General features: G+C 72.9%; 47 protein-coding genes and 1 pseudogene (1 of these 48 only partly in view). 28 read left to right on the top strand and 20 right to left on the bottom strand.

Features of this window, described 5'->3' with window-relative positions:
* Together ACESM1_RS20165 and ACESM1_RS20160 are read left to right on the top strand one after the other, a co-directional pair.
* Nucleotides 1-1143, top strand: the 3' portion of a protein-coding gene (locus ACESM1_RS20165; RefSeq protein ID WP_372623002.1) for an ATP-dependent helicase. Its footprint begins 1065 nt before the window's first position; only the last 1143 of its 2208 coding nucleotides appear in the window; the start codon falls outside the window, past its left edge; it ends in the stop codon at nucleotides 1141-1143.
* On the top strand, nucleotides 1143-2060 hold the full coding sequence (locus tag ACESM1_RS20160; RefSeq protein WP_372623001.1) for a 50S ribosomal protein L11 methyltransferase: 918 nt from the start codon (nucleotides 1143-1145) through the stop codon (nucleotides 2058-2060). Before ACESM1_RS20165 ends, ACESM1_RS20160 begins: the two co-directional genes overlap by 1 nt.
* 90 nt (nucleotides 2061-2150) lie before the next feature.
* Here ACESM1_RS20160 and ACESM1_RS20155 read toward each other — a convergent pair whose 3' ends face one another.
* Complete coding sequence (locus ACESM1_RS20155) at nucleotides 2151-2519, bottom strand: DUF1127 domain-containing protein (RefSeq protein ID WP_372623000.1); 369 nt, start codon at nucleotides 2517-2519, stop codon at nucleotides 2151-2153.
* A gap of 185 nt (nucleotides 2520-2704) precedes the next feature.
* On the opposite strand from ACESM1_RS20155, the gene ACESM1_RS20150 reads away from it, so the two are divergent.
* On the top strand, nucleotides 2705-4483 hold the full coding sequence (locus tag ACESM1_RS20150; RefSeq protein ID WP_372622999.1) for an aminopeptidase P family protein: 1779 nt from the start codon (nucleotides 2705-2707) through the stop codon (nucleotides 4481-4483).
* An 8-nt stretch (nucleotides 4484-4491) separates the two neighbouring features.
* Here ACESM1_RS20150 and ACESM1_RS20145 read toward each other — a convergent pair whose 3' ends face one another.
* The 4 genes from ACESM1_RS20145 to ACESM1_RS20130 form a co-directional block, all read right to left on the bottom strand.
* A complete protein-coding gene (locus ACESM1_RS20145; RefSeq protein ID WP_372622998.1) occupies nucleotides 4492-5085 on the bottom strand; it encodes a transposase in 594 nt (197 codons plus the stop codon).
* 302 nt (nucleotides 5086-5387) lie between these two features.
* Nucleotides 5388-6698, bottom strand: coding sequence for a hypothetical protein (locus ACESM1_RS20140; RefSeq protein ID WP_372622997.1), 1311 nt, complete (start codon nucleotides 6696-6698; stop codon nucleotides 5388-5390).
* Between the two features lie 225 nt (nucleotides 6699-6923).
* On the bottom strand, nucleotides 6924-8978 hold the full coding sequence (locus tag ACESM1_RS20135; RefSeq protein ID WP_372622996.1) for a hydantoinase/oxoprolinase family protein: 2055 nt from the start codon (nucleotides 8976-8978) through the stop codon (nucleotides 6924-6926).
* Entirely contained in the window at nucleotides 8978-10615 is a 1638-nt protein-coding gene (locus ACESM1_RS20130) for a hydantoinase B/oxoprolinase family protein (RefSeq protein WP_372622995.1), read from the bottom strand. The genes ACESM1_RS20135 and ACESM1_RS20130 overlap by 1 nt, the downstream gene beginning before the upstream one ends.
* Nucleotides 10616-10719: 104 nt before the next feature.
* Here ACESM1_RS20130 and ACESM1_RS20125 point away from each other — a divergent pair, with 104 nt between their 5' ends.
* The 7 genes from ACESM1_RS20125 to ACESM1_RS20095 all read left to right on the top strand — a co-directional run bounded on the left by ACESM1_RS20125 (nucleotide 10720) and on the right by ACESM1_RS20095 (nucleotide 24287).
* Nucleotides 10720-12267, top strand: coding sequence for a glycosyltransferase family 39 protein (locus tag ACESM1_RS20125; RefSeq protein ID WP_372622994.1), 1548 nt, complete (start codon nucleotides 10720-10722; stop codon nucleotides 12265-12267).
* A 9-nt stretch (nucleotides 12268-12276) separates the two neighbouring features.
* Entirely contained in the window at nucleotides 12277-13791 is a 1515-nt protein-coding gene (locus ACESM1_RS20120; protein WP_372622993.1) for an AMP-binding protein, read from the top strand.
* Nucleotides 13788-15179, top strand: a complete 1392-nt coding sequence (locus tag ACESM1_RS20115) for an MFS transporter (protein WP_372622992.1) — start codon at nucleotides 13788-13790, stop codon at nucleotides 15177-15179. The genes ACESM1_RS20120 and ACESM1_RS20115 overlap by 4 nt, the downstream gene beginning before the upstream one ends.
* 64 nt (nucleotides 15180-15243) lie before the next feature.
* Nucleotides 15244-20448 (top strand): alpha-2-macroglobulin family protein, encoded by a 5205-nt coding sequence (locus ACESM1_RS20110; protein WP_372622991.1) that lies wholly within the window; start codon nucleotides 15244-15246, stop codon nucleotides 20446-20448.
* Nucleotides 20449-20458: 10 nt separating this feature from the next.
* Nucleotides 20459-22420: a penicillin-binding protein 1C gene (pbpC, locus tag ACESM1_RS20105; RefSeq protein ID WP_372622990.1), complete on the top strand. Its 1962-nt coding sequence runs from the start codon at nucleotides 20459-20461 to the stop codon at nucleotides 22418-22420.
* A gap of 152 nt (nucleotides 22421-22572) precedes the next feature.
* A complete protein-coding gene (locus ACESM1_RS20100) occupies nucleotides 22573-23004 on the top strand; it encodes a DUF2231 domain-containing protein (protein ID WP_372622989.1) in 432 nt (143 codons plus the stop codon).
* Nucleotides 23004-24287: a PQQ-dependent sugar dehydrogenase gene (locus ACESM1_RS20095; RefSeq protein WP_372622988.1), complete on the top strand. Its 1284-nt coding sequence runs from the start codon at nucleotides 23004-23006 to the stop codon at nucleotides 24285-24287. Before ACESM1_RS20100 ends, ACESM1_RS20095 begins: the two co-directional genes overlap by 1 nt.
* Nucleotides 24288-24438: 151 nt before the next feature.
* Here the strand turns inward: ACESM1_RS20095 and ACESM1_RS20090 are convergent, their stop codons facing one another.
* Nucleotides 24439-25044, bottom strand: coding sequence for an RluA family pseudouridine synthase (locus tag ACESM1_RS20090; protein WP_372622987.1), 606 nt, complete (start codon nucleotides 25042-25044; stop codon nucleotides 24439-24441).
* Between the two features lie 100 nt (nucleotides 25045-25144).
* Here ACESM1_RS20090 and ACESM1_RS20085 point away from each other — a divergent pair, with 100 nt between their 5' ends.
* Entirely contained in the window at nucleotides 25145-26047 is a 903-nt protein-coding gene (locus ACESM1_RS20085) for a PfkB family carbohydrate kinase (protein WP_372622986.1), read from the top strand.
* 177 nt (nucleotides 26048-26224) lie between these two features.
* Here the strand turns inward: ACESM1_RS20085 and ACESM1_RS20080 are convergent, their stop codons facing one another.
* Nucleotides 26225-27220 carry a Bug family tripartite tricarboxylate transporter substrate binding protein gene (locus ACESM1_RS20080; RefSeq protein ID WP_372622985.1) on the bottom strand — a complete coding sequence of 332 codons (996 nt, stop codon included), beginning with the start codon at nucleotides 27218-27220 and terminating at the stop codon, nucleotides 26225-26227.
* Nucleotides 27221-27236: 16 nt separating this feature from the next.
* On the bottom strand, nucleotides 27237-27542 hold the full coding sequence (locus ACESM1_RS20075; RefSeq protein WP_372622984.1) for a hypothetical protein: 306 nt from the start codon (nucleotides 27540-27542) through the stop codon (nucleotides 27237-27239).
* 127 nt (nucleotides 27543-27669) lie between these two features.
* On the opposite strand from ACESM1_RS20075, the gene ykgO reads away from it, so the two are divergent.
* From ykgO to glcE, 3 genes are all read left to right on the top strand, one after another.
* Nucleotides 27670-27795: a type B 50S ribosomal protein L36 gene (gene ykgO, locus ACESM1_RS20070; protein ID WP_109872693.1), complete on the top strand. Its 126-nt coding sequence runs from the start codon at nucleotides 27670-27672 to the stop codon at nucleotides 27793-27795.
* Nucleotides 27796-27939: 144 nt separating this feature from the next.
* Nucleotides 27940-29370, top strand: a complete 1431-nt coding sequence (locus ACESM1_RS20065) for an FAD-linked oxidase C-terminal domain-containing protein (protein ID WP_372622983.1) — start codon at nucleotides 27940-27942, stop codon at nucleotides 29368-29370.
* Nucleotides 29367-30560: a glycolate oxidase subunit GlcE gene (gene glcE / locus ACESM1_RS20060; protein WP_372622982.1), complete on the top strand. Its 1194-nt coding sequence runs from the start codon at nucleotides 29367-29369 to the stop codon at nucleotides 30558-30560. Before ACESM1_RS20065 ends, glcE begins: the two co-directional genes overlap by 4 nt.
* 21 nt (nucleotides 30561-30581) lie before the next feature.
* On the opposite strand, the gene ACESM1_RS20055 is transcribed toward glcE, so the two are convergent.
* Nucleotides 30582-31310 (bottom strand): hypothetical protein, encoded by a 729-nt coding sequence (locus ACESM1_RS20055; RefSeq protein WP_372622981.1) that lies wholly within the window; start codon nucleotides 31308-31310, stop codon nucleotides 30582-30584.
* A 278-nt stretch (nucleotides 31311-31588) separates the two neighbouring features.
* Here ACESM1_RS20055 and ACESM1_RS20050 point away from each other — a divergent pair, with 278 nt between their 5' ends.
* The 5 genes from ACESM1_RS20050 (at nucleotide 31589) to ada (ending at nucleotide 37689) form a co-directional block, all read left to right on the top strand.
* A complete protein-coding gene (locus ACESM1_RS20050) occupies nucleotides 31589-32173 on the top strand; it encodes a hypothetical protein (protein WP_372622980.1) in 585 nt (194 codons plus the stop codon).
* Nucleotides 32174-32373: 200 nt separating this feature from the next.
* On the top strand, nucleotides 32374-33714 hold the full coding sequence (gene glcF, locus ACESM1_RS20045; RefSeq protein WP_372622979.1) for a glycolate oxidase subunit GlcF: 1341 nt from the start codon (nucleotides 32374-32376) through the stop codon (nucleotides 33712-33714).
* A gap of 25 nt (nucleotides 33715-33739) precedes the next feature.
* Complete coding sequence (locus ACESM1_RS20040) at nucleotides 33740-34348, top strand: tetratricopeptide repeat protein (RefSeq protein ID WP_372622978.1); 609 nt, start codon at nucleotides 33740-33742, stop codon at nucleotides 34346-34348.
* 72 nt (nucleotides 34349-34420) lie between these two features.
* Entirely contained in the window at nucleotides 34421-36514 is a 2094-nt protein-coding gene (locus tag ACESM1_RS20035; protein WP_372622977.1) for a caspase family protein, read from the top strand.
* A gap of 86 nt (nucleotides 36515-36600) precedes the next feature.
* A complete protein-coding gene (ada, locus tag ACESM1_RS20030) occupies nucleotides 36601-37689 on the top strand; it encodes a bifunctional DNA-binding transcriptional regulator/O6-methylguanine-DNA methyltransferase Ada (protein WP_372622976.1) in 1089 nt (362 codons plus the stop codon).
* A gap of 49 nt (nucleotides 37690-37738) precedes the next feature.
* Here the strand turns inward: ada and ACESM1_RS20025 are convergent, their stop codons facing one another.
* The 3 genes from ACESM1_RS20025 to pyk form a co-directional block, all read right to left on the bottom strand.
* Nucleotides 37739-38173 (bottom strand): hypothetical protein, encoded by a 435-nt coding sequence (locus tag ACESM1_RS20025; RefSeq protein ID WP_372622975.1) that lies wholly within the window; start codon nucleotides 38171-38173, stop codon nucleotides 37739-37741.
* A 128-nt stretch (nucleotides 38174-38301) separates the two neighbouring features.
* Nucleotides 38302-38853: a PEP-CTERM sorting domain-containing protein gene (locus tag ACESM1_RS20020; protein ID WP_372622974.1), complete on the bottom strand. Its 552-nt coding sequence runs from the start codon at nucleotides 38851-38853 to the stop codon at nucleotides 38302-38304.
* A gap of 161 nt (nucleotides 38854-39014) precedes the next feature.
* Nucleotides 39015-40448 carry a pyruvate kinase gene (gene pyk / locus ACESM1_RS20015; RefSeq protein WP_372623022.1) on the bottom strand — a complete coding sequence of 478 codons (1434 nt, stop codon included), beginning with the start codon at nucleotides 40446-40448 and terminating at the stop codon, nucleotides 39015-39017.
* 477 nt (nucleotides 40449-40925) lie between these two features.
* Between pyk and ACESM1_RS20010 the strand changes: the two genes are divergently transcribed.
* Complete coding sequence (locus ACESM1_RS20010; RefSeq protein WP_372622973.1) at nucleotides 40926-42050, top strand: OmpA family protein; 1125 nt, start codon at nucleotides 40926-40928, stop codon at nucleotides 42048-42050.
* A 92-nt stretch (nucleotides 42051-42142) separates the two neighbouring features.
* Here the strand turns inward: ACESM1_RS20010 and ACESM1_RS20005 are convergent.
* Nucleotides 42143-42205: pseudogene (locus tag ACESM1_RS20005) on the bottom strand (PEP-CTERM sorting domain-containing protein); the annotation flags it as partial.
* A 332-nt stretch (nucleotides 42206-42537) separates the two neighbouring features.
* Between ACESM1_RS20005 and ACESM1_RS20000 the strand changes: the two are divergent.
* The 6 genes from ACESM1_RS20000 (at nucleotide 42538) to ACESM1_RS19975 (ending at nucleotide 49081) form a co-directional block, all read left to right on the top strand.
* Nucleotides 42538-43107, top strand: coding sequence for a hypothetical protein (locus ACESM1_RS20000; protein ID WP_372622972.1), 570 nt, complete (start codon nucleotides 42538-42540; stop codon nucleotides 43105-43107).
* Between the two features lie 72 nt (nucleotides 43108-43179).
* Complete coding sequence (locus ACESM1_RS19995) at nucleotides 43180-44307, top strand: TIGR03364 family FAD-dependent oxidoreductase (protein WP_372622971.1); 1128 nt, start codon at nucleotides 43180-43182, stop codon at nucleotides 44305-44307.
* Nucleotides 44304-45104 (top strand): phosphonoacetaldehyde hydrolase, encoded by an 801-nt coding sequence (gene phnX / locus ACESM1_RS19990; protein WP_372622970.1) that lies wholly within the window; start codon nucleotides 44304-44306, stop codon nucleotides 45102-45104. The genes ACESM1_RS19995 and phnX overlap by 4 nt, the downstream gene beginning before the upstream one ends.
* A 79-nt stretch (nucleotides 45105-45183) precedes the next feature.
* Nucleotides 45184-46206, top strand: a complete 1023-nt coding sequence (locus ACESM1_RS19985; RefSeq protein WP_372622969.1) for a putative 2-aminoethylphosphonate ABC transporter substrate-binding protein — start codon at nucleotides 45184-45186, stop codon at nucleotides 46204-46206.
* On the top strand, nucleotides 46207-47337 hold the full coding sequence (locus tag ACESM1_RS19980) for an ABC transporter ATP-binding protein (RefSeq protein ID WP_372622968.1): 1131 nt from the start codon (nucleotides 46207-46209) through the stop codon (nucleotides 47335-47337). It abuts the gene before it with no gap.
* Entirely contained in the window at nucleotides 47330-49081 is a 1752-nt protein-coding gene (locus ACESM1_RS19975) for a putative 2-aminoethylphosphonate ABC transporter permease subunit (protein WP_372622967.1), read from the top strand. The genes ACESM1_RS19980 and ACESM1_RS19975 overlap by 8 nt, the downstream gene beginning before the upstream one ends.
* Nucleotides 49082-49096: 15 nt before the next feature.
* Here ACESM1_RS19975 and ACESM1_RS19970 read toward each other — a convergent pair whose 3' ends face one another.
* Nucleotides 49097-49411, bottom strand: a complete 315-nt coding sequence (locus tag ACESM1_RS19970) for a hypothetical protein (RefSeq protein WP_372622966.1) — start codon at nucleotides 49409-49411, stop codon at nucleotides 49097-49099.
* Nucleotides 49412-49413: 2 nt separating this feature from the next.
* Nucleotides 49414-49620 carry a hypothetical protein gene (locus ACESM1_RS19965; RefSeq protein ID WP_372622965.1) on the bottom strand — a complete coding sequence of 69 codons (207 nt, stop codon included), beginning with the start codon at nucleotides 49618-49620 and terminating at the stop codon, nucleotides 49414-49416.
* A 100-nt stretch (nucleotides 49621-49720) separates the two neighbouring features.
* Between ACESM1_RS19965 and ACESM1_RS19960 the strand changes: the two genes are divergently transcribed.
* Entirely contained in the window at nucleotides 49721-50386 is a 666-nt protein-coding gene (locus ACESM1_RS19960; protein WP_372622964.1) for a tyrosine-protein phosphatase, read from the top strand.
* A gap of 123 nt (nucleotides 50387-50509) precedes the next feature.
* On the opposite strand, the gene ACESM1_RS19955 is transcribed toward ACESM1_RS19960, so the two are convergent.
* The 3 genes from ACESM1_RS19955 to ACESM1_RS19945 all read right to left on the bottom strand — a co-directional run bounded on the left by ACESM1_RS19955 (nucleotide 50510) and on the right by ACESM1_RS19945 (nucleotide 53381).
* Nucleotides 50510-52132: a hypothetical protein gene (locus tag ACESM1_RS19955; protein ID WP_372622963.1), complete on the bottom strand. Its 1623-nt coding sequence runs from the start codon at nucleotides 52130-52132 to the stop codon at nucleotides 50510-50512.
* Between the two features lie 110 nt (nucleotides 52133-52242).
* Nucleotides 52243-52812 (bottom strand): GlxA family transcriptional regulator, encoded by a 570-nt coding sequence (locus ACESM1_RS19950; RefSeq protein WP_372622962.1) that lies wholly within the window; start codon nucleotides 52810-52812, stop codon nucleotides 52243-52245.
* Nucleotides 52809-53381, bottom strand: a complete 573-nt coding sequence (locus tag ACESM1_RS19945) for a DJ-1/PfpI family protein (protein ID WP_372622961.1) — start codon at nucleotides 53379-53381, stop codon at nucleotides 52809-52811. Before ACESM1_RS19945 ends, ACESM1_RS19950 begins: the two co-directional genes overlap by 4 nt.
* Nucleotides 53382-53500: 119 nt before the next feature.
* Between ACESM1_RS19945 and ACESM1_RS19940 the strand changes: the two genes are divergently transcribed.
* On the top strand, nucleotides 53501-53770 hold the full coding sequence (locus tag ACESM1_RS19940; RefSeq protein WP_372622960.1) for a hypothetical protein: 270 nt from the start codon (nucleotides 53501-53503) through the stop codon (nucleotides 53768-53770).
* A 13-nt stretch (nucleotides 53771-53783) separates the two neighbouring features.
* On the opposite strand, the gene ACESM1_RS19935 is transcribed toward ACESM1_RS19940, so the two are convergent.
* Together ACESM1_RS19935 and ACESM1_RS19930 are read right to left on the bottom strand one after the other, a co-directional pair.
* Complete coding sequence (locus ACESM1_RS19935) at nucleotides 53784-54440, bottom strand: CatB-related O-acetyltransferase (RefSeq protein ID WP_372622959.1); 657 nt, start codon at nucleotides 54438-54440, stop codon at nucleotides 53784-53786.
* Complete coding sequence (locus tag ACESM1_RS19930) at nucleotides 54437-56191, bottom strand: ABC transporter ATP-binding protein (RefSeq protein WP_372622958.1); 1755 nt, start codon at nucleotides 56189-56191, stop codon at nucleotides 54437-54439. The genes ACESM1_RS19935 and ACESM1_RS19930 overlap by 4 nt, the downstream gene beginning before the upstream one ends.
* Nucleotides 56192-56298 lie beyond the last annotated feature (107 nt).

Below are 56298 nucleotides of genomic sequence, written 5' to 3'. Positions count from 1 at the left end.
GTCGCCATCCTGGTCCGCGCGGGCTTCCAGACCCGCAGCTTCGAGGAACGGCTGATCGTGCTGGGCCTGCCCTATCGCGTGATCGGCGGGCTCAAATTCTATGAGCGGCAGGAGATCCGCGACGCGCTCGCCTATCTGCGCGTGCTCAACCAGCCAGCCGACGACCTCGCCTTCGAGCGTATCGTCAACACGCCGAAGCGCGGCCTCGGCGAGACCGGCCTGCGTGCGCTGCATGTGCTGGCGCGCGAGCAGCGCATTCCGCTGCACGACGCCGCCGCGCGCATCACCGAGGGCGACACGCTGAAGCCGAAGCCGCGTGCTGCCTTGCGGGAGCTGATCCAGGGCTTCGCCCGCTGGCGCCAGGTGAACGAGAAGGAAGGCCATGTCGTCGCCGCCGCGACGGTGCTGGAGGAGAGCGGCTACACCGCCATGTGGCAGGCCGATCGCGGCCCCGAGGCGGCGGGCCGCCTGGAGAACCTGAAGGAATTGCTGCGCGCCATGGGCGAGTTCCAGTCGCTCGCCGGCTTCCTCGATCACGTCGCCCTGGTGATGGAGACCGATGAGAACGCCGAGGGCGAGCGGCTGCAGATCATGACGCTGCACGCAGCGAAGGGGCTGGAGTTCGACACGGTGTTCCTGCCCGGCTGGGAGGAAGGGCTGTTCCCCAGCCAGCGCAGCCTCGACGAGGGCGGCGAGAAGGCGCTGGAGGAGGAACGCCGCCTCGCCTATGTCGGCATCACGCGGGCGCGCAAGCGCGCCATCATCAGCCACGCCGCCAACCGCCGCATCTATGGGAACTGGTCGCCGGCCGTCCCCTCCCGTTTCCTCGACGAACTGCCGGAGGAGATGGTGACGCGCGAAGGCGGCCAGGCTGCGCGTCCGCGCTTCGCCGAGACGCCCTCCGTCTTCGGCGGCGGCGGGCTGCTGGCGCGGCGGCCGCGGGTGATCGAGGCGGGCGCCTGGGAGGTGAAGGAACGCCCTGCGGCCTCCGCCGGCTTCGCGCGCGGCGACCGCGTGTTCCACGACAAGTTCGGCTACGGGACTGTGACCGCGGTGGACGACGACCGGCTGGAGATCGCCTTCGACAAGGCCGACACGAAGCGGGTGCTGGACCGCTTCGTGCGCAAGGCCGGCGAGGCGTGATGCGCGACACCTACGCGATGCAGCGCGACCGTCGCGCCGATCCGCTCGAGACCATCTGGCTCGATGCCTTGCCCGAGGAGGCCGTGCCCGCCTTCGAGGCGGCGTTGCAGAGGGTCTGTCGCTCCGTCGCGCTCTTCCGCGACGAGGCGACCGATACCTGGCGCGTCGAGGGCGTGCGCCCGCAGGGCAGCGGCGACGAGGAACTTGCCGGCGCGCTGGCGCTGGCGGCGATGGTCACCGGCACGGATGCCGCGCTGCAATCGGCGCCGGTGGAGGCGGAAGGCTGGCTCGCCCGCACCGTGGAGAGCTTCCCCGAGGCGGAGATCGGCGGCCGCTTCGTGATCCGCCCGACCCATGTGCCGCCCCGCGCGACCTACGGGCGCACGGTGCTGACGCTCGATGCGGGGATCGCCTTCGGCTCGGGCGAGCATGCCTCGACGCAGGGCTGCCTGATCGCCTTTGCCCGGGTTGCGCAGGACCGGCGGCCGATGCGGCGGGTGCTGGATCTCGGGACGGGGTCCGGCATCCTGGCGATGGCGGCGGCGAAGCGGCGGAAGCGCCGCGTGCTGGCGACCGACATCGAGCCGTGGAGCGTGCGCGTCGCGGAGCAGAACGCCCGCATGAACGGCGTCGGCGCGCTGGTGCGGGCGCGGCGGGCGGATGGCTGGGCGGAGCGGCATGTGCGCGCGGGGCGGCCGTACGACCTGGTGTTCGCGAACATCCTGGCGCGGCCGCTCTGCGCGATGGCGAAGGAGCTGGCGGTTGGGCTGGCGCCAGGTGGCACGGCGATCCTGGCGGGGCTGCTGGGGACGCAGGCGCGGATGGTGCTGGCGGCGCATCGGCGGCAGGGGCTGGTGCTGGAGCGCGCCTTGCCGGTTGGCGCCTGGACCACGCTGCTGCTGCGGAAGCGGACGTAAGAACGGGGCCGGCGCCCCCAGGGGGGGGAGGCGCCGGCCCCGTGCGTCCGCGCGGGCCGAGGGGGGATCGGACCTGCGTGGAGTAACCGGTCAGGCGGCCTGCGGACGCGCCGCGGCAGCCGGCTGGTTGGCGTTGGCCGGGCGCGCCGGCATGCGGAAATCGGGCTCGAAGACGCGGCTGATCTCGCCGCGGGTGAGGCCGATATCGGCCAGCTCGCGGTCCGACAGCTGGCGCAGGCTCTCATAGGTGCTGCGGCGGGCCGGGAAGGTGAGCAGCGCGCTGCCGACGGCGGCGATCACCTGCCAGGTCGCGACGGCGGCACGGCGGATGCCGGCGCCGAGCGCGGCGTCGCGGGCCTGCGCGGCCTGGGCGCGGATCACGTCCACCGCGCTGAGGCCGGGGGTGGCGAGGGTGGTGGGGAACAGGCCGATCTGTTCCTGATTGCGGCGGGGGTCCATGATGCTCTCGTGTGCGGCGCGGCCCGGGCGGGCCCCAATGGCCACTCTCCGGTCGCGCTTCGCAGGTGCAACATAGGGGCGCAGAAGCCACAGGTGATGCGCCGAAGCCACGATTGAGCCATGCGCCCCGCGCATGAAGTAGTGTAGACATATGTGTCGGAGTTAAGGCTCGGGTGATAAATCGCGTGACGAACCCCTCGGACCACCCCGCCCGACTCGGCGCGCTACGGGCCGAGCTGCACCGCCGCGGCCTGGATGGGCTGCTGGTGCCGCGCGGCGATGCGTTCCTCGGCGAATACGTGCCGGACTCGGCCGAGCGGCTGGCCTGGCTGACCGGCTTCACCGGTTCCGCCGGCCTCGCTTTGGTGCTGCGCGAGCGCGCCTTCCTGTTCGTGGATGGCCGCTACACCACCCAGGCCGAGCGCGAGACCGACCCGGCGCTGTGGCAGCTGCGGCACCTGATCGAGCAGCCGCCCGCCGAGACGCTGCGCGGCGAGCCGCGCGAGACGCGGGTGGGCTACGATCCCTGGCTGCACACCGAGCCGGCGATCGAGAAGCTGGCGACCTCGGGCGTGGAGCTGGTGGCGCTCGACTCCAACCCGATCGACGCGGTCTGGACCGGCCGCCCGGCGCCGCCCGCTGGCCCGGCCGTGCCGCACCCGACCGCCTTCGCCGGGGTGGAATCGGCGGCGAAGCGGGAGGCGGCGGCGAAGCTGCTGCGCGATGCCGGGGAGGATGCGACGGTGCTGGCCGATCCGCATTCCGTCGCCTGGCTGCTGAACATGCGCGGCGGCGACCTGGCCTTCACGCCGCTGGCGCTGGCGCAGGCGCTGCTGCGCGCGGATGGCACGGTGGAGCTGTTCCTCGACCCCGCGCGCGCGGATGCGGCGCTCAGGGCGCATCTCGGCAATGCGGTGGCGCTGCGGCCGCCGGGGGAGCTGGGGGCGGCGCTGGATGGGCTGGCGGGTGCCAAGCTGCGGCTCGACCCCGATGTGACGCCGGCCTGGATCGCGCGGCGGCTGCGCGCGGCGGGGGCGGAGGTGGTGGGCGGCGAGGATCCCTGCCGGATGCCGCGCGCCTGCAAGAACCCGACCGAGCAGGATGGCGCGCGCGCGGCGCACAAGCGCGACGCGGTGGCGCTGGCGCGGCTTCTCGCCTGGTTTTCCCGAGTCCCGCGCGAGGGCCTGACGGAGATGGGCGCCGCGGCGAAGCTGGTGGCGCTGCGGGGCGAGGGCGCGCATTTCGTGGCCGAGAGCTTTCCGGCGATCGCCGGCGCCGGGGAGCATGGCGCCATCGTGCATTACCGCGCGACGCCGGAGACCGACCGCGCGATCCACCCGGACGAGGTGTTCCTGCTGGATTCCGGCGCGCAGTACCGCGACGGCACGACGGATGTGACCCGCACGCTGTGGACCGGGCCCGGCGCGGCGCCGGCGGAGCTCCGCGAGCGCTATACCCGCGTGCTGCAGGGCCACCTGGCGCTGGCCGCGACGCGTTTCCCGGAGGGGGTGGCGGGGCCGCACCTGGATGCCATCGCGCGGCGCGCGCTGTGGGCGGCGGGGCTGGACTACGACCACGGCACCGGGCACGGGATCGGCAGCTTCCTCAGCGTGCATGAGGGGCCGGCGGGGATCAGCCGCTCGGCGAAGCCGGTGCCGCTGAAGGCGGGGATGATCCTGTCGGACGAGCCCGGTTTCTACGAGCCGGGGGCGTACGGCATCCGCATCGAGAACCTGCTGCTGGTGCGGCCGGCGGCGGGGCGGCCCGGGCAGCGCAAGCCGTTCCTGGAATTCGAGGTGCTGACGCGGGCGCCGTACGAGCGCGCGCTGATCGCGGTGGAGATGCTGTCGCCGGCCGAGCGGGCGCAGGTGGATGCCTACCATGCGCGGGTGCTGGCGGAGGTCGGGCCGGCGGTGGACGGGGCGACGCGGGCCTGGCTGGAAGGGGCCTGCGCGCCGCTCTGAGCCGGCGTTCATGCCGTGGTCCGCCAGTGCCGCGGCTCGCCGGCGGCGCGGCGGGAGAGGTGGAGCAGGGCGCGGAGGAAGGCCATCGGCAGTTCCGCCAAGGAATCTTTCGCGTCGCGGGCGAGCGCCTTCACGGTTTCGGACAAATCCGGCCGCGGCAGCCAGAGGGGCTCGGCGGGCAGGGCGCTGGCCAGGCCGAGGCGGCGGGCGAAGGCGATGGCGATGGGGGTGATGCGGAAGGCGCGGCGATAGGCGCGGACGATGAACCACTCGATGCCGCGCAGCGGGCTTTCGGCGCCGGGGTAGCGGTCCGAGACCCAAAGCAGCAGGCGGTGCAGGTGCTGTGCCTGTGCGGCGCGGCGCAGCGCGCGGTGGGCGGAATCGGGGCGGCCGAATTCAGGCGGCAGGGCGCGCCAGGGCTCGCGCGAGCAGGCGATCCAGAAGATGCCGTTCCAGGTGCGGCGGGCGTCGGTGGGCGGGCGGCCGCGGTTGGAGGCGTGGAGGATGGCGGAGAGGGCGGCCCATTCGGTGTCGGTCAGGGGGCGCCAGGGGCGGGGGGTGGAGCGGCGGAGGGGGAAGGCGGGTGGGGGAAGAAGATGCATCAAAAAAGTATATAGGAAAATATTGCTTGATCTCAATCCGTTTCTTGCATGGCAATTGGATCCGGCCGGTGGGGGGCGATCATCCTCCGCCGTGAGAGGCGAGCGTCGCGCGCTGGCACGCGTTGAATCACCGGGATCAGACCAATCGAAATAGAAGAGGGCCAGCCGTGCCGCGGCGGCGCCTGAAGGTTGCCGGAAGCATTACCGAAGCAGGCCCAAAGCAAATATCAAAACTTCGTTGCTCAGAAATATGCTTCACTTCCGAAAAAATATTCCCAGCATTACCTCGACCTTCGCGCGATTTATGCGGATTCCGCATCTATGGGTGACGGGAGCTCTTCCTTGACAACGGCCAGATCGCAGTTCCTAAGGAAGAAAAAGAACGTTGAATCAATTGCGTACAACCGTCGCTTGCCAATATCATAGTCGATCAATGGTGGATTGATTCCTTTCTTGTGCTGCAGCGTGGCAAGGTTGTGTAGCAAGTTGCTCATATCAGAACCGCGAACGTCATCCTTTCGATGATGGTGCTGCTTTATCATGTCTGTGATGTCTGATCTACTCGCTCCATGCATTAAGCCAGAGTAACCTAAATCAAGTATCACACAGACCAAATAGTACGGGAGATGAAGAGGGGTTTTCTCCTTCTCCTTCGAGTGTGTCACATTCCCGGAAGAGATCAGCTCAAGGGCTTGCTGGTGCGTGGCTCCATACTGGTCAGCTTTTTCTTTAACGGCCTTATCAGCGAAGGTCTCGTCGAGAATTCTTTGCGTGCGCCATGTTCCTTCGAGCACACCGGCGGCCATACAAGTGTGCTTCAAGAGTTCCTGAAAGACACCAATACTGCCAAAGGAGTTTTCGATGCATCGCTCAACCACCTTTGAGCTGAGTTCTAAATTTAGATGGCTTGCGCCCTCTGCGGCGACCTTTTTAAACTCATCATCGCTCCAAGGCTCAACTGCGACGTCGACAACCCTGTCTGTTAGATCAGGGCAGTAGATTCGCAGCTTGTCCTTCTGGCGCCATACGCCCAATACCACGAATATAATTCCCATCTCCTGAAAGGACCGCAAATCAAACGAAAGCTGGCGCTGTCTTTCTTCCGCCAAGTAGTGGAAATTTTCGAGTATTATTTTTTTGTCAAAGCCAATCTCCCTCAATAATTCAGCAACGTCTTGTGCGACAGCCAAATTGAAGGGAATCGTCTTCGATGTTCGTTGGCTCTTGTCGGAATTCTTGTATCCTCCTGTTCCATTCACCTCTCCCTCTCCTAGCAACCAGAGCGTTGCCTTGGCCTTGATCCCTGCGCTTGCAGACAATTCAGAGGCTTTTTCTGTCAATTTTCCGACTTCTATTTCAACGCCACACTGGCGTAGAATGCTCGAATAGATGTCCTCAACGTTGCTGTTCGGTGAAAGCCGAACTACTACATTCTGCTCGTAAGGTAGGTAGCGAGAGACTAGGGCGGTTTTCCCTTGCTTGGAGGCACCGTATACTACCACATGCTTGGTCTCCTTCAGCACAGTCGTAAAAAGACCGTCGATGTTGTCACGAACAATATACGATAGAATGGGATCAGCGCTGACACCGAACACTTCGGTCAGTTTCGTCATGATGCTTCCTTGTGAGCGCCGCGTACAGGGCTACTTACACCGCCACGGACGTTGAGGCACGAGTCTTCTGAGGCGGCTACTCGCTAACCTTGGCCGCCCACAGGGGCGAGGATCGCGCCCGCTTGTGGAAAGCCCGGCGGCGCCACGGTATCCTTAAGGTGGGCAGGAGACCGGCAGGTTGCATACAGAGGTGCAACGCTGACATAGAGATTGCGGTTAGGTGCGTCACTCACCCTCCACCTCCACCTCCAACCACCCCCGCGCATCCAGCCGCGCCGAATCCCCCGGCAGCAGCAGCACCGTCGTCGTGTCGCTCTCCACGATCGCCGGGCCCTCCACGCGCTGGTCCGGGGCCAACTCGGCAAAGCTCCACACTGGGAGGTCGTGCAGCGCGCCGGCGATGACAGCGCGGCGGGTGCCGGCGGGCTCGGCCTTCGCACGCGCCGGCAGCAGGGGCGCGGGGCGGGTGGGGAGCTGGCCGATGGCGGCGACGCGGGCGGTGACCAGCACCACCTCCTCGCCGCGCAGGGCATAGGTGAACAAAGCCTCGTGGCGCTGATGAAAAGCCTCGGTGACGCGGGCGGGGAGGCCGGGGGCGTCCCAGTCCACGGCGTCGAGGGGGACGGCGACCTCGAAGACCTGCTCGCCATAGCGCATGTCGGCGCTGCGGCGGATCTCGGGGGCGCCGGGCATCCAGGCGGTGAGGCGGGCGCGGGCCTCGGATTCCAGGGCGGCGTAGAGGGCGCGGAGGTCGGCCTCGGCGGGCAGGCCGACGGCGTCGGCCAGGCTGCGGGCGAGCTCGTAGCGCAAATCGGTCTGCAGCATGCCCCAGGCGGAGAGCCCGGCGGCGAGCAGGGGGACGGCGACGCGCGTCATGCCGAGGTCGCGGGCGACGGCGGACGCATGCAGGCCGGCGGCGCCGCCGAAGGCGAGCAGGGTGAAGCCGCGGGGGTCCACGCCGCGGCGAACGGTGGCGACGCGGATGCCCTCGGCCATGGCGACATTGGCAAGCTGGTGGATGCCGGCGGCGCAGGCGAGCGGCTCCAGGCCCAGCTTCGCGGCCAGGCGCTCCACGGCGGCGGCGGCGGCGGCGCGGTCCAGGCGGCGCTTGCCGCCGAGGAAGCGCTCGGGGTCGAGATAGCCGAGCAGGAGGTTGGCGTCGGTGACCGCGGGCTCGGTGCCGCCGGCGCCGTAGCAGGCGGGGCCGGGCACGGCGCCGGCGCTGCGGGGGCCGACGCGGAGCATGCCGCCGGCATCCACGAAAGCCAGCGAGCCGCCGCCGGCGCCGAGGGTGACGATGTCGAGGCTTTCGAGGGCGATGCGCTGGCCGCCGACCTCGCGGCCGCGGCCGAGCGCAGCCTCGCCGCCGGCGACGAGGGCGACATCGGTGGAGGTGCCGCCGACATCGAAGGTGACGAGGTTGCCGCCGAGGCCGGCGCGGGCCAGCGCCAGCGCCGCGGCGACGCCGCCGGCGGGGCCGGAGAGGGCGGTGCCGGCGGCCAGGCGCTGCGCCTCCTCCACCGGGGCGACGCCGCCATGGGAGAGGATGACGAAGAGGGGGGCGTGGAAGCCGGCCTCGGTGAGGCGGGTCTGCAGGCGGCCGAGATAGCGGCCGACGATGGGGCCGACGGCGGCATTCACCACGGTGGTGGAGAAGCGCTCGTACTCCTTGATCTGCGGCAGGACGTCGGAGGAGAGGGTGACATAGGCGTCGGGGAGGGCGGCCTGGATGGCCTCGGCGGCCTGGCGCTCATGGGTGCCGTCGCGCCAGGAATGGAGGAGGCAGAGGGCGACGGAATCGACGCCTTCGGATTGCAGGGTGGCGATGGCGGTGTTCAGCGATGACGGGTCGAGGGGGCGTTCCTCGCGGCCGTCGGCGCGGATGCGCTCGCGGAGGGGGAGGCGCAGGCGGCGGGGGACCAGGGTGGGCGCGGGGGGGAGGCGGAGGTCGTAGCGCTCGGGCTTCAGGCCCTCGCGCATCTCGATGACGTCGCGATGGCCCTCGGTGGTGAGGAGGGCGACCTTCGCGGTGCGGCGTTCCAGCAGGGCGTTGGTGGCGACGGTGGTGCCGTGGACCAGGCGCTCGGTGACTTCGAGGAGTTCGCGGAGGGTGATGTGGAGCTGCGCGGCGAGGGTGCGGAGGCCGTCGAGCACGCCTTCGGACTGGTCGTGCGGGGTGGTGGCGGCCTTGGCGAGGACGGTCTCGCCATCGGCGCCGATGCAGACGACGTCGGTGAAGGTGCCGCCGACATCCACGCCGATGCGGTAGGGGCCCATCATCAGATCAGACCTTCGGCTGCGTCGGCGGCGCGGGCGGCGGGGTCGCGGTTCTCGGGCGGGCCCCAGCCGCCGCCGCCGGCGGAGCGGACGATGAGGACGTCGCCGGGGGAGAGCTCCACGCCGGTCTCCTTGGTGCGGAGGTCGCGCTCGGTGCCGTCGGGGTGGCGGAGCGTGTAGTGGTGGGGGGCGCTGTCGCGGCCGCCCAACATGCCGGCGGAACCGTGGCGGGCGCCGTCGCCGGCGGTGTTGGCGCGGGAGATGCCGTCGGCCTCGATCACCAGTTCAAGTTCCGCGCCCAAGCCGCCGCGATGGGTGCCGTCGCCGGCGGAACCGGGGCGGAATTCGTGGCGGCGGAAGAAGAGGGGGAAGCGCGCCTCGGCCATCTCGACGCTGCCGAATTTCAGGCCGCCGGCGGAATGCCACTCGCCGGCGGTGGACCAGCCATCGCCCTTCGCATGGCCGCCGCCGCCGGGGCGGGCGTGGAAGAGGTGCCAGACGAAGCGCTTGTCGCGGCGCGGGTCGTGGCCGGTGATGGCGACGCGGAAACGGCGGCCCCAGCCGCCCATGGCGCGCTCGGGGCAAGCGGGGGCGAGGGCCTTCACCACGGCCTCGACGATCTCGTTGCCGGGGTGGGAGGTGCAGAGGGTGACGGCGGCGCCCTCGCGCGGGCGGACGATGCTGCCTTCGGGGGCGATGACGGTGAGGGGGCGGAAGGCGCCGTCATTCTTCGCCACCTCGGGGTCGAGGAGATAGGCGAGCGCCATGCGCACGGCGCTGACGGTGTTGGGCCAGGGCGAGTTGACGAAGCCGCGGACCTGGGCGGCGGACTCGGAGAGATCGACGGTGAGGGAATCGCCGCGCTTGGTGATGCGGGCGCGGATGGGGATGTCGGTGGCGCCGTGGCCGTCATCGTCGAGCAGCGCCTCGCCGACATACTCGCCATCGGCCCAGGCGCCGATGATGCGGCGGGCATGGGCTTCGGCCAGGTCGAGGATGGCGGCGGTGGCGGCGTCGAGCTTCGTCGGGCCGTGCTCAGCGAGCAGGGATTCGAGGCGCTTCGCGCCGAGGCGGGCCGAGCCCCACATCGCCATCAGGTCGCCGCGGAAGTCGCGGGCGATGCGAGTGTTGAGCGCGAGCATGGAGACCAGATCGTCGCGCAGCCGGTCGCCTTCGCCGAGGCGGATGGGCGGGATGCGGATGCCCTCCTGCCAGATCTCGAAGGCGGCGGGGTTGTAGGCGCCGTGGGTGGCACCGCCGATGTCGGACTGGTGGGCGCGGACGACGCAGAGGAAGTGGAGTTCGGCGCCCGCGAACACCGGCAGGACGATGGTGAGGTCGGGCAGGTGGCTGCCGCCATGCCAGGGGTCGTTGAGCAGGTAGGTCTCGCCGGGGCGGATCACGTCGCCGAAGGCCTCCAGCACCGCGGCGGCGGCGAAGGGCATGGCGCCGACATGGACGGGAATGTGATCGGCCTGCGCCACCAGCCTTGCGCGCGCATCGCAGAGCGCCACGGAGAAGTCGCGCGAGGAATTCAGGATCTGCGAGGTGGCGGTGCGCAGCAGCGCCTCGCCCATCTCCTCCACGATCGCGCGGAAGCGGTTCTCGAGCACGGCGAGGGTGATGGGGTCGGGCTGCATGGCGTGGACGGTCCTGCCCGCACGTGTCCGCGTCAAGCCGGCGCTGACGCGGCCGTGACGGGTACCGACGCCAACCGATTCGGTTTCGAGGCGTTCGACCGCCCGTGAGTGGGACCGGTATCTTCGGTGCTCGGGACGGCACGGCGCAGGCCACCAGCCAGCGCCAAGCCGCCAGGGGGTGGGTGCGTGCGCTCGGGGCCGCGGGGCTGTTCCTCGCTGTCGCGTTGCTGTTGCGCGCGCTGTCTTTCACCGCCGCTCTGATCGACCCGGACGAAGGCCTCTATCTGCTGCAGGCCGTGACCTGGCTGCAGGGCGGCTGGCCCTATCTCGCGATCTGGGACATGCACCCACCCGGCGCCCCCGCGCTGATCGCCCTGGTGCATGCGCTGGTGCCGGAGCCGGTGATCGCGCTGCGTCTCACCGGCGTGCTGGCGGTGACCGCCACGGCATGCGGGCTGCGTGCGCTGGCGCGGCTGCTCGGCGCGCCGCCGGCGGCGGCGCTCGGGGCTGGCCTGCTCTACATCGCGCATACCATCGTCCTCGGCGGGCTCGCGACCAATACGGAGGTGCTCTTCGCCCCCTTCGTGGTGCTCGCCGCCTTGCTGCTGCTGCGGGAGGCGCTCTCCGCCGCCCCGCCGCGGGCTGGCATGGTGCTGGCAGCCGGGCTCGCGGCCGGCTTCGCGCTTTTCATCAAGCAGGTGACGGCGATCGAGACTTCCGCGCTGTGGCTGACCATGTGCGGCGCGGCGCTGGCGGCCGGGCGGCTGGCGCCGGGCCGTATCCCGCTGCTCGCGGCCGCCTTCGCCCTCGGCGCCGCCCTGCCGAGCCTCGGGGTCGCCGCCGGATACTGGGCGGGCGGCGAGATCGATGCCTGGCTGGAGGGCAACCTGTTCGCGCCGCTGCGCTATGCCGACACCGATGGCTATTGGCCGGGGCTGCGACAGGGGCTGTTCGGCGCGCTGCCGCATCTCGGCTGGCTGGCCCTGGCGGCACTCGGCGTGCTGGCGGGCGATGCGGGCATCCGGCGCGCGGGGCTGCTGCTGCTGCCCTGGCTGGTGGGCGCGGCGCTGGCCGTGGCGGCACCCTGGAAATTCTACCTCCACTACTTCCTGATCCTGATGGCGCCGCTCTCGGTGCTTGCGGTGCTCGGGCTGACGGCGCTCGCCCGCATCGCCATCCGCCCGCCCTTCGCGGCGCGCGCCTTCGCGCTCGGCGTTGCGCTGCTCGCTGCCATGCCGGTCGTGGACACGGTGATGCCGCGGCTCGCCCATGGGCTGGGGCTGCGCGGCACCGATCCGGTGCGGCAGGTCGCCGCGCTGGCCGCCGAGGCGCTGCGTCCGGGCGAGGCCCTGTTCGTCGCCAACTGGCACGTCACCCCCTATGTGCTGGCCGGCGAGCCTCCGCCGACGCGCCTCGCCTTTCCCGCGCACCTGGCCGGCCGTTTCGCGGGTGTCACCGGCGAGGACGTGGATGCCGAGCTTGCCCGCGTGCTGGCGCTGCCGCCGGGCGTGATCGTGGTGGCGCCCGCTTTCTGGCCGCTGATCCGGCCCGAGGCGCGGGCGGCCATCGAGGCAGCGCTGGCGCGGGGCTATGCGCTGTTCGCAACGGTCCAAGATGGGTCGTACGAGGTCGAGGTCTGGCGGCGGCGCTGAGCCCGGCCCATGATGGCCGGGCACATGGCGCCGCCCGGCACGCTCTCCGACCTGCTCGAAACCACCGCCGCGCGCTGCCCGGAGGCCCCGGCGCTGCCCGGGTTGCGCTGGGCGGAGGTCGCCGCCGCGGCGCGACGGATCGCGGGCGGGCTGGCCCGGCAGGGGATCGGGCCGGGCGACCGGGTGGCGCTGTTCCTGCCGAACCGGCCGGGGATGTTGCTGCTGCTGCTGGCGCTCGCCCGGCGCGGCGCCTGCGCGGTGCTGCTCAACACGCGGTTCCGCGCGGCGGAGCTAGGGCCGCTGCTGGAGCGGGCGAAACCGAGGGCGATCGCGGTGGCGCGGGATTTCGCGGCGGTGGACGCCGCGGCGGTGCTGGGCGCGGTGCCGGGCGCGGCACGCGGCTCGCTGCGGTTTGCGATCGGCGTGGACGGGATGGGGGAGGGCAGCCTCGCCGGCCTGCCGGTGCTGCCGCTCGGCGCGCTGGATGCCGGCGCCGAGGCGCCGGACGACGCGGCGCCGGAGGCCGAGTGCCTCACCTTCACGACCTCCGGCACCACCGCGGGGCCGAAGCTGGTGCTGCATCGCCAGCGCAGCATCGCGCGCCACGCGGCCGATGTGGCGGCGCGGATCGGGACGGGTGCACCGGGCGCCGCCTTCCTCGCCGCCGTGCCGCTTTGCGGAACCTTCGGGCTGGCGGCGGCGATGGCGGCGCTGGCCGGCGGCGCCGCGATCCATCCGATGGAGCGCTTCGATGCGGCGGAGGCCGATGCGCTGATCCGGCGCGCCGGCATCACGCATCTGGTCGGCGGCGACGACCTGCTGCTGATGCTGGCCGAGGCGGCGGCCGGGCGGCCCTACGCGCCGTTCGCCTTCACCGGCTTCGCCAATTTCCACGGCAAGGCCGAGCAGGTGATGGAAGCCTCCGCCCGGCTGAACCTCGCCGCGCGCGCCGTGTACGGCAGTTCGGAGGCGCAGGCGCTGTTCGCGCTGCAGGACCCCGCCGGGCCGCATGCCGCGATCGGCGGCGGCATTCCCGCCAGCCCGGACGCCGGCTTCGCCATCGCCGGGGATGGCGAGCTGCTGCTGCGCGGACCCTCGCTGTTCGACCGCTACCTCGGCGACGAGGCGGCGACGGCGCGCGCCCGCACGCCGGATGGCTGGTTCCGCAGCGGCGACCTCGCGGCTGCGCAGCCGGATGGGCGCGGCTTCGACTTCGCCACCCGTGCGGGCGATGCGCTGCGGCTCGGTGGCTTCCTGGTGGCGCCGGAGGAGATCGAATCCTTCCTCCTCGCGCAGCCCGGCCTGACCGCGGCGCAGGTGGTGGCGCATGAGGGCAGGGCGGTCGCCTTCGTCATCCCGGGGGCCGGCTATGACGAGGCGGCGATCCTCGCCACCTGCGCCGCACAGCTCGCCCGCTTCAAGGTGCCGGCGCGGCTGATCGCGCTGGCGGAGTTCCCCACCACCGACGGGCCGAATGGCCGCAAGGTCCAGCGGGCGCGGCTGCGCGAGATGGCGGCGGCGTGACGGCCAAGGATCCGCGCATCGTGGCGATCATCGTCGCGAGCGCGCTGTTCATGCAGAACCTGGACTCCGCCGTGGTCGCCACCGTGCTGCCGGCGATGGCGCGCGACCTCGGCGTGGATCCGGTGCATCTGTCGGTCGCCATCACCTCCTACCTGGTCTCGCTCTGCGTCTTCATCCCGGTCTCCGGCTGGGTGGCGGACCGCTTCGGGGCGCGGCGGGTGTTCATGCTGGCGATCGTGGTCTTCACCACCGCCTCGGCGCTGGTCGGCCTGTCGCAGGGGCTGCAATCGCTGGTCGCCGCCCGCGTGCTGCAGGGCGTCGGCGGGGCGATGATGGTGCCGGTCGGCCGCCTGCTGCTGCTGCGCCGCGTGCGCAAGGAGGAGCTGATCACGGCGATGACCTGGCTGACCATGCCCGGGCTGCTCGGCCCGGTTTTCGGCCCGCCGGTCGGCGGCCTGCTGACGGACGCCTTCTCCTGGCGGGCGGTGTTCTGGCTGAACATCCCGGTCGGCGCGCTCGGCCTGATGCTGGTCTGGCGCTTTATCCCGGAGGTCGAGAAGCAGGATCCCGGGCCGCTCGACAAGGGCGGCCTGACCCTCTGGGGCCTCGCCATCGCCTTCGTCATGGCGGGGCTGGAGACGGTCGGGCGGCCGATCGCGCCCCGCTGGTTCGCGCCCGCGATGCTGGTGGCGGGGCTCGCCTGCTTCGTCTTCGCGGTGCGCCATTCGCGCGCCGCGCGGCGGCCGGCGGTGGACCTCTCGCTGATGAAGCTGCCGAGCTTCGGCATCTACATGGGCGCCGGCTCGCTGTTCCGGGTGGGGGCGGCGGCGCTGCCCTTCCTGCTGCCGCTGATGCTGCAGCTGGTGTTCGGCTATTCGGCGAGCGCCAGCGGCATGGTCACCTTCGCCACCGCGCTCGGCGCCTTCGCGATGAAGCCGCTGGTGCGGCCGGCGCTGAAGCGCTGGGGGTTCCGCAACGTGCTGCTCGTCAACGGGCTGCTTGCGGTGGGCTTCCTCGGGCTCTGCGCGGCCTTCACCCCGGGCTGGCCGGCCTGGCTGATCTTCGCCGTGCTGGCGATCGGCGGCGTGACGCGGGCGCTGCAATTCACCTCGATGGCGACGCTCTCCTTCGCCGATGTGCCGCAGGCGAAGCTGGCGCCGGCCACCGCCATGTCGGGCACCGCGCAGCAGCTGGGGCTGGCGCTCGGCGTGGTGCTGGGATCGCTGAGCCTGGAGGCGGCGGTGCTCGTCACCGGGGCGGCGGCGCCGGGCCAGGTGGAATTCGCCATCGGCTTCCTGGTCGCCGCGGCGGTGATGCTGGTTTCGCTGCCCTCGATCCTGCGCCTGCCGCGGGATATCGGTGCGGATGTTTCGGGGCATCGCGGGTAGGCTTGGCTTGATGCAGGCGGCGCAGTCTCGTGCCATGCTGCGTGCGAAACGGGAGAGATCGGCCATGCTGCGCCGGGTCGTGTCGCTGTTCGTCCTGCTGTTCGGCCTCGGCCTGGCCGCGCCCGCGCCGGCGGTCGAGATCCCGGGGCTGGATCGCGACGCCTTCGGCTACGAGACGGCGCTGACCCGCCGCGTCCCCGCCGGCGCGACGCCGCAGCAGCGCAGCCAGGCCGAGGCGCGTGCCCGGAGCGCCGAGCAGCGCAAGGACTGGGCCGCGGCCGCGGCGGCCTGGGAGGAGCGGATCGGTGGCGGACAGGCCAGTGCCGATCATTGGCTCGCGCTGGCCGAGGCGCAGCTTCGCCGCAGCCCGCCGGAGGCGACGCGCGCGCTGCAGGCGGCCTACCGCGCCTTCATGCTGGTGCCCGGCGGCCCGCCCGAGATCCCGCCGCTGCTGCTGATGGCCGAGGCGCTGCGCGTGCTCGACCAGCCGATGTGGCAGATCGTGGCGCTGGAGGCGGTGGTGGAGCGCGCGCCGGACCAGGCGCAGCACCGCGAGGCGCTGGCCGCCGCCCGCCGCCAGGCCGGGCTGCTGGTCCGCCAGCTCCGCACCGAGCCGGATGCCGAGCCGGCGCGCGCCTGCCTCACCTTCACCTCGCCGCCCGCGCGGCGGGGCGATTGGCAGCCGGGCGACTGGATCACCGCCGATCCCGCCCTGCCGGGGATGGCGGTGACGAAGGAGGGCGATGCGATTTGCGTCGCCGGCCTGCCCTGGGGCGAGCGGACGCGGCTGACGCTGCGCGCCGGGATGCCGGGCGAGGACGGGCTGCGCGTGATGCGCGACGCCACCTTCAACGTGGCGATGCCCAATCGCGGGCCGCGCATCGTCTTCGATAGCCGCAGCTTCATCCTGCCGCGCGGGCAGCAGCCGCGGCTCGGCGTGGCGACGGTGAACGTCACGCAGATGGCGCTGCGCGTGGCGCGCGTGACCGAGCGCAACCTGGTGAACCTGACGCGGGACTGGCGGCCGGGCGAGCAGATGGAAAGCTGGCTCGCCAGCGGCCTCGCCGAGGAGACTGGCCGGCTGGTCTGGGAAGGCCGCGTCGCGCTGCCCGAGGCCGAGCCGAACCGGCTGACGCGCCACGCCCTGCCGCTGCCCGAGGCGCTGCTGACGGCGGGGCCGGGGATGTACGTGCTGCACGCCGTGCCGGCCGATGGCGCGCGCGGGCGCTACCGGGCGGAAAGCGCGGTGGCGGTGCTGGTGACGGATCTCGGCATCACCGCCTGGCGTGGGGCCGGCGGGCTGGCGGCGCAGGTGCGGGGCTTCTCGGATGCGGCGCCTAAGCCCGGGGTGCGGGTCGCGCTGCTGGCGCGCAACAACGACATCCTGGCCGAGGCGGTGAGCGGGGCCGATGGGCTGGTGCGCTTCAACGCGGCGCTGCTGCGGGGCGAGGGGCCGCTGGCGCCCGTCGCGCTGCACGCCTTCGCCGGCGACGAGGATTTCGCGGCGCTCGATCTGCAATCGGCGGCCTTCGATCTCTCGGATCGCGGGGCGGCGGGGCGGCCGCATCCGGGGCCGCTCGATGCCTTCGTCTGGCTGGACCGCGGCATCTACCGGCCGGGGGAGACGGTGAACGTCTCGGCGCTGCTGCGCGATGCGGCGGGGCAGCCGGCGGAGATCCCGGCGCGGCTGCGCGTCAGGCGGCCGAACGGGCAGGTGTTCTGGCAGGGCGTGCCGGCGCGGCTGGAGGGCGCGGCGATCATCGTGCCGGTGACGCTCTCGGCGGGCGCGCCGGTGGGAGCCTGGACGGTGGAGGTGCTGGCGGACCCCGACGCGCCGCCGATCGGCAGCGCGACCTTCCGGGTGGACGCCTTCGTGCCGGAGCGGCTGGAGGTGGCCGCGGGGCCGCTGCCGCCGGCGCTGGTCGGCGGCCGGGCGGTGGAGGTGCCGGTGACGGCGCGCTTCCTCTACGGCGCGCCGGGTGCGGGTCTGAGCGGGATGGCGGAGCTGCGCCTGGTGCTCGACCCCGAGCCCTTCGAGGCGTGGCGCGGCTGGCATTTCGGACTGGCGGACGAGTCCTTCTCGCCGGACCTGCAGACCTTCGAGATCCCGGAGACGGACGCGCAGGGGCGCACCACGCTCACCCTGAACCTGCCGCGCGCGCCGGATTCGACGCGGCCGGTGAAGGCGGAAGTCGCGGTGATGCTGGACGAGCCGGGCGGGCGGACGAGCGGCACGCGCTTCGCGCTGCCGGTGCGCGCCGGCGGCACGCTGCTGGCGATCCGCCCGGCCTTCCAGGGCGGCGCGGTGGATGCGAATGCGGAAGCCGCCTTCGAGGTCGCGGCGGTGAGCCCGGAGGGCGCGGCCATCCCTGCCACGCTACGCCTGCGCCTGGTGCGGGAGCGGCCGGACTGGCGGATCGTGCTGCGCGAGCGCATCGCGCGCTACGAGACGGTGTGGCGGGACGAGCCGGTGGACAGCACGACGATCGAGGTCGCGCCGGGGCAGCCCGGCCGCTTCGCGCGCACGCTGCCCTTCGGGCGCTACCGGATCGAGGTGAGCGAGCCGAACGGGCTGGCCATCGCGTCCTACCGGTTCCGCGCCGGCTGGGCGGGGGCGGAGGCGCCGGAAGTGCCGGACCGCGTCGACCTCGCCACCGCGGAGCGCGGCTATCGCGCGGGCGAGGTTGCCCGGGTGCGGATCACGCCGCCCTTCGCGGGGCGGGCAACGGTCGCGGTGCTGACGGACCGGCTTCTCGGACTCCGCGAGGTGGAGGTGCCGGAAGCCGGCGCGGAGATCGAGGTGCCGGTGGACGCGGCCTGGGGGCCGGGCGCGCATGTGGCGGTGACGGTGTTCCGTGCCGGGCAGTCGCCCGCGGGACGGCCGGCGCGGGCGCTCGGGCTGGCCTGGATCGGGCTCGATCCGGCGGCGCGGCGGCTCGACGTGGCGATCGAGGCGCCGGACCTGGCGCGGCCACGGACCAGGGTGGAGGTGCCGGTGCGGCTTGCCGGCGTGGCCGGCGGCAGCGCGAGGCTGACGCTGGCGGCGGTGGATGAGGGCATCCTGCGGCTGACGAATTTCCGCTCGCCCGATCCGGTGGCGCATTTCCTGGCGCGGCGGCGGCTCGGCCTCGACATCCGCGACGATTACGGGCGGCTGATCGGCCCGGCGGAGGGCGAGGCGGCGGTGCTGCGGCAGGGCGGCGACGGGATGGACGGCGCGGCGATGCTGGAGATCCCGCAGCGCGTGGTGGCGCTGTTCTCCGGCGCCGTGGAGGTCGATTCCAGCGGCGTCGCGCGCGTGCCGCTCGACCTGCCGGATTTCGCGGGCGAGCTGCGGCTGATGGTGGTGGCCTGGGAGGGCAACCGCATCGGCGCGGCGGCGAAGCCGATGACGGTGCGCGAGGCGGTGATCGCCGAGGCGCTGCTGCCGCGCTTCCTGGCACCCGGCGACGAGGCGCGGGTGCCGGTGCTGCTGCACAACATCGAGCTGCCGCCGGGCGAGCTGGCGGCGACGCTGACGGCGAGCGGCGCCATCGAGCTCACCGGGCCGGCGCGGCTCACCCAGACGCTGGCGACCGGGGCGCGGGCGGTGCCGGCCACCATGCTGCGCGCGACGGTGGCCGGCGAGGGCGTGCTGCATCTCGCCGTCACCGGGCCGGGCGGCTTCCGCACCGAGCGCGAGGCGCGGATCACCGTGCGCTCCTCGCGGCCGGCGGTGACGGAGGTGGCGATCAGCACGCTCGCACCGGGCGCGACCGCGCCGGTGCCGCTGCCATCCGATCGCTTCCTGCCCGGCACATGGCAGGCGCGCGCGACCTGGGGCGCGCCGGTGCGCTACGATCCCGGCGCGCTGCTCGCCGCGCTGCGGCGCTTCCCGCTGGACTGCGTGGAGCAGGCGGCGTCCCGTGCGCTGGCGCTGGTGTTCGCGCCGCAGAACCCGGACACCGCGCAGGAGGATGCGGCGGCGCTCGGCCAGGCGATCGCCTCCATCCTGGACCGCCAGCGCTTCGACGGCCGCTTCGGCTATTGGAGCGCCGAGGGGGACACGCAGGACTGGGCGAGCCTCTATGCCACGGAGGCGCTGCTGCGCGCCCGCGCGGCCGGCGCGGCGGTGCCGGAGGCGGCGCTGGAGGAGGCGCTGAAGGCCGCGGAGGAGGCGCTGGAGCGCAACCACGACCGGCCGGAGCAGCGGGCGCTGCAGGCCTATCGCCTGCATGTGCTGGCGCTGGCCGGGCGCAACCGGCTGGGCGCGGCGCGGCGGCTGGCGGAGGATTTCTCCCAGATGCCGACGCCACTCTCGCGCGCGCAGCTGGCCGCCGCCTTCGCGCGGGCGGGTGACACTGCGCGGGCGGAGACGATGTTCGCGGCGGCGCTGGCGAACTCCAGCCGCGAGTTCTGGCATGTCGATTTCGGCAGCGCGTCGCGCGACCTGCTGGCGATGGCGGTGCTGCTGCGCGAGAGCGGTGTCGCGGGGGACCAGCTGCCGGGGCTGCTCGCGCGGCTGCCGAGCGCGGATTTCGCGCCGGGCAATACCAGCACGCAGGAACAGGCCTGGGCGGTGGCGGCGGCCTCCGTGCTCGGGCGTGACGGGCGGCCGGTGCGGGTGACGCTGGACGGGCGCGACCTGCCGACGGCCGCGGTGGTCGGCGCGGCGCTGGCCGCGCCCGGTTCCGCGCGCAACCGGGGCGATGCGCCGGTGGTGCAGGCGGTCTCGGTGACGGGCGTGCCGACCTCGCCGCTGCCGGCAGCGGCGCAGGGGATGCGCGTCGCGCGCCGCTTCCTGCTGCCGGACGGGCAGCCGCTGAACCTCGATGCGCTGCGCGCGGGGACGGAGTTCGTGCTGTTGCTGGAAGCCCGCGCCACCACCAACGAACGCCACCAGGCGATGGTGATGCAGGGCCTGCCCGCCGGCTGGGAGATCACCGGCCGCTTCCCGCCGGGCGAGCAGCAGGGGATGGCCTGGCTGGGGACGCTGAGCGAGCCGGAGACGATGCCGGCGCGCGACGACCGCTTCGCCGCCGCACTCACGCTGACGCCGGAGCAGCCGCTGGCGCGCTTCGCCGTGCGGGTGCGGGCGGTGACGGCGGGCCGCTTCGAGCTGCCGGGGATGGAGGCGCAGGACATGTACCGCCCCGGCGTCTTCGCGCGGCAGAACGTTGCCCGGGTTGTGGTGCTGGGGGCGGATGAGCCGGTGCCGGCAGCCGCTCCGCCTGCGCCGCGGCGGAACGCGCCGGCACCGGCGCCGAAGGCCGGGCAGGCGCCGAAATAGCGATCGGGCGATGCGCCGCGGCGGCCCGATCGTCCTCGCCGCCGTCGCGTTGTTCGGCGCGGCGGTGGTGGGGCTCGACCGCCTCTTCCCGCCCGACCTCTCGCGCTACCGGGCCGCGGGGATCGAGGTGCTGGACCGGGAGGGGCGCATGCTCTCGACGCTGCCCGCCCCTGGCGGCGTCTGGCGGCTGCGGACCGATGCGGCCGATGTGCCGGCGCATCTGCGCGAGATCCTGGTCGCCGCCGAGGACCGCCGCTTCCGCGCGCATCCCGGCGTGGATCCGCTGGCGCTCGCCCGCGCCGCGGTCCAATGGGTCCGCGCCGGAAGGATCGTCTCCGGTGGCTCGACGCTGACCATGCAGGCGGCGCGGCTGCTGGAGCCGCGGCCGCGCACGCTGCGCAGCAAGGCGATCGAGGTGTTCCGCGCGCTGCAGTTGGAAGCGCGTTTCAGCAAGGACGAGATCCTCGGCATCTGGCTGACCTTGGCGCCGCAGGGCGGCAACCTGGAGGGGCTGCGCGCGGGCGCGCTTGCCTGGTTCGGCCGGCCGCCGGCAAGGCTCGATGCCGCCGAAGCCGCGCTGCTGATCGCGCTCGCCCGCCGGCCGGAGGCGCTGCGCCCCGACCGCCATGCCGAGGCCGCGCGGCGCGCGCGCGATGCGGTGCTGCTGGCGCGTGCCGCCGGCGCCGGCGGCGTGACGGAGGCCGAGCGCGCCCTGGCGCTGGCCGCCGGCGTGCCGGCCCGGCGCCAACCGATGCCGCGCCTGGCGCCGCACCTGGCGCGCGAGGTGTCCCGGGATGCGCAGCCGGGCGCGCGGATCGCGAGCACCCTCGACCACGACCTGCAACGCGCGGCCGAGCGCCTGGCCGCCGAGGCCCTGCCCGGGTTGCCGGGCCGCGCATCCCTGGCCGTGGTCGTCGCCGACATCGAGACGCGGGAGACCCGGGCGCTGGTCGGCGGCGCCTTCGGCGACGAGGCGCGGGCCGGCGCGCTGGACCTGACGCGCGCGGTGCGCTCGCCGGGTTCGGCGCTGAAGCCCTTCCTCTATGCGCTGGCCTTCGAGCAGGGGGTCGTGCGGCCCGAGAGCGTGCTGGCCGACCTGCCGCTGCGCTTCGGCGCCTATGCGCCGGAGAATTTCGACCGCGGTTTCGCCGGGCGCGTCACCGCGGCGGACGCGCTGCGGCAATCGTTGAACCTGCCGGCGGTGGCGCTGCTGCACGAGGTGGGCCCGCTGCGCTTCGCCTCGCTGCTGAAGGCGAGCGGATCGCCGCCGCGCCTGCCGCCGGGGGCGGAGCCATCCCTGCCGCTGGCGCTGGGGGGCGCGGGGATGACGCTGCGCGGGATGGTGGCGCTCTACGCCATGCTCGGCGACGAGGGCCGCGCCGCGCCGCTGCTGACCGAAGCGCGGCCGCCGGCCGAGCGCCCGCAGGTGCTGGCGCCGCGGGCTGCCGCCGAGGCCGCGGGCGTGCTGGTGCAGCGCTTCCCCGGTGGCGGGGCGGCCGGCGTGGCGTGGAAGACCGGGACCTCCTGGGGCGGGCGCGATGCCTGGGCCTTCGGGCTGGATGCGCGGCATGTGGTGGGGGTTTGGATCGGCCGGCCGGACGGCACGCCGATTCCCGGCGCCACCGGCCGCGACCTGGCCCTGCCGGTGCTGGCGCGTGCCTTCGCGCTGCTGCCGGCGGCGCCGCGTGAGCCCTTGCGCATCCGCGCCGCGCCCGCCCCGTTTGCCGAGGCCGCCGACCGGCTGCGGCTGCTCTTCCCGATGGCGGGCGCGGTGCTGGCCGAGGCCGATCGCGTGACGATCCGGGCCGCCGGTGGCCGCCGGCCGCTGACGTTCCTGGTGGACGGCGCGCCGATCCCGGCCGAGCGGGCGCGGCGCGAGACGGCCTGGACGCCGCCGGGGCCGGGCTTCTACCGGGTGACGGTGCTGGACGCGGATGGGGCGGCGGTACGGGCGGAGTTGCGGGTCCGGTAAGGGGGGGGTGGAGCGGTGCGGCGGCCGGTCCCGGGGCGGCGAAGCGCAGCATCCGAAACTTACCGCTCGCGGCCTCGTTGGCTCACCGGATCTTTGACGGACGCCGGCCACGCTTGCGGCCGCGGCCGCGCCGAGCAACGAGAGGACACGCCGTGTCTGCCACCTCCGCCCCAGCCCTGCTGAGGCCGCTGCACCCGCTGCACGCCATCCTGCTCGCCTTTCCGCTGCCGCTGTTCCTGGGCGCGCTGCTCAGTGATCTCGCCTACTGGAACACCTTCCAGGTGCAGTGGGCCAATTTCGCATCGTGGCTGATTGCCGGCGGGCTGCTCGTCGGCGCCTTCGCCGTGCTCTGGGCGCTGATCGACCTGGTCCGCAGCGGAAGGGGACGGAGGGGGCGCGCGGCCATCTACTTCGTCGTGCTGCTCGCCATGTGGGTGCTCGGCCTGGTCAATGCCCTGGTGCACGCCAAGGACGCCTTCGCGATCATGCCGGCGGCGCTCTACCTGTCGGCGGCCGTGACGCTGCTGGCGCTCGTCGCGGCCTGGATGGGCTACTCCGGTTATCATTCCAGGGGAGCGGTCTGATGCGCGCGGCCTTCCTGATTGCCGTGGCGGCCGCGGCGCTCGCCGGCTGCGACGACCAGCCCGTCGGGGAGCAGCGGGGCACCGACCCGCAGCTTCCCGCCCCGGAGCGCGGCCTGCTGCCCGCGATGACGGTCCCGCGGCCGGCCGACTGGGGCAACGATCTCCCGACCGTCCCACCGGGCTACAGCATCCAGGCCGTCGCCACGGATCTCCGGATTCCGCGCCAGACGCTGGTGCTGCCGAATGGCGACATCCTGGTGGCGGAGGGTCGGGGTGGCGGCGCGCCGGCTCTCCGCCCTAAGGATGTCATCGCGGGCTACATCAAGAGTCTCGGCAACACCTCGGTGCCCAGCGGCGACCGGCTGACGCTGCTGCGCGACGCCGATGGCGACGGCACCTACGAGACCCGCGGCGTCTTCGCCGACAACCTCAACGCGCCCTACGGCCTCGCCCTGGTCAACGGCGCGCTCTACGTCGCCAACCAGGATGCGCTGGTGCGCTTCGAGTACCGGGACGGGCAGACCGAGGCGAGCGGGCCGCCGACGACGGTCACGGACCTGCCCTCCGCCATCAACCATCACTGGACGAAGTCGCTGGCCGCCAGCCCCGATGGCCGGTTCCTGTATGTCGGCATCGGTTCGAACAGCAACATCACCGAACGCGGGATGGAAGCCGAGGTCAACCGGGCCATGATCTGGGAGATCGACGCGGAGACGGGCGCACACCGGCCCTACGCCACCGGACTGCGCAACCCGACTGCGCTGGCCATCCAGCCTGGCACGGACCGGCTCTGGGCCGTCGTGAACGAGCGGGACGAGATCGGCCCGAACCTCGTGCCGGACTACCTGACCTCGGTGCGCGAGGGCGGCTTCTACGGCTGGCCCTACAGCTATTGGGGCCAGAACGTGGACACGCGGGTGCGGCCGCAGGACCCGGAGAAGGTCGCCGCGGCGATCCGCCCGGACTACGCGCTCGGGTCGCATGTCGCCGCGCTGGGCCTGGCCTTCTCGAGCCCTTCCATGGGCCCGCGATTCGCCGAGGGCGTCTTCGTCGGCGAGCACGGGAGCTGGAACCGCAACGAGCCTGTCGGCTACCGGGTGGTCTTCGTGCCGTTCCGCGACGGCCAGCCCGCCGGCGAGCCGGTGGACGTCGTGACCGGCTTCCTGACCGGCGACGGCAATGCGCGCGGACGGCCGGTCGGCGTCTCGGTGGATCCGCGGGGCGCCCTCATCGTCGCCGACGACCTGTCGAACACGGTCTGGCGGATGACGGCGAACCGGTGACTTCGCTGCTCCGGGCGTGGCCCTGGGCGAGCGGAGCCCTGGCCCCGCCCGATCCCGGCCTTCCCACGCCCGCTGCTGGGGCGGCCGCAGAGGTGAACCGCCGCGCTCCGCCCACGGACAGCGGATCCGTCCCGAGATAGGCCGACGGAGATCACGCAATCCCGCCGCACGCTGCGATGGCCTTGCGCATGTGCTCCGGCACCGGTGCGGTCACGCGCAACTCCGCATCGAGCGGCAGGGCGATCTCGCGAGCCAGCAGATGCAGCCCGCCCGCATCGCCGCCGCCATACATCGCATCGCCGAGGATCGGCGCGCCGAGATGCGCGCAGTGGACGCGCAGCTGGTGCGTGCGGCCGGTCTCGGGGCGCAGCTCCACCCAGGTGAGGCCGGGCGCGCGGCCCAGCACGCGCCAGGCGGTGCGGGCCGGGTCGCCGGACGGATGCACCTCCATCCGCCAGCCGCGCGCGGCGGTGCTGACCTTGCGCAACGGCGCCTCCACCACGCCAGCCTCGCCGCGGAGTGCCCCGCGCAGCACCGCCCAGTAGAGCTTCCCGACCTTGCGCGCGGCGAACAGGGCATTGATCCGGGCCAGCATCGGTGCGGTGCGGCCGAGCACCAGGCAGCCGGCGGTGTCGGCATCCAGCCGGTGCGCCGGCTGGGGATCGCGCCGCTTGCCCAGGCGCAGCGCCGGCAGCCAGGCGTCCAGGCTCTCGCCGGTGCGGGCCGAGACCGGCAGGCCGGCGGGCTTGTCGAGCACCAGAACCTCCTGGTCGAGATGCAACACCCGCGCGGCCAACCATGCCGGCGTGGCAATCTCCGCTTGCCGCGGTGCAGCATGAGCGGGCAGCCTGCGGCGCATGGCTCCTGACCTCCGTCCGATCGTCGTCTGCCTCGGCAGCGTCGTCATGGACCATACCTTCCAGGTTGACGACATCGTCCAGCCGCCCTCGAAGAACCGCGCCCGCGGCTATGCGACCGGGCCGGGCGGGCTGGCGGCCAACGCCTCGATTGCGGTCAGCCGGCTCGGCGGCAACTGTGTCTTCTGGGGGCGGGTGGGCGACGACCACAACGGCCCTCCCCTGTTGGAAGCACTGGCCGAGCAGGGGGTGGACGTCTCGCAATGCCGCCTGGCACCCGAAGGCCGCACCCCGGTTTCCTCCGTGCTGGTGGACCCGACGGGGGAGCGCAGCATCTACGCCTTCCGCGGCGAGAACCTGGGCACCGACCCGGATTGGCTTCCGCTGCACCGGCTCGACACCGCCCGCGCCTTCCTGTGTGACCCGCGCTGGCCGGAAGGCAGCGCCCGCGCGCTGGACCATGCCCGCGCACGCGGCATCCCGACGGTGATCGACGGCGAGAAGAGCGAGACGCGGCTGCTGCGGGACCTCATCCCGCGCGCGGACCATGCCGTGTTCTCCGAGCCGGGGCTGGCGAACTTCGCACCCGGCAAGAAGCCGGCCGAGGCGCTGCGGCAGGCGCTCGCAGCGGGGTGCAGGGTGGCCGCGGTGACGCAGGGGGAGAAGGGCACGCTCTGGATGACGCCGGCGGATGCCACGCCGCGGCGCACGCCCGCCTTCCGGGTGATGGCCACCAACACCACCGGCGCCGGCGACGTGTTCCACGGCGCCTATGCGCTGGCCATTGCCGAGGGCCAGCCGGTGGAGCGCGCGATGCGCTTCGCCTCGGCCGCCGGTGCTCTGCGCGCCCGCGACGGCGCGACGCCGCTGCGGGAGATGGTGGACCGGCTGCTCTACGGCTGATCAGCCGCGGGCGAGGCCGGGATCGAGCAGCCGAACCCGGCGTCCTTCGCGACGGTTGGCCACGCCCTTTCCGCCATCTACAAGCATCCGCCCCTGCCGGACGGCGTTGGCGCTGTGCGGGGCGGCAAGTCCGGAAAGGAAGGAACGAGGGGCGCCGCCGCACCCCCGCCCTGCCGCTCAATCCACCGTCACGTTGCCCCGCTTGATCACCTCGTCCCAGCGGGCGATCTCGCGGTCGATGAAGGCTTGGAACTGCTGCGGGGAGTCGCCCACGGGCTCGCCGCCCTGGGCTGCGATCTTCTCCCGCACGGCGGGATCCTGCAGCACCGCCTGCAATTCCTGTGCGAGCTTGTCGAGCACCGGCTGCGGCGTGCGGGCGGGCGCCTGGATACCGAACCAGGCCGAGGCATCCACCTGCGGGAAGCCGGCCTCGCGCGTGGTCGGCACGTTGGGCAGGGCCGGCACGCGCTGCTCGCTCGTCACCGCCAGCGCCTTCATGCGTCCTTCGCGGATATGCGGGAGGGAGGAAGGCAGGTTGTCCACCGCCATGTCCACCCGCCCGGCCAGGATCTCCGTGATCATCGGCGCGGAGCCGCGGAAGGGGACGTGGATGAGGTCGATGCCGGCTGCCTGCTTCAGCAGCTCGCCGGTCAGGTGCAGGCTGGTGCCATTGCCGGAACTGGCGATGGTCAGCGGCTGGCGCGCCTGCTTCGCCAGGGCCACCGCCTCGGCCAGGGTGCCGGCGTTCAGGCCGGAGCGGGCGACGATCACGTTCGGCACCACCGCGATGTTGGAGACGGCGGCCAACTCCTCCGGCTTGTAGGGCAGGTTGCGGTAGAGGCCGTAGTTGATGGCGGCGGTGCCGATGGTGGTCATGAGCAGCGTGTGGCCGTCCGCGTCCGCCTTGGCCACCTGCGCCGCGCCGATGCCGCCGCCGGCGCCGGCCCGGTTCTCCACCACCACCGGCTCCCCGAGGCGCTGGCCGAGCGGCTCGGCGACGATGCGGGCGAGGATGTCGGTGGTGCCGCCGGCGGGGAAGGGCACCACCAGCCGGATCGGCCGCGAGGGCCAGCCCTGCTGGCCGCTTCCCTGGGCGCTGCCCTCGCGGGCGACGGCGAGGCCGGCGAGAAGGCCGCTGGCGAGCAGCAGGCTGCGGCGATGCAGGATCTTCATGGGCATTTCTCCTGGGTCAGCGCGCGCGGAGGTTCGCGCAGGGTGTCCACCATTCGGTGGTGGCGACCGCCTCCGTGACGGCGCCGGCGATCCCCTCGCGGTCCGAGCCGATATCCACGGCGCAGAGCGCGCCGGACGGCGTGTCGAGCTGGCGCACGGTGGCGGTCCGGCAGCCTTCCGGCATTGGCCGGCCCTCGCGGGTCTGCATGAGAAGCTCCGCACTGTCGCGGGAGTTGCAGAACGCCACCTCCCGCGCCGGCTGCGCCGCCACGGGCGCGGCGAGGATGGCGGCGGTCCCGAGGACCAGCATCGCGCTGCGCATGATTCATCTCCTCGGTCGTGTGCCGAAGCAGCGCCGGTCGGCGCGCCGGGTTGCCGGCGGGCGGGCCCCTGCGGTTGACAGCCCTGGCCCCGCCCCGTATCTGCGCCCCCCTCGAAAGGCTGGTCCGATGAAAATCCGCAACTCGCTCAAGACCGCGAAGACCCGCGACAAGAACTGCTTCCTGGTGCGTCGCCGGGGCCGGGTCTATGTGCTGAACAAGAAGAACCCGCGTCTCAAGGCCCGCCAGGGCTGAGGTCAGCGGCCGGGCAGTCACGCCCGGCCTTTCAGGGTTCGGCAGTGCGCGCCGCGCCGGGCATCCCGGCGCGGCGCTTTGCATTGGCTTGCCCACGCGCCGCGCCCCGCCCATCTTTCGGAGACGTCACGGGAGCAGCCGTCGATGATCGCCCTGCCCAAGCCCCGCCCCGAGGTTCTCGCCCGCCGCGACGAGATCGTCGCCGCGCTGCGCACCATCGTCCCCGGCGAGGGTACGATCAGCGAGGCCCTGCGCCTCAAGCCCTACGAGACCGACGGGCTGACCGCCTACCGGATGCCGCCGCTTGCCGTGGTGCTGCCGGGCACGACCGAGCAGGTTGCGGCGGTGATGCGCTACTGCCACGCCAACGGCATCCGCGTGGTGCCGCGCGGCGCCGGCACGTCCCTCTCGGGCGGTGCGCTGCCGCTCGAGGATGCGGTGGTGATCGGGCTGATGCGGATGAACCGCATCCTGGAGATCGACTTCGACGACCGCCTGGCGGTGGTGGAGGCCGGCGTCACCAACCTCGGCATCACCAAGGCGGTGGAGCAGGACGGCTTCTTCTACGCGCCCGATCCCTCGTCGCAGCTCGCCTGCATGATCGGCGGCAACGTCAACATGAACTCCGGCGGCGCGCATTGCCTGAAATACGGCGTCACCGCCAACAACCTGCTCGGCCTGAAGCTGGTCACGCCCGAGGGCGAGATCGTGGAGATCGGCGGGGCGCATCTCGATGCCGCGGGGTATGACTGGCTCGGCCTGCTGACCGGCAGCGAGGGGATGCTCGGCATCGTCACCGAGGTCACGGTCCGCATCCTGCGCGGCCCCGAAGGCGCGCGCGCCATGCTCGCCGCCTTCAAGGGGACCGAGATCGCGGGTGCGGCGGTGGATGCGATCATCGGCAGCGGCATCATCCCGGTCGCGCTGGAATTCATGGACAAGCCCTGCATCCATGCCTGCGAGGCCTTCGCCCATGCCGGCTATCCGCTGGATGCCGAGGCGATGCTGATCATCGAGGTCGAGGGCAGCGAGCAGGAACAGGACGAACTGCTGACGAAGATCAAGGAGATCTGCAGCCGCTTCGACCCGATCAGCCTGAAGGTCGCGACCAGCGCGGAGGAGAGTGCCGCGATCTGGAAGGGGCGCAAGGGGGCCTTCGGCGCGGTGGGGCGGATCTCGCCCGACTATCTCTGCATGGACGGGACCATCCCGACCGGCGAACTGCCGCGCGTGCTGAAGCGCATCGGCGAGATGAGCGCGCAGTACGGGCTGCAGGTGGCGAACGTCTTCCATGCCGGCGACGGCAACCTGCATCCGCTGATCATGTTCGACGCCAACGATCCGGAGAGCTTCCGCAAGGCGGAGCAGTTCGGCGCCGATATCCTGACGCTCTGCGTCGAGGTCGGCGGCTGCCTCACCGGGGAGCATGGCGTCGGCGTCGAGAAGCGCGACCTGATGGGCGTGCAGTTCCTGCCCCACGAGCTCGACCAGCAGCGCCGCATCAAGACCGCCTTCGACCCGGGCTGGCTGCTCAACCCGCACAAGGTCTTTCCGCTGCAGACCGAAGCGGCATGACCGACCGGCTGGCCCCCGCGACCGAACAGGACCTCGCCGCCGCCGTCGCCGCCGCGGCCGCGGCGAAGGAGCCGCTGGCCGTCGAGGGCAACGGCAGCAAGCGGGCGATGCTGCGCCCGGTGCAGGCCGCGCGCACCCTCTCCACGCGCAATCTCACCGGCATTACGCTGTATCGCCCGACCGAGCTGGTGCTCTCCGCCCGCGCCGGCACGACGCTGCCGGAGATCGAGGCGGCGCTGGCCGAGAAGGGCCAGATGCTCGCCCCCGAACCGCCGGACACGCGTACCCTGTTCGATAGCACCGAGCCGGCGACCATCGGCGGCGTCGTCGCCGCCAACCTCTCCGGCCCCCGCCGCATCACCGCCGGCGCGATCCGCGACCACGTGCTGGGGCTGCGCTTCGTCAACGGGGCAGGAGAGGTGGTGCGCAGCGGCGGGCGGGTCCTGAAGAACGTCACCGGGCTCGACCTCTGCAAGCTGCTCACTGGCAGCCACGGCACGCTCGGCGTCATCACCGAGGTGACGCTGAAGGTGCTGCCGGCCGGCGAGACCTCGGCGAGCATCGGCATCCGCGTGCCCGACATCGCCACCGGGGTGCAGGCGCTCTCGGCCGGGCTCGGCAGCCCGTTCGGCGTGACCGGCGCGGCGCTGATCCCGGCCTTCGCAGGGCCGGACGGGCCGGCCAACCATGTCGCCTTCCTGCGGCTCGAGGATTTTGCCGCCTCGGTCGCCTATCGGTCTGGCCGGCTGGCCGCGGACCTCGCCCGGTTCGGCGATCTGCGGGTGCTGGATGCGGCGGAATCCACCTCGCTCTGGGCCGCGATCCGCGATGCGCAGCCGCTCGGCGCGGCGCCGGAGGAAGCGGTCTGGCGCGTCTCCGTCCGGCCGAGCGCGGGCGCACGCGTGGCCGCGGCGGCGGCTTCCGCGGGCGGGCGGGCGCTGCTCGACTGGGGCGGCGGGCTGGTCTGGATTGCCGGGCCAGCCACGGAAGCGATGCACCTTGCCGTGGTCGCGGCAGCCGAGGGCGGGCGCGGCAGCTTCACCCTGTTTCGCGCGCCGGAGCCGCTGCGTGCCGCCGTCGCCGTGCTGCCGGACGAGCCGCCGGCGCTCGCCGCCATCGCCGCGCGGGTGAAGGCGGCGCTGGATCCGGCCGGGGTGTTCAATCCCGGGCGGATGCGGCCTGGCATCTAGGCCAGGATCGCCCTGCACGGATCAGAACCGCCGGCGGACGCCGAAGCCGATCCTTGTGGCGCCCGGCTCGGGCGTGCAGGGCGCCGCGATGCGCAGCGGAGGGAAGCTGGCGATCGAGATCTCAAGCACGCCGTCGCAGCCGTCCGGCCGCTCGCCCGCCGGGGGGGCGAGGTTGCGCGCGAGCGAGACCGACAGCCCGAGGCGGACCGGCAGCCCGGCATTGAGCGCCTGCATGTCCACCGTCGCGCCCATCCGTGCCTTCGCGACTGCGCCCTCGCCCGTCCCGCGGCGTCCGAGGCCCATCAGGCTGCCGATCTCGGCGCGCACCCGGAGGATCACGCCCGGGTGGAGGTCGAGTTCGGCCTCCTGCGCGAAGCCCAGGCGGAGCGTCGGGTCGGTGCCGCCCTCCGCCGTCGCGGCCGCGGGCCGGGTGCTGAAATGCGGGCGGCTGGCAATCCGCAGCCCGCCGCAAACGACCAGGCCGAAATCGTCGCAGGACCAGATGAGGTTCAGCCCGGCCGAGGCGCCGCCGAGGCGCGTATGGCCGCCGGGCGCGCTGTCCTGCAACTCTGCTTGCCCCCAGACGCCCAGCGCCTCCGGCGCATCCCATCGCAGCTGCTGCGGTACGACCGGGCGCGGGCGTGGGAAGGTCGCCACGGCCATCATCACGGGATCCGCCGCCCGTGCGGCACTGCAGGCCAGCAGCGAGGGAAGGGCGAGCAGGAAGAACAGGTTTCCGCGAAATCGCACTGCCTGATCCATACCAATGGTTGTATGGACAGGATGTATACCGGCGGCGGCAGGCAGGTCACGCCGAAGTGAGGCGAGATCAGGGCAATTCAGGCATAATTGCGGCAAGCGGGTCGCGTTGTTGCCACAAAGCCTCACCGGGCGGAGGGCAAATTCCCTGTCCTGCGCCGTCCTCCCCTGGCCGCCTGCATGGAAATCGGCCAGACATTTGCCATGAGCAACGTTCAACCGGGCGGTCCCTTCCGTCGCGGCCACGCGGGCCAGGGGAACCAGCGGCGATGAGCGGCGACGTGGCACCGGGCGGCGCTGCGGGTAACACGCCCTCCGAGGAGCGCCGCCGGCGTCGCGGGCACCGCGGCCATGACCGCCGCCGCCGGGAGAAGCGCCGGCGACGCGGCGCCAACCTGGCCGGGCTCACCGGGCTGCTGATCGGGATCATCATCGGCCTGCCGCTCGGCCTGCTGGCCTGGCTGGTGCTGCGCGAGGCGGTGCTGCCCTACGGCCTGCGGGGCTCCGAGACCGCGATGTGGTCGATCATCTTCGGGGTGACGGTGCCGGCGGCGCTGCTCGGGCTGGTGCAGGGCGCGATGCCGAGCCGGACGGGCCATGCGCTGCTGGTCGGGCTGGTCGCCTTCCTGCTCGGCAGCCTGGTGTTCGGCACGCTGGGCGCGATCGCCACGCTGTTCCTCGGCCAGGTGCCGGCAGTGCCGGAGGACCCCGAGGATGTGGCGGGCCTGGCGCTGGGCGTGGCCTTCGGCCTGATCCCGCTGCTCGCCGCGCTGGGCGGTGTCGCGGTCGCGGCCTTCTGGGGCTACCGCGCCTGGCGCAGCTGGGGCGCCTGGACCGGCGACCGGCTGCGCTGAGCAACTATGGCGCCGGCCGCCGCCGTGGTGCGGCCGCGGCCGGCGCCATGTCCGGGGTCGCGCGGCGGCGCCCCGGGTAACCGTTGGGCCACGCTTTTAGCATTGAGATGCGAATCCCGCGTGAACGCCGCGTGTCGGCTTCGTTGCAGCCGCTTTCCCCGGGGTGCGACACCCCCTATCTCCCGCCCGGAGGGCCAGCGATGCAGACCAGCTTCACCGAGGACCAACTCCGCGATCCGGATACCGCGGAGAGCAACAAGATCCTGCGCACCTGCGTCCATTGCGGCTTCTGCACGGCGACCTGCCCGACCTTCGTGCTGCTTGGCGACGAGCTGGATTCGCCGCGCGGGCGCATCTACCTGATCAAGGACATGCTGGAGAACGACCGCCCGGCCACGCCGGAGGTGGTGAAGCATGTGGACCGCTGCCTCTCCTGCCTCTCCTGCATGACCACCTGCCCCTCCGGCGTGCACTACATGCACCTGGTCGATCATGCGCGGCGGCACATCGAGGAGACCTATGAACGGCCGCGCAGCGAACGCGCGCTGCGGCGCCTGCTCTCCTTCCTGCTGCCCTATCCCAGGCGGTTCCGCCTGGCGCTGCTTGGCAGCGGCCTCGGCAAGCCGCTGGCGCGGCTGATCCCCGGCAGATCGATCACGGCCGAGCGGCTGCGCGCCATGCTGAAACTGGCACCCGGCTCGGTGCCCTCGCCGAGCCCGGTGGAGAAGCCCGGCATCCATCGCGCCGAAGGCGTGCGGCGTGGCCGCGTGGCGCTGCTGACGGGCTGCGCGCAGCAGGTGCTCGCCCCCTCGATCAACGAGGCGACGATCCGGCTGCTGACGCGCATGGGGCTCGATGTCGTGGTGACATCGGGGCAGGGGTGCTGCGGCGCCCTCGACCATCACATGGGCCACCACGATCCGGCGATGCGCCTGGCGCGCGCCAACATCGCCGCCTGGCACGCCGAGATGGCGGGCGCGGGGCTGGACGCGATCGTGATCAACGCCTCGGGCTGCGGCACCACGGTGAAGGATTACGGATTCATGTTCCGCGCCGAGCCCGGCGAGTGGCCGGCGAAGGCCGAGGCGGTGGCCGGGCTGGCGATGGATGTCTCCGAGGTGCTGGTGAGGTTCGGCTATGCGCCGACGCGCGAGCCGTCGGGGCTGACCGTCGCCTACCATGCGGCGTGCAGCCTGCAGCATGGGCAGAAGATCACCGCCGCGCCGAAGGACCTGCTGAAGCGCGCCGGCTTCGCGGTGAAGGAGCCGGTGGAGGGCCATCTCTGCTGCGGCTCCGCCGGCACCTACAACCTGCTGCAGCCGGAGATCAGCGCACAGCTGCGCGACCGCAAGCTGGCCAACCTGGACCGCACGCGGGCGGACCTGATCGCCTCCGGCAACATCGGCTGCCTCACCCAGCTCGCCGGCGGCGCGATGCCGACGGTGCACACGGTGGAACTGCTGGACTGGATGGCGGGCGGGCCGGAGCCGGCGCAGCTCGCCGCGGCCCGCCACGTGCGGGCGGCGCCCCTTGCACCGTAGCGCCCGCATGCCCAAGGCTTGGGGCATGCTCCGCTTCCTCGTGCTGCCGGTCCTGCTGCTCGCGACGCCCGCATTCGCCCAGGCGCCGTCCGGGACGCCGCCCGGCCAGCCCCCTGTCGCCGGCAGCACCCGACCCGACCCCTCGGCCGCCCGGACCGCCGAGCTGGACCGTCTGTTCGAGGCGCTGCGCGACGCGCCCGACAGCATCGGCGGCCAGCTGGTGGAGGCGCGGATCCGGGCGATCTGGGCGCGCGAGGTCTCGCCGGCCGCCGGGCTGCTGATGCGCCGCGGCCTGCGCAACCTGTCGAACAACGTGCCGGACGAGGCGCTGGAGGATTTCGACGCCGCGATCACCCTGCAGCCGGAGGCGGCGGATCTCTGGCTGATGCGGGCGCGCGCGCTGGCTGCGCTCGGCAACCGCATCGCCGCCGCGCAGGACCTGCGGGAGGCGCTGCGGCTGGAGCCGCGGCATTTCGGCGCGCTGGTGGAGCTTTCCGAGCTGCTGCTCGACGCGGGCGATGCCGAGGGGGCGCTGCGCAGCTTCGACGCCGCGCTGGAACTGCATCCGCGGATGGCGGGCGCCGAGGAGCGGCGGCGGGAACTCCGCCGGCGCGCCTTCGGGGACGCGCTTTAGCACCTGCCGGCCTTTCCGGCACTCGCGCGCGTGGGAGGCGACGCGGCGCCGCGTTCGTGTTTCAATGCGCGCATGTCCGGCCGTCTGCGCCTTGGCCTCGTCCTGCTGCTGCTGCTCGCCTGGCCCGCCGGCCAGGCGCTGGCGCAGCGCGTCGCGCTGGTGGTCGGCGCCGGCGCCTACCAGCATGTCCCGCCGCTGCCCAACGCCACCAACGACGCCACCGACATGGCCGGCACGCTGCGCGGCCTGGGCTTCGCGGTGGACCTGGTGCTCGACCCCGACCGCGCCGCGCTGGAAGGCGCGGTGCAGCGCTTCGGCATCGCCGCGCGCGGGGCGGAGGCGGCGCTGTTCTTCTATGCCGGCCATGCCATCGAGGTCGGCGGGCGCAACTGGCTGATCCCGGTCTCGGCCGAGCTCGGCAGCCCGCAGCAGCTGCGCTTCCAGGCGCTGGAGGTGGAGGCGGTGACCGAGCAGACCCAGGCGGCGGCGCGGGTCAGCCTGGTCGTGCTCGACGCCTGCCGCGACAACCCGTTCCGGCAGCGCTGGCCGACCGCCTCGCGCAGTGCCGCGGGGCGGGGGCTGGCGCGGGTCTCGCCGGCCACCGGCACGCTGGTGGTGTTCTCGACCGCGCCCGGCGCCGTGGCGGCGGACGGGCAGGGGCGCAACAGCCCCTTCACCGCCGCGCTGCTGCGCCACATGCCGACGCCGGGGCTGGAAGTGCGGCCGATGCTCGCCGAGGTGCGGCGCACCGTGCGCGAGGCGACCGGCGGCGCGCAGGTGCCGTGGGAGGAAAGCTCGCTGGAGGGCAGCTTCTACTTCCGCCCGGTGGCGGCGCCGGCCACCGCCGCGGCCCCGCCCGCCGTGCCCGCCCCGGCCACGGCGACGGGGCGCGCGGACCGCGACTCGCTGGCCTGGCAGTTCGTGCTGGACAGCCGCAACCCGGCGGATTTCGAGGTGTTCCTCCAGCAATTCCCGGACAGCATCTTCGCCCCCTTCGCGCGCAACCGGCTCGCCGAGCTGCGCGCCGGCGCGACGCGCGGCGCCACGCCCGTTCCGCCTTTCAGCCCGCCACCGGCCAGCGCGCCGCAGGTGGCGTCCCTGCCGGTGACCCCGCCCGCCACCGCCCTGTCGGTGCCCGATCCGAACCGGCCGCTCACCCTCGATGAGTTGCAGGAAGCGCAGCGGCTGCTGACCGGGATGGGGCTCGACACCGGCGGAACGCGCGGCATCGTCGGCCCGCGCACGCGGGAGGCGATGCGCGCCTTCGCGCTGGCCGCCGACCTGCCCGAGACCACCGGGCTGACCGCCTCGACGCTGCTCCGGCTGCGGGCGCCGCCGCCCTCGGTCGTGCGGCGCGCCGCCGCGCTCGGGGTGCTCGCCCGCCGGGCGCTGGAGGCGGGCGATGCGGCCGGTGCCAACCGGCTGGCAACGGCCAGCCTCGAGCTGCAGCCCGATCCCGAGGTCCGCGACCTGGCCGGCGAAGCGCGCAGCCGGCTCGCCGCGCTGGCCGCGCCGCCGCTACCCGCCGCGGCACCCGCGCCGGCGCCCTCTGCCCTGCCGGTGCCGGCACCGCAGCCTCCGTCCGCGCCGCCTGCCGCCCCCTTGGCGAGCCTCGCCGTGCCGGCGCCGCCCGCCGGCCCGCTGCCCTTCCGCTGCCCGCCTCCGGGGCTGCGCGTGGTGTTCGAGGATGGCTCCTCCCGCACGTATCTCGGCGCGGCCCCGGGCGATCCCGAAGTCTGCCTGGCCAGGGGCCGGCACGGCGAGGAGCGGCTGCTGTTCAACATCCACCCGCTGCCGGTGCCGAACGAGTCCTCGCTTCGCCAGGCGCTGCGGCCGCTCTGGCCGGCCGCGCCGGGCCGCGGCAACGACTTCATCTTCCTGATCTACGATTCCGCCGGGCTGACGCCGACCTACCGCGCGCGCTGGCGGGTGCTGCGGCGCGAGATGCTGGCAGTGGGCGACGCCTCCCGCCCCACCCTGGTGTTCGAGCGGCTGCTCCAGGGCGTCTCCGGCACCAACCGCGGCCGCTGGCGGAGCGAGTTCCAGGGCACCGAGACGCTGTGGTGGGACATCGCCACGGGCGCCTGGCTGCGGCGGGAGCAGGCGCTGGTCAGCGGCCAGTTCGAAGAGCCGCCCTTCCGCGCACAGCGCGTGGAGCCGCGCTGACGGCCGGCGTCGCGCCGCCGCAACGCGCGGATGGCAGCCGGTCGCCGGGCGGCGCCATATCCGGCCGAGACGCAACGGTGAGCCCGATGCCCGAAGCCCCTCATCCAACCGACCCTGAAACCGCCCGCTGGCAGGCCGTGCTGGCGCGCGAGGCGGTGCCGGCCTGCGGGCCCTTCCTCTATGGCGTGACGACCCAGGGCGTGTTCTGCCGCCCCGGCTGCCCCGCCCGCCCGCCGCTCCGCCGCAACACCCGCTTCTTCGCCGATGCGGCGGATGCCGAGGCGGCCGGCTTCCGCGCCTGCAAGCGCTGCGACCCCAAGGGCGAGCGCGCGCGCCTGCATGCCGAGGCGGTCGCCGCCGCCTGCGCGATGATCGAGGCCGCCGAGGCGATGCCCTCGCTGGCGGCGCTGGCCGATCGTGCCGGCTATGCGCGGCACCATTTCCTGCGGCTGTTCCGCGAGGTCACCGGCGTCACCCCGCGCTCCTACGCCGAGGGAGTGCGCGCGCGCCGGCTGCAGGCCGCGCTGGCCGCCGGCGACCGCGTTGCGGAGGCGGTGGCCGGCGCCGGCTTCGGCAGCGAATCGCGGGTCTACGAGGACACCGCGAAGCATCTCGGCATGACCCCCGGTGCGGCGCGGCGGGGGGGCGCGGGCGAGACCATCCGCATCGCCCATGCCGCGAGCGCGATGGGCCCGCTGCTGGTCGGCGCGACGGAGAAGGGCGTCTGCTTCATCGGCTTCGCCGAGCCGCCCGAGGCGCTGGAAGGCGATCTGCGCGCCCGCTTCCCCAGGGCGCGGATCGAGGCGGCGGACGAGGCGCTGGCCGGGACCGTCCGCGCGGTTGCCGCCTTCATCGCCGAGCCCGCTTCCGCCCTGGCCCTGCCGCTCGACCTGCGCGGCACCGCCTTCCAGCGCCAGGTGTGGGAGGCGCTGCGGCGCATCCCGCTGGGCGAGACGCGGAGCTATGCCGGGCTGGCCGCCGAGATCGGCAACCCGGCGGCGGTGCGCGCGGTGGCGCGGGCCTGCGCGCGCAACCCGGTCTCGCTGGCGGTGCCCTGCCACCGGGTGGTGGGCAGCGGCGGCGACCTGACCGGCTATCGCTGGGGCGTGCCGCGCAAGGCGGCGCTGCTGGCGGGCGAAAGGGCGGCGCGGGATGCAGGCGCGACGAAGAAATAGGGCTCGTCGCCGGCCCTGGTGCCGGCGCCAAGCCGCCTGACCCTGGCGGTCAGCGTTGGTTCGGCGCGGGAGCGGCGGGCGGTGCCTGTGTGGCGGGCGGTGCGGGTGTGGCCGCCGGCGGCGTGGCCTCCGCCGGCCGTGGCACCAGGCGCTCCCGGCCGATCGCCGGCGCGCCGACGATGGTCCATTCGCCATCCATCGAGCCGTCCGGGTTGATCGTGTAGATGCCGATCCCGGGGCGCTGCGCCGCCCCATAGGTCACCGCGATGGTCCGGCCGGATGCCATTCCCATACCGTCGGTGATGTCGTTGCCGGTGCGCCAGCGGATCAGGAACGAGTTCAGGCCCACCGAGCGGATCTGCGCGATGCCGGTGTAGTCGGTGCCGTCCAGGTTGGTGCCTGTGACATCGTACAGCCCGTCGGTCTGCGCGAGCGCCGGGCCGGCGAAGCAGAGGAACAGGCAGGCAAGTACATAGCGGCGCATCGTCGCTGATCTCCCCGGGCGGGCGCTGCAAGAGCTTCGCGGCCGGCCGGGCCGGCGCGCCGTCCTAGGAACGCGCGCGCCGCCCCGGCGTCAACCGGGGCGGCGCGACAGCGGGGTGGGCCAAGCGATCAGACGAGGCGACGGCGGAGTCCCAGCAGCCCGACAAGGCCAAGGCCGAACAGCGCGGCGCTGGCCGGCTCGGGCACGACGGCGAGTTCGCCCGGCGTAAGCGCCTGGGTGGTGGTGAGGGTGACTCCGTTGAAGCTGATCTGGCCGCAATCCTGCACGCCATCGCAAAGCGCAAAGGGGCCCGGCCCGGTCGCATAGGTCACCGGCGACACGATTCCGAAGCCCTCCACGGCGCCTGTAGTGCCGTCGCCCAGGATGCCGCCGTCGAGGTCGTAGACGAAGCCCATCAGCTCGCCGAGGGTGGAGTTCGAGAAGCCCCCCACAAGGCCGTTTCCAGTGAAGGAGACGGAGTAGGAGAGCAATTCGCTGCTGCCTCCGAAACCCATTATCTGCCCATTGCTGTCCAGGTCGTCCACGGTGACGGTGAGTTCGACCGTGCCGCCACCGGTCCAGCCGGACTGGGTGAAGTTCAGCACCATTGGCGCCGCCTCTGCGGTGCTGGCGAAGGTTGCGGCGGCGAGCACGGCAAGGGCGAGGGCACCGCGCCTCATCGGATGAATATTCATCGATAAATCCCATAAATTGAAACGCCATGAGATGGTGCCGTCACGAGTATCTCAACTCAAGCGTCAAAATCCAGAGATGACAATTCCTTCCACAGGTTGACGTTGCCCGGTCAGGGCAAGCGTTTCGCGGACCCTGCTGGCGCAGATTACCTGACGATCGCCACGCGCAGCGCGTTGGTCGTGCCCGGCGTGCCGAACGGCACCCCGGCCGTGACCACCACCTCGTCGCCGGTCTTCGCGAAACCCTCCTGCGCCGCGGCGCGGATTGCCTTGGCGACCATGTCGGTCATCGAATGCGGCTCCGAAGAGAGCAGCGGATGCACGCCCCAGACCACCGCAAGGCGCCGCGCGGTCTGCTCGCTCGAGGTCAGGCCGATGATCGGGCAGTCCGGCCGCTCGCGCGCGACGCGGAGCGTGGTGGAGCCGGTGGCGGTGAAGGTGGCGATCGCCTCCGCCTCCATCGTGCTCGCCACCTGCCGCGCGGCGGCGGCGATCGCGCCGGCGGAGGAGCGCTGCGGCGGCGGCCGCTCGGCATCGGTCAGGGTGCGCCAGCCGGGATCCTGCTCCACCCGCGCGACGATGCGGTCCATGATGTTCACCGCCTCATAGGGGTATTGGCCGGCCGCCGTCTCGGCCGAGAGCATCACCGCATCCGCCCCGTCGAACACCGCGGTGGCGACGTCCGAGGCCTCGGCGCGGGTGGGGGAGGGGGCGCCGATCATGCTCTCCAGCATCTGCGTCGCCACCACCACGGGCTTGCCCGCCGCGCGCGCGGTGCGGACGATGCGCTTCTGGATCAGCGGCACCTCCTCCGGCGGGCATTCCACGCCGAGGTCGCCGCGCGCCACCATCACGCAGTCCGCCAGCCGGACGATCTCGCCGAGATTCTCGATCGCCTGCGGCTTCTCCATCTTCACCATGATCCAGGCGCGGCCATCGGCCAGGAGCTGCGCCTCGGCGACGTCCTCCGGGCGCTGGACGAAGCTCAGGCCGATGTATTCCACGCCCTGGTCCAGCACGAAGGCCATGTCGGCGCGGTCCTTCTCGGTCAGCGCCGGGATGGGCAGCACCACGTCGGGCACGTTGACGCCCTTGCGGTCCGAGAGCGGGCCGCCGACCACCACCTCCGTCTCCAGGTGGTCGTCGCGCCGGTGGGTGACGCGCAGGCGCAGCTTGCCATCGTCGAGCAGCAGGGTGGTGCCGATGCCGGCGGCCTCGATGATCTCGGGGTGCGGCAGCTGCACGCGCCGCACATCGCCCGGCGTCGCCACCAGGTCGAGCCGGAAGGGATGGCCGGTCTGCAACTGGACGCGGCCGCCCTGGAACTTGCCCACCCGCAGCTTGGGGCCCTGCACGTCCGCCAGGATGCCGATCGGCCGCTCCACCCGCTTCTCCAGCGCACGGATGATCGCGATGCGCTCGGCGTGGTCGGCGTGGGAGCCGTGGCTGAAGTTCAGCCGGAACACGTCGGCGCCGGCGCGGAACAGCCGCTCGATCACCTCGGCGGAGGAGGAGGCAGGGCCGAGGGTGGCGATGATCTTGGTGCGCCGCCGGCGACGCAGCGGCATCCGTTGGGCCATCCGCAATGTGGGTCCTTCGCGACGCGGGGTTTCGGGCAGGTCGGCGCCGATATCGGGGCGGACCGCTGCGGGAGGTATGTTGAGCGCGCGCGCGACCTCGGCGACCCTGTCGTCGGGCACGCGCTTCCACTGGCTCACCGCGGCGGTGGAGATACCGAGCGCGGTGGCGATACGGGTGACGGCGCCGCGCTGGGCGAGCAGCGCCTCGAGGCTGGGGTCGCGCATCCCGCTACCTTATGGGCCTTAAGCCCGGCACGCAAAGCCCCATGTTCCGCTTAGCCAACATAAGCGGCTCTGGCCCCTGTGCCACACTCACGGCCGCTTGAGCGCCCGCCACGAACACGTGTGTGGCGCCACCGCAACAGCATGGGCGAATTGGCCACGGGTTCGCGCCGCGGGCGAGGGAACTGCGTTGGTCGGTCGGGCGCAACCGATCCGGCGCGGCGCGCGATCCGGGATCCTTTGGGAGAGACTCGTATGAACTTCAGAACGTCACTGCTTGCGACCACGCTGCTCGTCGTGCCGGGGCTCGCCGTCGCGCAGCCGGTGAGCGGCCTCTACATTGCGGGTGGCGCCGGCGTTAACTGGCTGCAGGAAACCGACCTCGCGGCTACCGGCCAGTTGGCGAACGCACTGGCGGCGCAGGGCATCACCCCGAACGGCGATGTCAGCTTCGACCTCGGCTGGGTCGGCGTGCTCAGCCTGGGCTACGGGTTCGGGAACGGCGTCCGCGCCGAGATCGAGGGCAACTACCGCCAGAACGACGTGGACGAGATCAAGGGCTTCGGCGGCACCACCAACGCCGGCGGCACCGCGCGCAGCTACGGCGTGATGGCCAATGCCTTCTACGACTTCGACCTGGGCCCCGCGGCGGAGTTCGCAGGCGTCCGCTTCATGCCGTATGTCGGCGTGGGCGTCGGCTACATCTGGCGCGAGTTCGACGATGTGCGCGCTGGCGTGCTTGGCGGCACGGTGCGCAGCGACGGCAGCGACGGGCGCTTCGCCTATCAGGCCATCGTCGGCGCGGCCACGTCGCTCAACCAGTATGTCCCAGGCCTGGCGCTGACCGCCGAATACCGCTTCCTCGGCACGCTGGAGCATGACATCGACACCACCTCCGGCGGTGGCGCCTTCACGGTCAGCCGCGGCGGCACGGAAAGCGAGAACTTCAACCACTCGATCCTGATCGGCCTGCGCTACGCCTTCAACCAGCCGGCGCCGCCGCCGCCGGTGGCAGCACCCGCCCCCGCACCTGCCGTCGCCCCGGCGCCGGCGCGCACCTACCTGGTGTTCTTCGACTTCGACCGGGCGGACCTGACCGATCGCGCGCGGCAGATCATCGCCGAGGCGGCGCAGAACTCGACCCGCGTGCAGACGACGCGGATCGAGGTGGCCGGCCACGCCGACCGCGCCGGCAACCCGCAGTACAACCAGCGCCTGTCTGAGCGCCGCGCGATGGCGGTGGCGCAGGAGCTGGAGCGCCGGGGCATCCCGCGCCAGGCGATGGTCATCCAGGCCTTCGGCGAGAGCCGCCCGCTGGTGCCCACCGCGGACGGCGTGCGCGAGCCGCAGAACCGGCGCGTGGAAATCGTCCTGCGCTGACGCTTCGGCGCAGTTCGACGGATCGGGGAGGGGTCGCGCGAAGGCGCGGCCCCTTTCTGCGTGTGCAGCCCTTCGCCTCGAACCGTGCGGCGGCGGACGAGGCCGAAACCCGCCAGCGCCGGGCCGAACAGCGCCAGGCTGGCCGGTTCCGGCACGCCCACCGGAGCGGGGCCGAGAGCGATGTCACGACCTCGCCGAGCGGCAGCACCGGGTCCGGCGGCACCACAAGCCCGCCCCCGCCGGTTCCTCCGCGTAGCGGCGGCTCCGGCGTGACGGCGTTCGGCATCGGCGGAACGACAGGCCCGCCACCGCCTGAGTCGGCAGCGGGCAGCGGCGCGCGCGACACCTGCGTCAGCGCTACCACCTCGTACGGCGCAGACTGGTCGGAGTCATTGCGGCTTGAAAGCGAAGCCGGCATGCCCGCCGGGGGGGCAGGAAGGTGCCGGGAATCTGCTATGATGGGGGGACACGACAGGAGAGTCGGAGCATGAGCGAACACATCCTCCAGGACCGCGAGCGGGCGCTCGAGAACGCGTTCTTCGCCCGCCACAACGAAGCGCTGCTGGCGAAGCTGCGCGAGGCCGACCAGACGCGGTCGCGCAAGGAAGCGCTGGCGGCGGCATCGGGCATCACCGACGATGCGGTGCTGGACCACCTGGTTTCGCTGAACCTCGGCGCGCAGGGCGTCGCGGCGCTCGGCCTGGTGCCGATGGTGCTGGTCGCCTGGGCCGACGGGGCGCTCGACCCGAAGGAAAAGGCGGCCGTGCAGGACGCGGCGCGGGAGGCCGGGATCGACCGCGAGGCCGAGGCCCGCGTGCTGCTCGAGTCCTGGCTCAACGCCCCGCCGAAGGCCGAGATGGCGGAGGCCTGGCGCGGCTATGTGCGTGCCGTCGCCGCCGGGCTGGCGCCGGAGGGGCGCGCGGCGTTGCACCGCGAGACCATCGGCCGCGCGCGGCGCGTCGCCGAGGCCGCCGGCGGCTTTCTCGGTCTCGGCAGCAAGGTGTCGGAGGCAGAGGAGCGCGTGCTCGCGAAGCTGGACGAGGCCTTCGCCGGCTGACCCGGCGCGGGCGGCGCTGACATCGAGCTGTCACTTGCCGTTCGGGCGGCGCCCGCGGAAGGTGGGGGCCGCATGCCGGGGGTGATGGAGCAGCGCTTCGATCTTCTCGTCGTGGGCGGCGGCATCGTCGGCCTGGCGCATGCGCTGCTCGCGGCGCGTGCCGGGCTCGGCGTCGGCGTGGTGGAGCGCGACAGCCGCGCCAACGGCGCCTCGGTGCGCAATTTCGGCTTCATCACCGTCACCGGGCAGGGCCTGCCGCACACCTGGCGGCGGGCACGGCGCGCGCGCGACATCTGGGCGGAGGTCTGCGTGCAGGCGCGCATCCCGGTGCTGCATCGCGGGCTGCTGATGGCGGCGCGGCGGCCGGAAGCGGCCGAGGTGCTGGCCGAGTTCCTCCGCGGCCCGATGGGGGAGAGCTGCGCATTGCTGCCGCGCGCCGCCCTGCCGGCGCCGCTGCGCGACGATGGCGGCGTGCTCGCCGCGCTGCATTCGCCGCACGAGCTGCGCGTGGAGAGCCGCGAGGCCATCCCGCGCCTGGCAGCCTGGCTGGCGGAGGCGCATGGCGTCACCTTCCTGCCGCGCCGCACCGTGCTGGCGGTGGAGAACGGGCGGGTGGAGACCACCGACGGGCCGCTGCGTGCGGAGCGGATCGTGGTCTGCCCCGGCGCCGATCTCGCGACGCTGTTCCCGCAGGTCTTCGCGCGGCGCGGGGTGACGCTGTGCAAGCTGCACATGCTGCGCCTCGCCGATCCCGGCTGGCGGCTGCCGGCGGCGGTGATGAGCGACCTCGGCCTGCATCGCTACCGCGGCTATGCCGATTGCCCGACCCTGCCGGCGCTGCGCCAACGGCTGCAGGTGGAGCAGCCCGCGCATCTCGAACACGGCGTGCACCTGATCGTGGTGCAGTCCGCGGATGGCTCGCTGGTGGTCGGCGACAGCCACCACTACGACGCGACGCCCGACCCGTTCCAGCCGGCCGAGGTGGACGCGCTGATCCTCGACGAATTCGCCCGCGTGCTCGGCCCGCCGCCGGCGGTGACGGAACGCTGGATCGGCCTCTATCCCTCCGGTCCGGAGGACGCCTTCGTGGAGGCGGTGGCGCCGGGGGTGCGGCTGGTTTCCGTCACCTCCGGTACGGGCGCTTCCACGGCCTTCGGGCTGGCGGCGGAGGCGCTGGCGGAGATGGGCGTGCAGGCATGATCAAGGCGGTGATCCTGGACTGGGCCGGCACCGTGCTGGACCATGGCAGCCGCGCGCCGATGGGCGCCTTCGTCGAGGCGTTCCGCCGCTTCGGCGTGGAGATCTCGATCGCCGATGCGCGCGGGCCGATGGGCATGGCCAAGGCCGACCACATCCGCCTGGTCGGACGCGCGGTGAACGATGCCTGGCGCGCCCGCCACGGCCGCGATTTCGACGAGCGCGACGTGCAGGCGATCTTCGCGGTGTTCGAGCCGCTGAACATCGCGGCCGTCGAGGCGCACAGTGCACTGATCCCCGGCGCGCGGGAGGCGCTGGCATGGTGCGCCGCGCGCGGCATCCGCATCGGCTCCACCACCGGCTACACGCGTCCGATCATGGAACGCCTCGCGCCGCTCGCCGCTGCGCAGGGCTTCGTGCCGGAGGTGATGGTCTGCGCCGGCGACCTCGCCGCGGGACGCCCGGCACCCTTGCAGATGTGGAAGGCGATGGCGGAAATGGGCGTGTGTCCGGCGGAGGCGGTGGCGAAGGTGGACGACACGCCGCCCGGCATCGGCGAGGGCCGCGCGGCCGGGACCTGGGCGATCGGCGTCGCGCTCAGCGGCAACATCGCCGGGCTCTCGGCGGCGGAACTCGCCGCGCTGCCGCAGGCGGAGCGCGCGGCGCTGCGGGCGCGCGCGACGGCGGAGTTGGCCGGCGCCGGCGCGCATCTCGTCATCGATTCCATCGCCGATCTGCCGGATGCGCTCGATGCGATCGCGGCGCGGATGGCGCGTGGCGAGCGGCCCGACGGCAGGTGACGCGGAACTGCAACCAGAACGTCACGCGGCTGTCGCGACCCTCGGCTAGGGGTGGGGTGCCTTCGAGAGGGACACGCCCATGCGCCGCAGCCTGCTGCTTTCCGCAATCGGACTCGGTTTCGCGCTTTCCAGCGCCGCGGAGGCGCAGCAGCGCACGCGGCTGACGGTGTACACCGCGCTGGAGAACGAGCAGCTCGCGCCGTTCAAGCAGGCCGCCGAGGCGGCGGTGCCGGGCATCGAGATCGCCTGGGTGCGCGACTCCACCGGCGTGATGACCGCGCGCCTGATCGCCGAGCGCGCCAACCCGCGCGCCGACATCATCTGGGGCCTCTCCGTCTTCTCGCTGCTGCAGCTCGAGGGGATGGACATGCTGGAGCCCTACACGCCGCAGGGCGCCGAGGCGCTGCGCGCGAACATGCGCAGCGACCGCAGCCCGAGGACCTGGACCGGCATGGACGCCTTCGTCTCCGCCGTCTGCTTCAACACGGTGGTGGCGCAGCAGCGTGGCCTGCCGCGGCCGAGCACCTGGGCCGACCTGCTCGACCCGCGCTTCCGCGGCCAGATCGTGATGCCGAACCCGAACAGCAGCGGCACCGGCTTCCTGACGCTGGCGGGCTGGATCGGCACGCAGGGCGAGGCGAATGCATGGCAGTACATGACGCGCCTGCACGACAACATCCAGGTGTACACGCATTCCGGCAGCGCGCCCTGCAACAACGCCGCGCGCGGCGAATACGCGGTGGGGCTCTCCTTCGACATGCGCTCCGTCGCGCTGAAGAACCAGGGCGCGCCGATCGAGATCATCGTGCCGACCGATGGCGTCGGCTTCGACCTGGAAGCCACCGCGATCGTCCGCGGCACGCGCAACCTGGAGGCCGCGCGGCGGCTCGCCGACTTCGCGGTCTCGCGGCCGGCGATGGAGCTGTATGGCCGCTACTACGCGCTGCTCGCCATGCCCGGCGTGGAGCCGACGGTGCGCGGCTATCCGGCCGAGTTCGCCTCCCGCCTGGTGAATGCGGATTTCCGCGAGATCGCCGGCAACCGCGACCGCATCTTGCGCGAATGGGCGCGGCGCTTCGACGGCAAGTCGGCGCCGCGCTGAGTGTCGGCCACGCTGGAAGAGGGCGGCGCGGCGGCCGCCGGTGGCGCTGCGCTTCCGGCGAGGCCGCCCTTCCTCGAGATCCTGAGCGTCGGCAAGCAGTTCGGCAGCTTCGTCGCACTGAAGGACGTCTCGCTCTCGATCGCGGAGGGCGAGTTCGTCTCCTTCGTCGGGCCTTCCGGCTGCGGCAAGACGACGCTGCTGCGGGCGATCGCCGGGCTCGATCCGGCGACCACCGGCGTGATCCGCCAGGCGGGGCGGGAGATCACCGGCCTGCCGCCGGCGGCACGCGACTTCGGGATCGTCTTCCAATCCTACGCGCTGTTCCCGAACCTCACCGTGGCGCGCAACGTCGCCTATGGCCTGCGCGGGCCGGCCTGGACCAGGCTGCGCATCGCCGCGCGCGTTGACGAGCTGATCCGGCTGGTGGGACTCGCGGAGCACGCCACGAAGTACCCGGCGCAGCTTTCCGGCGGCCAGCAGCAGCGCGTGGCGCTCGCCCGCGCGCTGGCGCCGGAGCCGGGGCTGCTGCTGCTGGACGAGCCGCTCTCGGCGCTCGATGCCATCGTGCGGCTGCATCTGCGCCAGGAGATCCGCGCGCTGCAGCGCCGGCTCGGCGTGACGACGATCATGGTGACGCATGACCAGGAGGAGGCGATGGGCGTCTCCGACCGGATCGTGGTGATGAGCCGCGGCCGCGTGGAGCAGGTCGGCACGCCGGAGGAGGTGTATCGCCGCCCCGCCAGCGCCTTCGTCGCCGGCTTCGTCGGGCGCTCCGCGATGTTCGAGGCGGTGGTGGACGCCAGCCCCGGCGTGTTGCGCGCGCATGGCCATGTGCTGCTGGCCGACGCCGCGAGGGGCATGCTCTACGGCACGCAGGTGAATGCCTTCGTCCGGCCGGAGGAGGTGCGGCTCGGCGCCGCCGCGGTGGCGATGCCCGGCGCGATCCGGATGGAGGTGGTGCACCTCGAATTCCTCGGCGCCACCTGCCGCGTCGCGCTGGAATCAGGCCGGCTGCGGCTGGAGGCGGACGCGACCGCCGAGCAGCTGCGCAAGGCCGGCGCGCTGCCGGGCGCGAAGGTGCCGGTCGCGGTGCCGGCCGACGCCGTGACGCTCTTCCCCGCCGATGTCTGACGCGACGCTCGGCGAGCGGCTGGCCGTGCCCGGCCCGGGGCGCGGCCGCCCCGCCGGTGCGCCGGTGCGTATCCGCGCTTCGCTCGACGAGCGGTTGATGCAGGCCGGGCTGTGGCTGGCGCTCGCTTTCATGCTGGCGGCGCTGGCGCTGCCGATGGCCTTCCTGCTGGTGCGCGCCTTCCAGGATGCGGAGGGCGGCTTCGTCGGGCTGGCGAATTTCGCCACCTATGTCACCACGCCTTCGCTCGTCGCCTCGGTGTGGAACAGCGTCTGGGTCGCGGGCGTGACCACGCTGGCCGTGGTGCCGCTGGCCTTCGGCTACGCCTATGCGCTGACGCGCAGCTGCATGCCGTTCAAGGCGGTGTTCCGCGCGGTGATGCTGCTGCCGATCCTGGCGCCGTCGCTGCTGCCGGCGCTCGCCCTGATCTACCTGTTCGGCAACCAGGGCATGCTGCGCGGGCTGCTGTTCGGCGAGAACATCTACGGGCCCTGGGGCATCATCGCCGCGCAGGTCTTCTACTGCTTCCCCTCGGCGGCGATCATCCTCTCGGTGGCGCTCGCCACCGCGGATGCGCGGCTCTACGAGGCGGCGGAGGCGCTGAAGGCGTCCCGCGCGCGGATCTTCGCCAGCGTCACCTTGCCGGGGGTGCGCTACGGGCTGGTCTCGGCGGCGGTCGTCGTCTTCACGCTGGTGGTGACGGATTTCGGCATCCCGAAGGTGATCGGCGGCCAGTTCCAGGTGCTGGCGACCGATGTGTACAAGCAGGTGGTCGGGCTGCAGAACTTCAACATGGGCGCGGTGGTCGGCATGGTGCTGCTGCTGCCGGCCCTCGGTGCCTTCGCGCTGCAACGCTGGGCGGAAGGCAAGCGCGCCGCGACGCTCACCGGCCGCGCCGTGCCCTATGTGCCGCGGCCGCGGCGGGCCCGCGACCTGCCGCTGCTGCTGCTCTGCCTCGGCGTCGCCTCCGCGCTGCTCGGTATCGTCGGCGTCGCGGCCTGGGGATCGCTGATCCGCTTCTGGCCGTACAACCTGTCGCTGACGCTCGACAACTACGAGTTCGGGCGCTTCGACGTGGCGGGCTGGGGCAGCTTCGTCACCTCGGCGCGGATGGCGGTGTGGGCGGCGACCATCGGCGTCGTGCTGGTCTTCGTCACCGCCTGGCTGCTGGAACGCGCGCCGCGCGCGACGGCGCTCTCGCGCTGGCTGCGCAACGCGGTCGGGCTGCTCGCCACCGCGCCGCTGGCGATCCCCGGGCTGGTGCTCGGCCTCGCCTACATCCTGTTCTTCAACCACCCGGCCAATCCGCTCGGCCTATTCTACGGCACGCTGGCGATCCTGGTCCTGAACTCCATCGTGCATTTCTACACCGTCGCGCACCTGACGGCGACGACGGCGATCCGCCAGCTCGATCCGGAATTCGAATCGGTGGGTGCGAGCCTGAAGGTGCCGGCCTGGCTCACCTTCGGCCGCGTCACGCTGCCGATCTGCCTGCCGGCGCTGCTGGAGATCTGGGTGTATCTGTTCGTCAACGCGATGACGACGGTGAGTGCGGTGATCTTCCTCTACGGCCCCGATACCAAGCCGGCTTCCGTCGCCGTGGTGCACATGGACGAGGCCGGGCAATCGAGCGCCGCGGCGGCGATGGCCTGCGTGCTGCTGGCGGCGACCACCACGGCGAAGCTGGCGCAGCTTGCCGTGGCGGCGCTCACCGATCGCGCGACGCAGGCCTGGCGCAGGCGCTGAGACGCGCCGGGCGGATCACTCGCCCTTCTTCTCCGCTTCCGCCCGGTCCGCCTCGCGGTCGTTGCGGGAGCGGTTGTCGCGATACTCGCGGCTCCGGCCGCTCGGCGTGTCGCCGTCGGTCGCGTTCGACTTCGAGTGGCGGATGGTGTCCACCGCGCTGTGCTTCTCGTCGCGCTCGCCGCCGCCGCCCGAGACCTTGCTGACCCGCGGGTTGGTGCTGGCCGCACCAGGCGGATGCGCGGGCGGCGGCTCCGGCATCGGCTTGGACGCGTCCTCGTGGCTGGCGCCGGGGCCGCCCCAGCGCTTCGTGTTCGGGTGCTTCTCGGGCATGGTCAGCGATCCTGCTGGTAGCCCTGGTTGTGCGTGTTCTGCCAGGTGTTGCCCTGGCGGCCCTGCTGCTCCAGTTCGCGGTTCTTGGATTCGATGTTCTGTTCCGCCTCGTTGGCGGGCAGGTCGCCCTTGCCGGGGGTGGAACTGCCGGTGCCGGCGGGGCTCACCTGCTCCGGTGGCACGGGGGGAAGCTTGGCCTTGTTCGACATGGTGCGGTCCCTTGCTGGTCGTGGGGTTCCAACGCGAGGCAGCCGGGCGCGTTCACCAGGCTCTCTGGCCTTCCGCGCACCGGCCGGCCATATCGGCGCCGTGCCCGATCTCTCGACGCAAGCCGGCCGCCGCGCCGCCTGGCTGAACAGCCTGCTGGTGGACCATGCCGTGCTGCGCCTGCCCTGGCGCAACTGGGGCGTGGTGGAGGCCGGGCGGCTCTATCGCTCCAATCACCCGCTGCCCTGGCAGCTGGCGCAGGCGCAGCGCCGCCATGGCCTGCGCAGCGTGATCAACCTGCGGGGCCACCGGCAGGATTGCGGATCGGATGCGCTGGGCCGCGCACGGGCGGGCGAGCTCGGCCTGATCCATGCCGACGCGCCCTTCGAGAGCCGCGGCGCCCCGCACAAGGAGCGCATCCTGCGGCTGGCGGGCCTGTTCGCGGAGCTGCCTGAGCCGGTGCTGATCCACTGCAAGTCCGGCGCCGACCGCACCGGGCTGATCGCCGGCATCTGGCTGCTGCTGCAAGGGCGGCCGGTGGCGGCGGCGCTGGACCAGCTGCATTGGCGCTTCGGCCATGTGGCGGCGAGCCGCACCGGCATCCTGGACAGCTTCTTCCGCGACTACGCCGCCTTCCAGGCGGCGCGAGGCGCGAAGCCCTTCCTCGACTGGCTGCGCGAGGATTACGACGAGGACGAACTCCGCGCGCGCTTCCGCAGCAAGGCCTGGGCGGACCGGCTGGTGGATGGGGTGCTCAGGCGGGAGTAGCCCTGCGACTTCGACCCGGGGTGGCCCTGGGTGTGCCCAGGGCCACCTCGGTCAAGCTGTCCCGGAGCCGGCGGTCCACGCCCCGGCGCGCCCAGCTTCGGCGCGCACATGCAGGGTCGCGGGCTAGCGGCCCGGGCCGAAGCGCATCATCTCCCGCTCCAGCTGCATCTGCCGGTCCCGCAGCCGGAATTGCTGCTGCTGAAGCTGCAGCATCTCCTCGATCACCGCCGCGCGGTCCGGCCCCGGCGGCAGCGGCTGCGGGTTGAGCGAGACCTCGCCGCCGCGCTCCACGCCGAAGCGGTCGAAGCCCGGCCCGCCCGTGGCCAGATCGGGCCGCAGCCGCGCGGCTCCGAAGCGGCTGATCGCATCCACCACCGGCGGCGCGATGGTCATGCGGCCGGCCGTGAGCTCCTCGAAGGTGCGCCAGGCCAGGCCCTGGTCGATGGGCGGCAGGTCGCGCGGGTCGCGTTCCTCCATGTGGACGATGTTGCAGGGTGCGCTCATCGGCGTGACGTCGATGTCGATGGGCTGCGGAAGCTCGCCGGGCAGGATGTGCTGGCTGCCGCGGCCCGGCAGGGTCAGCACCAGGCCGGACTTCCAGCGCTGCCCCTGCACGCAGGCATGCGAGAGGCCCGTCGCCCACAGCACGTTCGGGAAGGCGGAGGACAGGCCGTGGATCCGGTGCTGCACCGTGCCGTCCGGCCCGGTGCTGCAGCTGGTGGTGAGCTGCAGCGGCTCCATCGGTGGTGCGCCGAGTTCGCCATTCGGGTTGATCACCGGGCTCGGCCCGGCCTTGCGCTCGGCCGAGAGCGGCAGCCGCGCACAGTCCAGCGCCGGGTCGCCTTCGCGCACCACGCCGCGTGCCGGCATCACCCGCAGCCGGCCGGTGATGGTCGCGCGCGGGCTCGGGTCCGGCATCGGGGCTTCGGGCGCGAAGTGCAGCGCCAGGATCTGCGCGCCCTGTGGCCCCACCGCCCAGGCCTGGCGGCGCGAGAGGCGCGCCGGCACCTGCGCGGCGAGCTGCGCGTTCGCCGCGCCGAGCGCCCCCTGCAGCGTCGCGATGAGTTGCTGGGTGGCGCCGCTGCCGCTCACCTGCCGGCTCACCATGTCCCGCACGCGCCCCTCGAAGCCGAGCACGCCGACCGCCGCGCGGAAGGCGGAGCAGACGGCGTTCTCCCCGGCCCAGGCGAAGCCATCGAGCCGCGCCGCCGGCTCGCCGGGCAGCGGGGCGGCCTGCAGCAGCGTCGCCCCGCTTTGGCCGATGGTGAGCCCGACCAGGAAGGTGAGGTCGAGGCGCGCGCGGCAGCGCGGATCGGCGAAGCCGCCGAGGAAGGTCGGCTGCGTGCTGGTCGCCGTGAGCTCCGCGCCCGTGACGCGCATCTCGAGGCGCATCAGCAGCGGCTGCGCGCCGCCGCCGGAGACGCGCTGCATGGTCACCCAGGGATCGGGCAGCACCAGGTCGATGTCGCGGAGCGTGATCCCCGGCGCGATGTCGGGCGTGGAGAGCCTTGCCTTGAGGTCCTCGGCCAGGCCGGGCTTGGCAGCGAACCAGGCCGCGGCGATCCCGTCCGAGATGACCCGCGGCTGCTCCACGCGCCGGACCGTCTCGTCATCCGTGGCGGGATCCCAGGGCTGCACCAGCAGCCGGAGTCCGATCTCGCCGCTGATGCCTTGCGCGGACGGACCGCCTGTCGGCGCCAGGACCATGCCGAGAGAGGCGAACGAGGCGACCAAGAGCCGACGCATGGGGGGCATCCTCCCGTTTTCCGAAAGGAATACTGCATACAATAACGGCCGGGAGAGATGACATCCGCGCAAGAAACTGCCCATTGTCGATCGGCCGGGCGGCGGACGCGTCACGCCGTTTCGCGGCTTCGCGGCATGGGCGTTTCGCCGCTCGGCAGGACCGGCGTTTCGCCGCTCCGCAAGGTGGGCGCCGGCCGGGCGAAGGCGCGGCGATAGGCAGCGGGCGCCAGGCCGACATGGCGCCGGAACAGCTGGCGGAAGAAGGCCGGATCCTCGTAACCCACCTCGGCCGCCACCGCATCCACCGCCATGTCGGTGGTCTCGAGCACCTGCTTCGCCTCCTCCACCCGCAGCGCATGGACGTAATCGAGCGGCGAGAGGCCGGTCGCGGCGCGGAAGCGGCGCTTGAAGCTGCGCTCGGGCAGGCCCGTGCGCGTTGCCGCGCCGACCACCGGGTGTGGCGCGTGGTAGTTGGCCGCGAGCCATTCCTGCGCCTCGCGCACCGCGCGGTCGGCGTGCTGGGCGGTGGCGGCGAGGGCGGCGAAGGGCAGCTGGCCGGCGCGATGCCATTCCAGCAGGAACAGCTTCGCCGCCTGCCGTGCGCGCTCCGCGCCGAGGAAGCGGTCCAGCAGGTACAGCATCAGGTCGTGCCAGGAGGCCGACCCGCCGGTGGTGATCACGCGCCCGCCGGGGCCGGCCGCGACCAGCAGCGCTCGGCATGCACGCGGACCCTCGGGTGACGCTGGCGCAGCCCGGCGCAGTAGCCCCAATGCGTGGTCGCCTCGCCGCCGTCGAGCAGTCCGGCCTCCGCCAGCACCATCGCCCCCGAGCAGACCGAGGCGAGCACCGCCCCTGCATCCAGCGATGCGCGAAGCCAGCGGTTCACCGCCTCCGGCGCGCCGAGGGGCCGGTCGGGCGCCACGCTGAGCGAGCCGATGCAGATCACGTCAGGGAAGGATGCGGCGGGCGGCGAGACGGCGAGGATCGGCAGCGTGGGGCTCAGCACGAGGCCCGAGGCCATCCGCACCGCGCCGCCCTCCGGCGAGACCAGGCTGACCTCCACCAGCGGGCCGCCGGGGGCGGGGGCGCCGACCAGCTTCTCGTAGCGCCCGCGCCCGACGCTGGAGAGCACCTCGACCATGCCGGACGTCGCAAGAGCCGCCGTTGCGTCCGGCAGCACGAGGATCGCCACCTTCAGCGGTGGCGGCTCGGGCAGTGGTCGCGGCTCGGGATCCAAGGCGTGGCGCATGGCACGGAAGCCCCGGTTTCGGCCGAAGCCGCCTGACGGCTCGGCCGGAGCGAAGCCTAACCTTCTGCCTGTCGCCGGCCAAGAATCAGATTCGCCGGCGCTCTCAAGGGAGATTTCAGATGCGCGTGTCGGCCCATGCGTTCAGCCTCGAATTCTCCATCGCGGTCGAGCCCCGGCAGCCCGCCGCGGCGCCCGCAGCCGGCGCCGGCCTCGTCGCGCGCTGGCGCGCCGCCCGCGACCGAGCGCGGCGCCTGCGCGCCGACCGGGATCTCGCCTGGTTGGACGACCACATGCGGGCGGATCTCGGCTTCGCGCCGGACCAGGGGCCCCGCCTGTCGCCGCGGGAGCGTCTGGACTGGCTACACCTGCAGCGCGACGTCCCGTTCTGACCGGCCTGCCGGCTCACGCCGCCGCCATGGCCTCCAGCGCCGCCACCCCGCCCTTCACCAGCGCGGGGATGGCGTGCGCGATCCGCTCGAGCGGCCAGTCCCACCAGGCGATCGTCACCAGCCGCGCCGCCTCCTCCTCGGTGAAGCGGCGGCGCACCACGCGCGCAGGATTGCCCGCGACGACGGCGTAGTCCGGCACGTCCTTCGTCACCACCGCGCGCGCGGCAACCACGGCGCCATGGCCGATCCGTACGCCCGGCAGCACCAGCGCCTCCGTCCCGATCCAGACATCGTGGCCGACCACCGTGTCGCGCGGCGTCGGGAAGGGATACGCGCCGATGTCCAGCGCCTCGGCGAAGGCGCCGGGGAAGATGCCGAAGGGAAAGGTCGAGACGCCTTCCGTGGCATGCATCGCATCCGGCATCACGAAGCGCGCGCCGGAGGCGATGGCGCAGAAGCTGCCGATCTCCAGCCGCGCGCCGGAGAAGCCGAAATTGTAGAGCACGTTGCGCGCCAGGAACTCCGTCGCGTGCTCGGGGTCGTCATAGTAGCTGAAGCGGCCGGCGGCGACGTTGCCGGTTGCCGACTGCGCCGCGATCAGCGGCCGCAACTGCACCACGCGCGGCGCGCCGGGGATGGGGTGCAGCAGGTCGGGGTCGGGCAGGCTCACGCCACGAAGGCCTGCGTCTTCACCAGCCGCGCATAGAGCCCGTCGCGCGCCATCAGCTCGGCATGCGTGCCCTGTTCCACCGCGCGGCCGTTCTCCATTGCCACGATCAGGTCGGCGTCGCGCACGGTGGAGAGGCGGTGCGCGATCACCAGCGTGGTGCGGCCGGCGCGCAGGCGGGCGATGGCCTGCTGCACCAGCGCCTCGTTCTCCGCATCCAGCGCGCTGGTCGCCTCGTCCAGCAGCAGCACGCGGGGGTCGCGCAGCAGCGCGCGGGCCAGCGCCACGCGCTGGCGCTGCCCGCCCGAAAGACGCGATCCCGAAGGGCCGAGCGGGGTGTCGTAGCCCTGCGCCAGCGCGGCGATGAAGTCGTGCGCGGCGGCGGCGCGCGCGGCAGCCTCCACCTCGGCGCGCGTCGCACCCGGGCGGCCGCAGGCGATGTTGGCGAGTGCGGTGTCGTCGAACAGCACCGCATCCTGCCCGACATAGGCGATGGCATCGCGCAGCGAGGCGAGCGTCACGCTGCGCAGCTCGGCGCCATCGAGCGTGATGCGTCCCGCCGTCACGTCATAGAGCCGCGGCACCAGCGCCAGCGCGGTGGACTTGCCCGCGCCGGATGGTCCGACCAGCGCCACCGTGCGCCCCGGCTCGGCGGTGAAGGAGAGGCCGCTCAGCGCCGCATCCGGCACGCCCTCGTAGGTGAAGCCGACATCCTCGAACACCACGCGGCCGCGTCCTTCGGGCAGCGGGCGGGCATCGGCGCGGTCCGCGATGCGGGGCTTGTCGTCCACGGTGGCGAAGACGCGGGAGAGGCCGGCCAGTCCTTCCTGCAAGGCGGCGTTGAGGTTGCCGAGCGAGCGCACCGGCCGTGCCGCGATCAGCAGCGCGGCGACGAAGCCGGTGAAGTCGCCGATGGTGCCGAGGCCCGAGGAGACCCGCCAGCCGACCAGCGCCAGCACGCCGGCCACGGCGAGGCCGCCCAGCGCCTCCAGAACGGGGTCCACGCGGGCGCGGGTGCGCTGGATGGCGAAGGTGCTCTCCCGCAGGCGGGCGAAGGCGGCCTCCGCGCGCTGCTGCTCGGCTTCCTCCAGCCGGTAGGCGCGGACCACGCGGGCGGCGCCGAGGCTTTCGGTGAGCAGCGCCGCGGTCTCGCCGACGCGATCCTGCATGCCGGCCGAGGCGCGGCGGATGCGCTTGCCGATGCGCACGATCGGCCAGGAGGCGATGGGGTAGAGCAGCGCCGCCAGCAGCGCCATCTGCCAGTCCATCCAGAGCATCGAGCCGACCAGGCCGATGATCATCAGCACATCGGCGAAGCCGCCCATCGCCTTGGTCAGCGCCTCGCGGATCAGGCCGGCATCGGTGGTGAAGCGCGCGGCGTGGCGGGCCGGCGCGTCGCGGGCGATCTGCGCCAGGTCGGCGCGCGTCAGCGCGGCGAAGAGCCGGCGCTGCAACCCCTCGATCACCCGCAGCACGATGGATTGGGTGGCCATGAATTGGCCGAACAGCGCCACCGCGCGGGCCGAGGTGACGGCGATGATCACCGGCGGCAGCAGCCAGACCACGGAGGGGTCGCCGGCGGCGAAGCGGTTGAAGGCCTGCTGGATGATCAGGGGATAGAGCGCGGTGATGCCGGCCAGCGCCAGGGTGCAGGCGATGGTCAGCGCCAGCAGGCGCGGCTGCTGGCGGAGATGCTCGCGCCACAGCCGGCGGACCAGCGGCAGGGAGGCGGCGTCGAAGGCGGGGCGGGCCATGCGGGGGGTCTAGACCATTATTGGCCTGACTGTGCATAGCCGCAGTGTCGCAGGTAGTCGGTGCATTCTTCGGGGCTGAAGCGGTCAAGGAGGTTGCCGATGGCGTT

The organism is Falsiroseomonas sp., assembly GCF_041690465.1.
Taxonomy (GTDB): Bacteria; Pseudomonadota; Alphaproteobacteria; order Acetobacterales; family Acetobacteraceae; genus Falsiroseomonas.
This window is presented reverse-complemented; position numbering and strand designations above follow the sequence as displayed.

What these genes read in the sequence shown, in the direction of transcription:
- ACESM1_RS20120 (WP_372622993.1), top strand. Translation starts at nt 12,277, where the DNA reads ATGATGGCCGGGCACATGGCGCCGCCCGGCACGCTCTCCGACCTGCTC.
- ACESM1_RS19955 (WP_372622963.1), bottom strand. Translation starts at nt 52,132, where the DNA reads ATGCGTCGGCTCTTGGTCGCCTCGTTCGCCTCTCTCGGCATGGTCCTG.
- ACESM1_RS19940 (WP_372622960.1), top strand. Translation starts at nt 53,501, where the DNA reads ATGCGCGTGTCGGCCCATGCGTTCAGCCTCGAATTCTCCATCGCGGTC.
- ada (WP_372622976.1), top strand. Translation starts at nt 36,601, where the DNA reads ATGCCCGAAGCCCCTCATCCAACCGACCCTGAAACCGCCCGCTGGCAG.
- ACESM1_RS20065 (WP_372622983.1), top strand. Translation starts at nt 27,940, where the DNA reads ATGATCGCCCTGCCCAAGCCCCGCCCCGAGGTTCTCGCCCGCCGCGAC.
- ACESM1_RS20085 (WP_372622986.1), top strand. Translation starts at nt 25,145, where the DNA reads ATGGCTCCTGACCTCCGTCCGATCGTCGTCTGCCTCGGCAGCGTCGTC.
- ACESM1_RS19985 (WP_372622969.1), top strand. Translation starts at nt 45,184, where the DNA reads ATGCGCCGCAGCCTGCTGCTTTCCGCAATCGGACTCGGTTTCGCGCTT.
- pbpC (WP_372622990.1), top strand. Translation starts at nt 20,459, where the DNA reads ATGCGCCGCGGCGGCCCGATCGTCCTCGCCGCCGTCGCGTTGTTCGGC.
- ACESM1_RS20075 (WP_372622984.1), bottom strand. Translation starts at nt 27,542, where the DNA reads ATGCGCAGCGCGATGCTGGTCCTCGGGACCGCCGCCATCCTCGCCGCG.
- ACESM1_RS20145 (WP_372622998.1), bottom strand. Translation starts at nt 5,085, where the DNA reads ATGCATCTTCTTCCCCCACCCGCCTTCCCCCTCCGCCGCTCCACCCCC.
- ACESM1_RS20095 (WP_372622988.1), top strand. Translation starts at nt 23,004, where the DNA reads ATGCGCGCGGCCTTCCTGATTGCCGTGGCGGCCGCGGCGCTCGCCGGC.
- glcE (WP_372622982.1), top strand. Translation starts at nt 29,367, where the DNA reads ATGACCGACCGGCTGGCCCCCGCGACCGAACAGGACCTCGCCGCCGCC.
- ACESM1_RS19930 (WP_372622958.1), bottom strand. Translation starts at nt 56,191, where the DNA reads ATGGCCCGCCCCGCCTTCGACGCCGCCTCCCTGCCGCTGGTCCGCCGG.
- ACESM1_RS20040 (WP_372622978.1), top strand. Translation starts at nt 33,740, where the DNA reads ATGCTCCGCTTCCTCGTGCTGCCGGTCCTGCTGCTCGCGACGCCCGCA.
- ACESM1_RS19995 (WP_372622971.1), top strand. Translation starts at nt 43,180, where the DNA reads ATGCCGGGGGTGATGGAGCAGCGCTTCGATCTTCTCGTCGTGGGCGGC.
- ACESM1_RS20010 (WP_372622973.1), top strand. Translation starts at nt 40,926, where the DNA reads ATGAACTTCAGAACGTCACTGCTTGCGACCACGCTGCTCGTCGTGCCG.
- ACESM1_RS20020 (WP_372622974.1), bottom strand. Translation starts at nt 38,853, where the DNA reads ATGAGGCGCGGTGCCCTCGCCCTTGCCGTGCTCGCCGCCGCAACCTTC.
- phnX (WP_372622970.1), top strand. Translation starts at nt 44,304, where the DNA reads ATGATCAAGGCGGTGATCCTGGACTGGGCCGGCACCGTGCTGGACCAT.
- ACESM1_RS20025 (WP_372622975.1), bottom strand. Translation starts at nt 38,173, where the DNA reads ATGCGCCGCTATGTACTTGCCTGCCTGTTCCTCTGCTTCGCCGGCCCG.
- ACESM1_RS20000 (WP_372622972.1), top strand. Translation starts at nt 42,538, where the DNA reads ATGAGCGAACACATCCTCCAGGACCGCGAGCGGGCGCTCGAGAACGCG.
- ACESM1_RS19975 (WP_372622967.1), top strand. Translation starts at nt 47,330, where the DNA reads ATGTCTGACGCGACGCTCGGCGAGCGGCTGGCCGTGCCCGGCCCGGGG.
- ACESM1_RS19945 (WP_372622961.1), bottom strand. Translation starts at nt 53,381, where the DNA reads ATGCGCCACGCCTTGGATCCCGAGCCGCGACCACTGCCCGAGCCGCCA.
- ACESM1_RS20110 (WP_372622991.1), top strand. Translation starts at nt 15,244, where the DNA reads ATGCTGCGCCGGGTCGTGTCGCTGTTCGTCCTGCTGTTCGGCCTCGGC.
- ACESM1_RS20160 (WP_372623001.1), top strand. Translation starts at nt 1,143, where the DNA reads ATGCGCGACACCTACGCGATGCAGCGCGACCGTCGCGCCGATCCGCTC.
- ACESM1_RS20080 (WP_372622985.1), bottom strand. Translation starts at nt 27,220, where the DNA reads ATGAAGATCCTGCATCGCCGCAGCCTGCTGCTCGCCAGCGGCCTTCTC.
- ACESM1_RS20140 (WP_372622997.1), bottom strand. Translation starts at nt 6,698, where the DNA reads ATGACGAAACTGACCGAAGTGTTCGGTGTCAGCGCTGATCCCATTCTA.
- ACESM1_RS20130 (WP_372622995.1), bottom strand. Translation starts at nt 10,615, where the DNA reads ATGCAGCCCGACCCCATCACCCTCGCCGTGCTCGAGAACCGCTTCCGC.
- ACESM1_RS20050 (WP_372622980.1), top strand. Translation starts at nt 31,589, where the DNA reads ATGAGCGGCGACGTGGCACCGGGCGGCGCTGCGGGTAACACGCCCTCC.
- glcF (WP_372622979.1), top strand. Translation starts at nt 32,374, where the DNA reads ATGCAGACCAGCTTCACCGAGGACCAACTCCGCGATCCGGATACCGCG.
- ACESM1_RS20155 (WP_372623000.1), bottom strand. Translation starts at nt 2,519, where the DNA reads ATGGACCCCCGCCGCAATCAGGAACAGATCGGCCTGTTCCCCACCACC.
- pyk (WP_372623022.1), bottom strand. Translation starts at nt 40,448, where the DNA reads ATGGCCCAACGGATGCCGCTGCGTCGCCGGCGGCGCACCAAGATCATC.
- ACESM1_RS20035 (WP_372622977.1), top strand. Translation starts at nt 34,421, where the DNA reads ATGTCCGGCCGTCTGCGCCTTGGCCTCGTCCTGCTGCTGCTGCTCGCC.
- ACESM1_RS20135 (WP_372622996.1), bottom strand. Translation starts at nt 8,978, where the DNA reads ATGATGGGCCCCTACCGCATCGGCGTGGATGTCGGCGGCACCTTCACC.
- ykgO (WP_109872693.1), top strand. Translation starts at nt 27,670, where the DNA reads ATGAAAATCCGCAACTCGCTCAAGACCGCGAAGACCCGCGACAAGAAC.
- ACESM1_RS19970 (WP_372622966.1), bottom strand. Translation starts at nt 49,411, where the DNA reads ATGCCCGAGAAGCACCCGAACACGAAGCGCTGGGGCGGCCCCGGCGCC.
- ACESM1_RS19965 (WP_372622965.1), bottom strand. Translation starts at nt 49,620, where the DNA reads ATGTCGAACAAGGCCAAGCTTCCCCCCGTGCCACCGGAGCAGGTGAGC.